Below are 54,593 nucleotides of genomic sequence, written 5' to 3'. Positions count from 1 at the left end.
GAAGTCGTGCACGCGGACGCCCACCGGCGTGCCGAAGAGGTTGCGGCCGAAGAAGCGGTGCAGGGTGTCGTCGGTCCGCAGGCCGATGAAGTACGGGCTGCGGAAGTCGATCACCGCGCTCAGCTCCTCGCCGGGTGCCTCCACGCGGATGCGGGCGCCCTCGGTCGCGTCGTCGGGCAGGCCGAGGGCGCGGGCGAGGAGGACGAGGGCGTCCGGCGTCGCGGAGGTGCGCGGGCCGTTGAGGGCGGAGAAGACGGCGGCGCGGCCCGCGAAGTGCGCCATGTACTGGCGCAGGGTGTGCAGATGGAAGTCGGTGCGCTTCGCGGCGTCCTCGTACTGGTTGTTCCCGTCCTCGGTGAAGGTGCCGCTGTGGACGTAGCGCAGCCAGGAGCGGCGGCCGCCGTCGCGGGGCTCGATGGTGTGGTCGAGCAGGTCGAGGCTCTGTCCGGGCACGCCGTCCGGGTCCTCGACACGCGCGGTGAGGCGGTGCGGCGGGTCCCAGTGGGTGACGGTGCCGCCGAAGGGGGCGGAACCGCCCTCGCGCGGCTCGTACTTCATGGGCCAGAGCCAGCCGCCCGTGCCGGTGGTGAGGGCGGCCCAGAGCTGCGCCGGGGAGCCCTCGACCTCGAACTCCCGGGCTATCTCGAACTCCTTCGGCATCGCTCCACCGTCCCGCCGACACCTGCCGCTGTCCAGGCGGGTGGAGCCGTCGGCGGGAGGGTGTCCGGAATTTACGCTCAGCTCGGTACGAAGCGGTACGCGAAGCGGTACCGGGCGACCGAGCCGCCGGGGGCGACGCCGGGGAAGTCGCGCACCCGCCGCCACTGTGGCGTCGGCGATCCCACCCCGTCGCCCGCCGCGGCGAGCGCGTCGATGTGGGCCTGCTCGCTCTCCCACTCCGCGTAGTTGACGACCCTCGTGCCGTCCGTGCTGACGTGGAAGTGCGCGGAGATCAGCCCCTTGTCGTCGGCCGGGTCGCTGTCCAGGGCCTCCAGCACGCCGTCCACCCAGGCGCGCTGGCGGTCCGCGTCGGGGCCGTCGAAGTCGACCCGCACGATCACGATCGCGCCGGGCTCCCGCCCCTCGCGCCCCTCGCCATGGCCCTTGCCCTGACCCTTTCCCTGGCCCTTCTCGGCGCTCCAGCCGCGGTACAGCCGCGTCTTGGAGAGGGCGAGGCGTTCGATGCCCGGCACGGCCGCGTCGATGTCGGCGTTGCGCGCGTCCCTGCCGTCGGGGCTCGCGAAGAAGTCCTGGTAGGCCTCCTCGTCGCGCCACTGGGAGTGGTGCAGGACCGTCGAGCCGTCGGAGCCCGCGTACACCGTGTACGACAGGAGGCCCTCGTGCGGCCAGGCGCGGCTCTCCCAGGCCCGCGCGATGGCGTCGAGGGTGGCCCGCTGCCGCTCGGGCGAGCCGGTGCTCCAGGTGCTGAAGAAGGTGAGGCCCGCGTCGGGGCGGGCCGGGTCGGGGTGGCTGCCGGTGCTCAGGGTGGTGGTCGCAGACATGGCTGTCCGTCCGTCCTCTCGGTGCGTGTCGGTACGTGTCGGTACGTATGGACGCGTGTGCGTCGGTGCCGGGGCGGGCCCGGCTCCGTGTACGCACCACCACGTTCCGACTTCAACCGAGGTTCAGGTCAAGCCGTTTCGTGATCCGGTGCGCTGACCGCGCCGAGGACGGGGCGCTTGGGCTCCCGGCCGTCCCCCGACGAGCGCCCCCGCACCCGCCGCCACAGCCACGGCCCCATGAACCCCGCGAACCAGCGCGCCTCCGCCGTCACCTCGCCCAGCACCGACGCGCGGGCCAGCGGCGGCAGCGTGGTCAGCCAGCTCTCGTGCCCCGGCAGGCCGAGGGCGTCCGCCATCCCCGCGGCGATCCTCGCGTGACCCAGCGGGCTGGCGTGCATGCGGTCGGCGCTCCACAGCCGCGGGTCGGTGGTGATCCGGTGCGGGAACGTGTCGAGCACGGTCACGCCGTGCCGGTCGGCGGCCGCCCTGATCCGGGCGTTCAGGTCCAGGACGCGGGGCAGCAGGCGGCCCGCGAGCGGGGAGATCCGCCCGAGGTCCGGGAAGGTCACGGTGGCCACGTGTGCGCCCGCCGCGGTGAGCGCGGTGAACATCTCCTCGATGTCGGCGGCGACGCGCGCGGCGTCGAAGCCCGGCCGCACCAGGTCGTTCATGCCCGTCATGACGGTCACCAGATCCGGTTTCAGCGCGAGGGCGGGGCCCAGTTGCTCCGCCCTGATCCGCGCCGTCGGCCGGCCGCGCACGGCGAGGTTGGCGTAGGTGAGGTCCGGGTTCTCCGTGGCCAGGATCTCGGCGAGCCGGTCGGCCCAGCCGCGGTAGCCGTGCGCCTCGTCGCCGTCCCCGATGCCCTCCGTCTGGCTGTCGCCGATCGCGACGTAACGTGCGTACGGATGGTGCCGCATGGTGGTCATGCGCCGAGCTTCCTCCGGGGACCCTGCCTCGTCAACGCGGTCTCTGGGGTGATCTCGAGCCGGCCTCCGGGGCAGGCGGCAGGGGGTGGCTGTGCGAGACTCCCGCCATGTCCACGCCCATGATCCTGCGCCCGGCCACCCGTTCGGAACTGCCCGCCGTCCTCGCCCTGCTGGCCGACGAGGACACGTGCGTGGACCCGGCGGCGGTCGTCGTCGACGAGGCGTACGAGCGGGCGTTCGCGTCAATCGAGGAGGACGCGCGCAACGAACTGCTGGTCCTGGTCGACGAGGCGGAGGACGTCGTCCTGGGGTGCCTGCAAGTGACGTACATCCCGGGACTCGGCAAGCGCGGCGCCGAGCGCGCGCTGATCGAGGCGGTCCGGGTCCGGGCCGACCGGCGCGGTGGCGGGCTCGGGCGGCTGCTCATGGAGCGTGCCGTGGAGCGGGCACGCGCGCGTGGCTGCGCGCTGGTCCAGCTGACCAGCAACAAGCGGCGCGCGGACGCGCACCGCTTCTATGCCTCGCTGGGTTTCGCGCGCAGCCACGACGGTTTCAAGCTGCCTCTTTGACCACGGGGCCGGGTGGCTCGGAGCAGGTGGCCGCCGGCGTCCGGTCGACGCCCCGGGAGCCGGTCTCAGCCCGGCCAGCGGCCGGTCACCCGGCGTACGCCGACCGCGCCGCCGCGTTCCACCACCGCCCTGACCACGGCGAAGATCGCGCCCTGGAGCGCGGCCGCGGCGAGGATCTCGCGCCAGGCGCGGTCCTCGTCGTGGGCGTCCGGGGCGTCGTCCTCGCCCGCGACCGCCTTCCACGTCCGTTTGAACAGGGCCCCGGCGACCGCGCCGCCGAGCATGCCGAAGGCCATCCCGAGCGGCTTGTACAGCATCGCGGTCCCGCTCATCGGCGGCCACCTCCCTTGCGGCGGCGCAGCGCCACGCAGGCGATCAGGGCGCCCGCGCCCGCCCCCGCCGCGATGAACGCCCGCGGGTGCCGGCCACCGGTCCGTACGACGTTGCTCGCGGCGGCACGTACCGGCTCGGGCGTGCCGTCCTGCACGCGCCGCGCGGCCTCGGCGACCCTCTCCTCGACCTGGACCACGGCCTGGTGCTCCTCCGCCCGCGCCTTGACACCGAGCACGGCCCCCTTGGCCAGAGCGGCACCCTCGACCGCCTTGCCCCTGGCCAGAGCGGCGCCCTCGATCGCCTTGCCTTTGGCCTGTGTGGCGCTCTCGGCTGCCTTCCCCTTGGCCAGGGCGGCACCTTCGACCGCCTTGCCCTTCGCCCGGCTCGCGCCTGCGACCGCCTGACCCTTCACCTGCGCCGCGCCTTCGACCGCCTTCCCCTTGGTCTGCCCAGCGCCCTCCGCAGTCGCGTTCGCGTTCCTCGCGTGTCCCGACTTGCCCGCCGCCTTGTCCTTCGCGCGTGTCGCCTGTTCCGTCACCTTGTCCTTCACCTGTGCCGCCGTCTCCCGTACCTGCCCCTTCACCTCTTCGGCCCGGTGGCGGGCGCGGGACTTCACGTCCGCCTTCGCCACCAGTTCCTCCACGGTCTCGCCCAACTGGCCGCGGGTCTCCTCGATCTGCCGGCGCAGTTCGTCCGGCCCCTTCACGCCCGTGTTCTTCGGATCCTTCGGCGTGTTCGTCATCGGTGCGCCCTTCCCTTGATCTCCTCGACGTCCGCCTTGACGCTGTCGATGGCCTCCTGCGGTACGGGCGGTACCGCGCGCGCCATCTGTCCGCGCCCCGCCGCGGCCAGCACCCCGGCCACGGCGAAGAGGACGCCGGTGACGACGAGGGCCGCGGCCCAGACGGGCAGGGCCAGTGAGAGCGCCGCGATCGCCGCGGCCGCCAGTGCCATGAGCCCGACGTAGGAGATCGCGCCGGCCGCTCCGAGGAGCCCGCCACCGCGCCCGGCGCGCTTGCTCTTGGCGGCCATCTCCTGGCCGGCGAGCCGCATCTCCTGGCGTACGAGTTCCGAAAGCTGCGCGGTGGCCTGCTCGACGAGCTGTCCCACCGAGTGCTGCGCGTGGTCGCGCGTCGGCCGCTCGTCCATGGTCCCGGTCACGTATGCCGCCTCCCTTCCGGCTGGGGGCGCCCGGGTACCCGTGCCCGGCCGTGCTATCCCCGCTGATCGCCGGTCAGCCGGGCCAGCTCCGCCTGGAACCAGTCGAGGCGCGCCTGGAGGAGCGCCGCCTCGGCCATCAGCTCGGGCATGCCGAGCCCGGGGAGCCCGCCCGCGGAGGCGGGCGGGGCGGCCGCGACGACCCTCAGCCCCTCTCCCGCGAGCCGCGCGAACTCCGGCACGGAGACGGCCTGCCGCCCACCCCGGCACCGCCCGCACGCCGCCTCCAGCACCCGCCACCCCGGCCTGCCCCATCCGGCGTCGGCGAGGAGCGAGGCGGTGGCGCCGCAGTCGCAGGGCGGCACGGTCGCGCCCCGCACCCGCTGTCTGGCGTACCGGAAGCCGCGCTCGAAGCGGATGTACGCCCCGAGCACCGTCACTTCGAGGAGCACCGCCTTCCGGTGCTCGGCGGTGCGCAGCAGCCCCTCCGCGGTGGCGCGGTCGTGCACGCAGTGGAAGCCGCAGTCGCAGCGGCGGTTCGGGGCGCTGTGCCGTCTGCCGTAGACGCAGCGGGCCTCGTCGAGCACGGTGTACGGCAGCCCGCGCCGAGGGAGACGCCGGTGAAGGCGGCCCCGGTGCCGTCGTGGGACAGCACCGGGCGGGCGATCTTGTATCCGGTCGGCGGCTCCGTCGGGCGTTCCTCGGGGAGCCGCATCCTCATCGGGTGACCGCGGCCTCGACCGGCCGGGGCTCCGTCGCCGACTCGGGGGCCTTGGTGGCCGGGTCGGGTACGGACTTCTCGTACTCCCGTACCGACTCCTCCCGCCGCGGCTGCTCTTCGGCGATTCCGGTGGCGAGTGCCTTGCCGAGCCTCATGACGCCTCCTAGGGACCGACTGTCCCGCCATGGTGGCCCATACGGGGACGGGTTGGCACCAGTGCCTGCCCCGTCCAGACGCGCCGATCCGCGCCGCGCCGCCCCGGACCTGCCCGGAAATCGCCCCTCATCGCGTAGCACTGTTCGCCGTTTCCCCGTAGGAGAATTAAGTGGAGCTTCAGCGAGCGCGCGCACCGACACTTCTCCCCTGCCCGGGACCCAGCGCTCCACGACGTTCCCGGCCGCACCGGCGCCCGGATCGAGCCGCCGACGCTCCTGCGCCTCGCGGACCATCCCGGATCGTCGGAGCGAAGGACTGCGCGTACGGCATCCTCGGCAGCCGGCACGTCATCTCGCGGACGGGCCTCGCCCACTATGACGGCTTCTACACGGGCGACACGGCGGCCGCTCGCCGCCTACCGGTCCGCGAAGATCGGGGTCCAGCGCCCGGGGGAGAGTTCCTTCGGCGAGCGGTAGCCGCTGAGCGGGACGGTCTTCCGGCTCCCGACGGTGACGAGGACGAGCCGCTGCCGGTACTCGTTCGTGCCGGGTGCGATGTCCCAGGCGATGAGCCGCTTCGAGTCGGCCCAGGCGAGGAGCTGCTGGCCCGGCACCTTGGCGACGCGCTTGCCGGTGGCGGGATCGATGATCTCGGACGCGGTGGTCCCGGCACCGCCCGCGAAGTCGCCCGCGGCGAGCCTGCCGTCCGGGGAGGGCCCGGCCTCGTTGAACCAGCGCAGGTGCTTCTCCTTCTCGGGAGTGTTCCGCTCGCGGCCCTCGAAGTCGTAGTACTGCTGGTGCGGCGCCGAGGTGAGGCCGGAGTAGACCAGAGTGCCGTCCTGGCTGAAGGCGAAGTCCTCCCGGGTGTTGATGTCGGAGAACCCGTAGGCGCCCTCCTTCGTCCTGACCGCGCTCCAGCCGGAGTCGCCCGACGCCACGTCGATGACGTAGAAACCGGTCCTGCTCGGCGCGGCGGGACCGGGCTCCTCGTGCTCGCCGTCGTTCATCGGCCGGTCCTTGTCACGCAGGTCCGGGCTCTTCGCGTAGGTCGTGGCGACGAGCTTCCTGCCGTCCGGCGAGAACGCGACGCCTCCGACCTTGTGGTCCACCGGGATCCAGCGCTCGACCTCGCCGGTGAGCAGGTTCAGCAGGCCGATCCGCCGGGCGGGCAGTCCGTGTTCGAGGACGGCGGCGGTGCGCATGCCGGGGGCGACGTCCAGCCACGCCCACCGGGCGTCCTTGCGGTAGGTGCCCGTCTTCTGGTCGAGCAGATGGTAGGTACGGGTGATGATCTCGTCGCCGTCCGGCTGCTCGACGCGCTCGCTCATGCTGAACGCGGCGAGCGCCGTGCCGCCCGCGGCGATCAGGTCGCGCGGTGGCGTCTGGCCGGGATGCGCCACGATGTCGCCGCTCTCCAGCTCGCTCGCCGGACGCGTCTCCTGCCGCCCGGAGTCCTGGCCGAACACCGGCACCGCCACCGCCACGACGACGGCCGTCACGGCGGCGAGCGAGGTGCCCGCGATCGTACGGTTCTTGCGGCGCCGCCGGGCGGCGAGCACCCGGTCGGCGAAGTCCCCCGGTACGGGCGCGCCTTGGTCGGCCTGCTCCCGCAGCGACTCGCGCACCAGCTCTTCCACGTTCACGGTCATACCTCCATGGGCGAGAAGTCGGGGGACGCCGACCGGGCGCCGCTGCCCGGCCGGTCCGGTCGGTCCGGCCGGTCCGGTCGCGCCAGTTCGGGAGCGAGGCTCCGGAGCCGGGCGAGCGAGCGGTGCGTCGTGCTGCGCACGGTGCCGACGGAGCAGCCGAGGAGCTGGGCGACCTCCGCCTCGGGCAGATCCTCGAAGTAGCGCAGGACCAGCACGGTCCGCTGGCGCGTGGTGAGCTTGGCCAGCGCCCCGCGCAGCACGATCCGCAGCTCGGCGGCGGACGTGCCGTCCCCGGCGGCGGCGCTCTCCGGCGGCTCGGCGACGGCCAGTTCGCGCCGCGGCCACTTCAGCCGCCACCGGCTCACCTGCTGGCGGTACAGGATGCGCCGTACGTACGCCTCCGGCTCGTCGATCCGCCGCCACCGCCCCGCCGCCTTGACGAGCGCGTTCTGCAGCAGGTCCTCCGCCGCGTGCCGGTCGCCGCCGCTGAGCAGTACGGCGGTCTTCAGCAGCGCCGACGATCTGGTCGCCACGAACTCGCGGAAACTCTCCTGCTCCTGGGCATCCATCGTCACCTTCGCTCCCTGGGGGGCCTGTTGCCCTCCCGCATGAGTGAGGACGGGTCCGGGCGCCTCCCGCTATGCCTGCTTTCCGATAAACCGGAGAAAGAAAGAACGGCCACCCCGCGGAGGGTGGCCGTTCTGGGTGGAGCGTGTGGTTCGGCTTCGCTCAGTTGTGGCTGTGCAGGATCTCGTTCAGACCGCCCCAGACCGCGTTGTTCGGGCGGGCCTCGACGGCGCCCGTGACCGAGTTGCGGCGGAAGAGGATGTTCGAGGCGCCGGAGAGTTCGCGGGCCTTGACGATTTGTCCGTCGGGCATGGTCACGCGGGTGCCGGCCGTGACGTACAGGCCCGCCTCGACGACGCACTCGTCGCCCAGCGCGATGCCGACGCCCGCCTCGGCGCCGATCAGGCAGCGCTCGCCGATGACGATGCGGACGTTGCCGCCGCCCGACAGGGTGCCCATCGTGGAGGCGCCGCCGCCGATGTCCGAGCCGTCGCCGACGACGACACCGGCGGAGACGCGGCCCTCGACCATGGAGGTGCCGAGCGTGCCCGCGTTGAAGTTCACGAAGCCCTCGTGCATGACCGTGGTGCCCTCGGCGAGGTGCGCGCCGAGCCGGACCCGGTCGGCGTCGGCGATGCGGACGCCCTTCGGCGCGACGTAGTCCGTCATGCGCGGGAACTTGTCGACGGACGTCACGGCGAGGTGCAGGCCCTCGGCGCGGGCGTTGAGCCGCACCTTCTCGACGTCGTCCACGGCGACCGGGCCGAGCGAGGTCCACGCGACGTTGGCGAGGAAGCCGAACTGGCCGTCCAGGTTCACACCGTGCGGCTTGACCAGGCGGTGCGAGAGCAGGTGCAGGCGCAGGTAGACGTCGTGGGCGTCCAGCGGCTTGTCGTCGAGGGAGGCGATGACCGTACGTACGGCCACGGTCTCCACGCCCCGGCGGGCGTCGGGGCCGATCGCCTTGGCGGCGCCCTCGCCGAGCAGCTCCACGGCGCGCTCGGCGGTCAGCCGCTCGCTGCCGGCGGGGCCCGGCTCCACGACCAGCTCGGGCGCGGGGAACCAGGTGTCGAGAACGGTGCCGTCGGCGGCGACGGTGGCGAGGCCTGCGGCGATGGCGCCGGTGGTGCGGGATGCGTTCGTGTCGGTCATGGGTGAAACCTAACCGGAGCGGTGTCGCGCGGGCGAACCGGTCTCACGGTCCGGCGACACGGCCCGTCACGGCACGGCACGGCACGGCCCGTCACGGCACGGCCCGGCACGGCCGATCCGGCACGGCACGGTCCGGCAGCAGCCGGCCGAGCATCTCGCGCGCGTACGCCTCGTCGTACGTGCCGCCGGTGAGCAGCACCTGGAGGCAGACGCCGTCCATCAGGGCGACGAGGGCGCGCGCGGTGACCGGATCGGTGCGCGGCGCGAGGACGCCGGCGAGGCCCTGGCACCACTCGGCGGCCACGGGCCGCAGCGCGGGTCTGCGCAGGGCGGCGAGATACAGCTCGTACTCCAGCTCGACCCCCGTGCGCTCCCCGCCGAGCCACTCGCCGAGCAGCCGCGCCAGCTCCTCGGCGAGGTCGGCTGCGGGGTCCTCGAACGCGCCGCTGGCGGCCACGGCCTTGGCGAAGCCCTCGTTCGCCAGCCGCAACGCGGCGACCAGGAGTTCGTCGAGTGTCTTGAAGTGGTACGTCGTCGAACCGAGCGGCACGTCGGCCTCGGCGGCGGCCGAGCGGTGGCTGAGCCCGGCGATGCCCTTCGCGCCGACCACCCGGATCGCGGCGTCGATGATCCGCTGGCGGCGCTCGGGGTCGTAGCGGCGGGGCATCAGTGGGCTCCGCCCAGATTGAGCACGACGACGCCCACGATCACGAGCGCGATGCCCGCGAGCTTGAGCGGACTGGCCGACTCCCCGAGGAACATCATGCCGATGGCGGCGACGGCGGCGGTGCCGATGCCCGCCCAGATCGCGTAGGCGGTGCCCACGGAGAGCGTCTTGAGTGTCTGCGCGAGGAGGGTGAAGGCGAGGAGATACCCCGCGACAGTGATCAGCGACGGCCACAGCCTGCTGAACCCCTCGCTGTACTTCATGGCCGTGGTCCCGGTGACTTCCGCCGCGATGGCCGCGGCCAGCAGTGCGTATCCCATAAGTACGAGTGTACATATCGATGCGTACGAGCGTCCGCAACGGCGCCGCCCGCGCGTCCGCAACGGCGCCGACCGCGCGGCTTCCACGGCCCCGCCTGGTGGCGCACGTTCGGCAGGCGGCGTGAACACGGCGAAGCCCCCCGGAGATCCTCCAGGGGGCTTCGCGGCGGAGTCGGCCCGCGGACTCGGCTCAGACGTTGAACCCGAGCGCCCGCAACTGCTCGCGTCCGTCGTCCGTGATCTTGTCCGGACCCCACGGCGGCATCCAGACCCAGTTGATCCGCAGCTCGTTGACGATGCCGTCCGTGGCGGACTTCGCCTGGTCCTCGATGACGTCGGTCAGCGGGCAGGCCGCGGACGTCAGCGTCATGTCGATCGTGGCGATGTTGGCGTCGTCGACGTGGATGCCGTAGATCAGGCCGAGGTTGACGACGTCGATGCCAAGCTCGGGGTCGACGACGTCGTACAGCGCCTCGCGGACCTCTTCCTCGGAAGCCGGCTTCGTGGTCAGGGTCTCGTTCTCGCTCATGCGGTCTTCCTCTCGGCGACAGCGGCAGTGGCGCCGTCGGTCTCGCCCAGCGCCTGCGCCGTCGCGTCCTTCCACGCCATCCAGCTCAGCAGAGCACACTTGACGCGCGCGGGGTACTTGGAGACCCCGGCGAACGCGACCGCGTCCTCCAGGACCTCCTCCATGGCCTCGTCGGGCTCCAGCCTGCCCTTGGACTGCATCAGCTCCAGGAAGACTTCCTGGATCTTCCGCCCCTCCGCGAGGTCCTTGCCGACCAGCAGGTCGTTCAGGACGGACGCGCTGGCCTGGCTGATGGAGCAGCCCTGGCCCTCGTACGACACGTCGGCGATCGTCGACCCGTCGTACTTCACGCGCAGAGTGATCTCGTCACCGCACGTCGGGTTGACATGGTGCACCTCGGCGTCGCCATCGCGCAGACCACGCCCGTGCGGGTGCTTGTAGTGGTCCAGGATGACTTCCTGGTACATCGAATCCAGCTTCACGTTCCCAGCCAGCCCCTCAGCCGAAGAAGTTCCGTACGTGCTCCAGGCCGTCGACCAGAGCGTCGATCTCGCCGGGCGTGGAGTACAGATAGAACGACGCTCGCGTGGTCGCGGGAATTCCGTAGCGCAGGCAGACGGGGCGGGCGCAGTGGTGACCCACGCGGACCGCGATGCCTTCCTCGTCCAGGACCTGGCCCACGTCGTGCGGGTGGATGTCGCCGAGCGTGAAGGAGATCGCGGCGCCGCGGTCCTCGGCCGTCGTCGGACCGATGATCCTCAGGTCCGGGACTTCCAGGAGCCGCTTGACCGCGTACTCGGTGATCGCGTGCTCATGCGCGGCGATCTTGTCCATGCCGATCGCGGAGAGGTAGTCCACGGCCGCGCCCAGGCCCACGGCCTGGGAGACCGGGGGCGTGCCCGCCTCGAACTTGTGCGGCGCGGGAGCGTACGTCGACGAGTGCATCGACACCGTCTCGATCATCTCGCCGCCACCGAGGAACGGGGGCAGGTCCTCCAGGAGTTCCTGGCGTCCCCACAGCACGCCGATGCCCGTCGGGCCGCACATCTTGTGGCCGGTGAAGGCCACGAAGTCGGCCTGGAGCGCCTGCACGTCCAGCGGCATGTGCGGCGCGGCCTGCGAGGCGTCGATGAGGACGAGCGCGCCGACCTCCTGGGCGCGGCGCACGATCGCCTCGACCGGGTTGAGCGTGCCCAGGATGTTCGACACGAGCACGAAGGAGACGATCTTCGTCTTCTCGGTGATGATCTCGTCGATGTCGGACAGGTCCAGGCGGCCGTCGTCGGTGAGGCCGAACCACTTCAGCTTCGCGCCCGTGCGCTGCGAGAGCAGCTGCCACGGCACGATGTTGGAGTGGTGCTCCATCTCCGTGATGACGATCTCGGTCTCGTGGTCCACGCGGTAGGGCTCGTCGGCCCAGCCGAGCATGTTCGCCACGAGGTTCAGCGACTCCGAGGCGTTCTTGGTGAAGATCACCTCGTTGCGGCTGGGCGCGTTGATGAACGCCGCGACCTTGTCACGGGCGCCCTCGTAGAGCGCCGTGGCCTCCTCGGCGAGGACGTGCACGCCGCGGTGAACGTTGGCGTTGTGCTGCTCGTAGTACTCGTTCAGTACGTCGAGGACCTGGCGCGGCGTCTGGGACGTCGCCGCGTTGTCCAGGTACACGAGCTTCTTGCCGTCGTGGATCGTGCGATCCAGGATCGGGAAGTCCTTGCGGATCGCCTCGGTGTCGAGGAGGCCGGAAAGCCCCTGGTGGGCCACTGTCACGCTGATGCGCCACCCTTCGTGTAAGCCTCGTAGCCCTCGGCCTCAAGCTTGTCGGCCAGCTCCGCGCCGCCCGACTCGGCGATGCGGCCGTTCGCGAAGACGTGCACGAAGTCCGGCTTGATGTAGCGCAGGATGCGCGTGTAGTGCGTGATGAGGAGCGTGCCGACCTCGCCGGTCTCACGGACGCGGTTCACGCCGTCCGAGACCTGGCGCAGCGCGTCGACGTCCAGACCGGAGTCCGTCTCGTCGAGGATCGCGATCTTCGGCTTGAGGAGCTCCATCTGGAGGATCTCGTGGCGCTTCTTCTCACCGCCGGAGAAGCCCTCGTTCACGTTGCGCTCGGCGAAGGCCGGGTCCATCTGGAGCTGCTCCATCGCGGCCTTGACCTCCTTCACCCAGGTGCGCAGCTTGGGGGCCTCGCCGCGGATCGCCGTCGCCGACGTACGCAGGAAGTTGGAGACCGAGACGCCGGGGACCTCGACCGGGTACTGCATGGCGAGGAACATGCCGGCGCGGGCGCGCTCGTCGACGGACATCTCCAGGACGTCCTCGCCGTCGAGGGTCACGGTGCCCTGCGTGATCGTGTACTTGGGGTGACCCGCGATGGAGTAGGCGAGCGTCGACTTGCCGGAGCCGTTCGGGCCCATGATGGCGTGGGTCTCGCCCTGCTTCACGGTCAGGTCGACGCCCTTGAGGATCTCCTTGGTGGAGTTGTCGGCCTCGACGGTGACGTGCAGGTCCTTGATTTCAAGCGTTGCCATGGGTGCCTCAGGACTCCTGGGAGAGGGAGACGAGCACGTCGTCCCCTTCGATCTTTACGGGGTATACGGGGACGGGGCGCGTCGCGGGAAGGCCGGACGGCTTGCCGGTACGGAGGTCGAACGCGGAGCCGTGCAGCCAGCACTCGATCTGGCAGTCCTCCACCTCGCCCTCGGAGAGGGAGACGTTCGCGTGCGAGCAGATGTCGTTGATCGCGAACACCTCGCCCTCGGTGTGGACGACCGAGACCGGCGTGCCGTCGAGTTCCACCCGCTTGGGGGTGTCCTCCTCCAGCTCGCTCAGGCCGCAGGCCCGAACGAAGCGAGCACGGTCGGAACTCATGCGGCCGTCGCCTCCAGCTCCTCTTCGATCTTCGCGAGGAGGCGCTCCTCGACGTCCGGCAGACCGATCTGCTGGACCAGCTCGGCGAAGAAGCCGCGGACGACCAGGCGGCGCGCCTCGTCCTGCGGGATGCCGCGCGACTGGAGGTAGAAGAGCTGCTCGTCGTCGAAGCGGCCGGTCGCCGAGGCGTGGCCCGCGCCGACGATCTCGCCGGTCTCGATCTCCAGGTTCGGGACCGAGTCCACGCGGGCGCCGTCGGTCAGCACGAGGTTGCGGTTCATCTCGTACGTGTCCGTGCCCTCGGCGGCGGCCTCGATGAGGACGTCACCGATCCACACCGCGTGGGCGTTGTCGCCCTGGAGCGCGCCCTTGTAGACGACGTTCGACTTGCAGTGCGGGGTGTTGTGGTCGACCAGGAGGCGGTGCTCCTGGTGCTGGCCCGCGTCGGTGATGTAGAGGCCGAAGAACTCGGCCTCGCCGCCGGTGCCCGCGTAGTGGACGCGGGGGTGCAGGCGGACCAGGTCGCCGCCGAAGGTGACGACGACGGACTTGAAGGAGGCGTCGCGGCCGATCAGCGCGTTGTGCTGGGCGACGTGCACCGCGCTGTCGTCCCAGTCCTGGACGGAGACGACGGTGAGCTTGGCGCCGTCGCCGACGATGAAGTCGACGTTGGCGGCGAGCACGGCGTCACCGGTGTGGTCGATGACGACGAGGGCCTCGGCGAACGCGCCCAGCTCGATGACCTGGTGCGCGAAGGCGGTGCCGCCCTCGCCGTGCACGGCGATCCGGATCGGCTCGCTGAGGACCATCTCCTTGGGGACGGTCACGACCGAGGCCTTCTCGAAGGACGAGTAGGCCTGCGCGGCGACGCGGTCGACGGGCTTGCCCGCCTTGCCGACGCGCGCGTCGTCCCGGCCGACGGTCTCCTGGGTGACGCCCTCGGGGGCGCTCACCTCGACGCGGATGCCGCCGTCGGCGACCGCGGTGCCGTCGTGCAGCCCTCGCAGGCGCTCCAGCGGCGTGAACCGCCACTCCTCCTCGCGGCCGTGGGGGACCGGGAAGTCCGCCACGTCGTAGGACGGGGGCGCGCTCATGCGGGTGGCGACGGTGGACTCGGCGGCCACCGCGATCGATCCGGCGGTGGTGGACCCCACCGGGATGTTCTGAGCCTCAGCCATGGCTGTCGTCGTGCTCTCTCTCTGCGTAAGAAGTCAGTCGCTGCGGGGAGACGCGGCCGGTCCTAACCGACCGAGCCCTCCATCTGCAGCTCGATCAGCCGGTTCAGCTCCAGGGCGTACTCCATCGGCAGCTCCTTGGCGATCGGCTCGACGAAGCCGCGGACGATCATCGCCATGGCCTCGAACTCCGTCATGCCGCGGCTCATCAGGTAGAAGAGCTGGTCGTCGGAGACCTTGGAGACCGTCGCCTCGTGACCCATCGACACGTCGTCCTCGCGGACGTCGACGTAGGGGTAGGTGTCCGAGCGGGAGATCGTGTCGACGAGCAGCGCGTCACAGAGCACGTTCGACTTCGAGCCGTGAGCGCCCTCGCCGATCTCGACGAGGCCGCGGTACGACGTACGACCGCCGCCGCGCGCCACCGACTTGGAGACGATGTTGGAGGACGTGTTCGGCGCCATGTGGACCATCTTGGAGCCGGCGTCCTGGTGCTGGCCCTCGCCCGCGAAGGCGATGGACAGGGTCTCGCCCTTGGCGTGCTCGCCCATGAGGTAGACGGCGGGGTACTTCATCGTCACCTTGGAGCCGATGTTGCCGTCGATCCACTCCATGGTCGCGCCCTCGTACGCCACGGCGCGCTTGGTGACCAGGTTGTAGACGTTGTTCGACCAGTTCTGGATCGTCGTGTAGCGGCAGCGGCCGCCCTTCTTCACGATGATCTCGACGACGGCGGAGTGCAGCGAGTCCGACTTGTAGATCGGCGCGGTGCAGCCCTCGACGTAGTGCACGTAGGCACCCTCGTCGACGATGATCAGGGTCCGCTCGAACTGGCCCATGTTCTCCGTGTTGATACGGAAGTAGGCCTGGAGCGGGATCTCGACCTGTACGCCCTTGGGGACGTAGATGAACGAGCCACCGGACCACACGGCGGTGTTCAGCGACGCGAACTTGTTGTCGCCGACGGGGATGACGGTCCCGAAGTACTCCTTGAAGAGCTCCGGGTGCTGCTTCAGCGCCGTGTCGGTGTCGAGGAAGATGACGCCCTGCTCCTCCAGGTCCTCGCGGATCTGGTGGTAGACGACCTCGGACTCGTACTGGGCCGCGACACCGGCGACGAGGCGCTGCTTCTCCGCCTCGGGGATGCCGAGCTTGTCGTACGTGTTCTTGATGTCCTCGGGCAGGTCCTCCCAGGACGCCGCCTGCTTCTCCGTGGAACGCACGAAGTACTTGATGTTGTCGAAGTCGATGCCGGAGAGGTCGGAGCCCCAGTTCGGCATGGGCTTCTTGTCGAAGAGGCGCAGGCCCTTGAGGCGGAGCTTCGTCATCCACTCGGGCTCGGACTTCTTGGCCGAGATGTCCCGGACGACGTCCTCGTTGATGCCGCGCTTGGCAGAGGCACCGGCGGCGTCGGAGTCGGCCCAGCCGTATTCGTAAGTGCCCAGACCCTCGAGTTCGGGGTGGGCAGTCTCCGTGGGGAGCGTCATGCGGGGTTCCTCCCGGCCGTGCGTGCTGATGCTGGTGTGGTGGTCTGTGTGGTCGTACTGCCGCCGCTGCCACTGCGCGGGATGAACGTCGTGCAGACGCCGTCCCCGTGGGCGATGGTGGCGAGGCGCTGCACATGCGTGCCGAGCAGTGCGGAGAAGAATTCCGTCTCCGCCTCGCACAGCTGCGGGAACTGCTCGGCGACATGGGCGACCGGGCAGTGGTGCTGGCAGAGCTGCTCGCCGACCGGTGCGCTGCGCGCCGTGGCAGCGTACCCGTCGGCGGTCAACGCCTTGGCCAGAGCCTCGGTGCGCTGCTCGGGCGGTGCGGCGTCGATCGCCTTCTTGTACGTCTCGGCCTGGGCGGTGATCCTCGCCCGGGCGAACTCGACGACCGCTGCTTCGCCGTGGTGCTCGGTGATCCACCGGAGCGCGTCCGTGGCCAGCTTGTCGTACGACTGGTCGAAGGCGTCGCGCCCGCAGTCGGTGAGGGCGAAGACCTTCGCGGGGCGGCCCCGGGTCCTGGCGCCGTAGACGCGCTGTTCACGCGCCTCCACGACGTTCTCATGGGCGAGGGCGTCGAGGTGCCTGCGGACGGCCGCCTGGGTGAGTCCGAGGCGCTTCGCGAGATCGGCGACGGTGGAGGGGCCGTGGTCCAGGATGGAGCGCGCGACCCGGTTGCGCGTCGAGCGCTCTCCGGTCGCGAGTTCCTCCTGCGGAGCCTCGCCAACGTTTTTCACAACGCCATTGTTGCGTAATTCCTCAGAGCCTGACAACCCACGCCTTGATCACCGCGTGGTGCGCTGCATCACTTAGGCAAACCTAAGCTGACCTGCGAAAACGATCATTGATCGATCAAATCGGTGGCGCCGTCGCCCCCCTGGGAGGACACTGCTCAACCATGCCCACACCCCCTCCGACCGGCCCTTTGTGTACGCGCGAGACACTCGCGGACGGACTCCGCGCCCTCGGCGTACGCACCGGCGACACCCTCCTCACGCACTCCTCGCTCAGCGCGCTCGGCTGGGTCAGCGGCAGCCAGGTCGCGGTCGTCCAGGCCCTCCTGGACGCGCTCGGCCCCGACGGCACGCTGGTGGTCCCCACCCACTCCGGGGAGAACTCCGACCCCGCGCAGTGGCGGAACCCGCCGGTGCCCGAGAGCTGGTGGGCCGAGCTCCGCGCCTCCCTCCCCGCGTACGACCCGCTGACCACGCCCACGCTGGGTGTCGGCGTCATCCCGGAGGCCGTGCGCACCTGGCCCGGCGCCCTGCGCAGCGCGCACCCGCAGACGTCGTTCGCGGCGCTGGGCCCGGCCGCCGCCGAGCTGATGGCCGGCCACGCCCGCGACTGCCGGCTGGGTGAGCGCAGCCCCCTGGCCCGCCTGGAGGAGGCGGGCGCCCGCGTCCTCCTCCTCGGCGTGGGCTTCGAGACCTGCACCGCCTTCCACCTGGCCGAGTACCGCGTCCCCGGCCCCGAGGCGGAGAACGCGTTCGCGGTGATGACGCCCCGGGGCCGCCGCTGGACGACCGTGCGTGAGCCCTCCATCAGGGACGACGACTTCGGCGACCTCGGCGCCGCCTTCGAGCAGGACATGTCGGACAAGGACACACCGGTCGTACGAGGTCTCGTCGGCGCCGCCGAGTCGCGCCTGTTCCCCTTGGCGGACGCCGTCGCGTACGCGGAACACTGGCTCGCGCGCAACCGGTCGCGCCCCGCCCGACCGGCGCCCCCGGTCCGTCCCTAGACTGGCTCACCATGCGAAACGAGCCCGTCGTCCAGATCCAGGGTCTGGTCAAGCGGTACGGAAACAAGACCGCGGTCGACGGTCTCGACCTGGCGGCCGGGGCGGGCATCACCGCCGTCCTCGGCCCCAACGGCGCCGGCAAGACCACCACCGTCGAGACCTGCGAGGGCTACCGGAGGCCGGACTCCGGCACCGTCCGCGTCCTCGGCCTCGACCCGGTCCGCGAGGCCGCCGCGCTGCGGCCCCGCATCGGCGTGATGCTCCAGTCCGGCGGCGTGTACTCCGGCGCCCGCGCGGACGAGATGCTGCGCCACGTCGCCAAGCTGCACGCCCACCCGCTGGACGTGGACGCCCTCATCGAACGCCTGGGGCTCGCCGGCTGCGGCCGCACCACCTACCGGCGGCTCTCCGGCGGCCAGCAGCAGCGCCTCGCGCTCGCGATGGCCGTGGTCGGCAGGCCCGACCTGGTCTTCCTCGACGAGCCGACCGCGGGCCTCGACCCGCAGGCCCGCCGGGCCACCTGGGAGCTCGTACGCGATCTGCGCCGCGACGGCGTCGCCGTCATCCTCACCACGCACCACATGGACGAGGCCGAACAGCTCGCCGACGACGTCGCGATCATCGACGCGGGCAAGGTCATCGCCCAGGGCAGCCCCGACGAGTTGTGCCGCGGCGGCGCCGAGAACACCCTGCGCTTCACCGGCCGTCCGGGCCTCGACGTCGCCTCGCTCCTCAAGGCGCTGCCCGCCGACTCGGCCGCCGCCGAGCTGACCCCGGGCGCCTACCGCGTGAGCGGCACGGTCGACCCGCAGCTGCTCGCCACCGTCACCTCCTGGTGCGCCCAGCACGGGGTGATGCCCGACAGGATCTCGGTCGAACGCCACACCCTGGAAGACGTCTTCCTGGAACTCACGGGTAAGGAGCTGCGCGGATGAGCGCCGCCGGTCTGTACACACCGAAGCCGGGCGGCGCCCCGCTCCCCCGCATGATCGCCGCGCAGGCCGCGCTGGAGACGAGGATGCTGCTGCGCAACGGCGAGCAGCTGCTCCTCACGGTGGTGATCCCGACCCTGCTGCTCGTGCTGTTCAGCGCCGTCGACATCGTCGACACGGGCAAGGGCGAGGCCGTGGACTTCCTCGCGCCCGGCATCCTGGCGCTCGCCGTGATGTCGACGGCCTTCACCGGCCAGGCCATCGCGACCGGCTTCGAGCGGCGCTACGGCGTGCTCAAGCGGCTCGGCGCCTCGCCGCTCCCCCGCTGGGGCCTGATGGCGGCCAAGACGCTCTCCGTGCTGGTCACCGAGGTCCTCCAGATCCTGCTGCTCACGGTCATCGCCTTCGCGCTCGGCTGGTCGCCGCACGGCAACCCGCTCTGGGTGCTCCTGCTCCTGGTGCTCGGCACGGCGGCCTTCTCCGGACTGGGCCTGCTGATGGCGGGCACCCTGAAGGCCGAGGCGACGCTGGCCGCCGCCAACCTCGTCTTCCTGCTGCTGCTCGTGGGCGGCGGTGTGATCGTGCCGCTCGACAAGTTCCCCGACGCGGCGCAGACGGTGCTCGGCCTGCTGCCCATCGCCGCGCTCTCGGACGGGCTGCGCGACGTGCTGCGGCACGGCGCGGGCATGCCGTGGGCGGACCTCGGCATCCTCGCGGTGTGGGCGGTGCTGGGGCTCGGCGCGGCGGCGAAGTTCTTCCGCTGGGAGTAGCCGCTCCGCGTAAGGGAATGGGCGCGCGGCGTAACCGCCGTGACAGATTTCCCGGATACGTCCCCCTCGTGAAGCCGTGCACAAGCGGCCCCCTACGATGGGGCCCGTGCCAAACGTGACCCGAGCCGACGTCGCTCAAGCCGCGCGGAACCCGCTCGCCTTCATCGCCGAGCGCTGGACGCCCACCCAGCGGACCGTCCAGCGGGCGGCCTTCATCTCCCTCGCCATGACCGTCGTCATCGTGGTGACGGGCGGCGCCGTCCGGCTGACCGGCTCGGGCCTCGGCTGCCCGACCTGGCCCAAGTGCACGGAGGACTCCCTCACCGCGACCAGCGAGATGGGCTTCCACGGCGTCATCGAGTTCGGCAACCGCATGCTGACGTACGTGCTGTGCGCGGCGGTCGGCTGGGCGATCATCGCCGCCCGCTCGCAGAAGCCGATGCGGCGCAGCCTCACCCGGCTCGGCTGGACCCAGTTCTGGCTGGTCATGGGCAACGCCGTGCTCGGTGGGATCGTCGTACTCGTCGGCCTGAACCCGTACACGGTGGCCGCGCACTTCCTGCTCTCCTCCGCCCTGATCGCGGTCGCCGTCACCATGTGGCAGCGCAGCCGCGAGGGTGACGCCGAGCCGCGCCCGCTGGTCGGCAGGGCCGTGGCGCAGCTCGTCTGGTTCCTGGTGGCGGCCTCGGTGCTGCTGATCGCGGTCGGCACGGTCGTGACCGGCGCGGGCCCGCACGCGGGCGACTCCAGCGACGTGCCGCGGATGAACCTGGACCCGATCGGCCTGGACTGGGAGGGCGTCACCAAGCTGCACGCGGTCCTCGCCTGGATCGTGGTGACGCTGACGTTCGCCCTGTGGTTCGTCCTCAAGGCGGTCGACGCGCCGCGCGGCCCGCTGACCCGCACCCGCGACCTGTTCCTGATCCTCCTCTCGCAGGGCGCCATCGGCTACGTCCAGTACTTCACGGACCTGCCGGAGGTCCTGGTGGCCCTGCACATGTTCGGCTCGTGCCTGGTGTGGATCGCCGTGATGCGCGTACTGCTGTCACTGCGGGAGCGGCCGCCGGTCACGACCGACATGCCCGCCCAGGCCGACGACTCACAGCTCTCGGCCGTCTGACAGCCCGTACACGCGGCAGGCGTTGCCCGCCGCGATCAGGCCCGCCACGCGCCGCGCGTCGGTGAGCGACCAGGCCCCCTCGGCGACCCAGGTGCCGAGGACACGCCCGAGCGCCTCACGGAACAGGTGGGCCCCCACGACGTGCAGTTCGGGCAGGCCGTGCGCGCCGCTGGAGAACAGCAGCTTTCCGAAGGGCGCCAGTTCGAGGATCTCCGCGAGCACGGCCGCCGCCCGCGCCCCGGTGCGTACGAGCGCGGGGCCGAGGTCGGCGTACACATGCGGGAAGACGGCCGCGAGGTGCGCGGCGCCGCGGTGGTACGGATAGCCGTGCAGCAGCACCAGGTCGGTGCCGAGGCCCGCGGTGGCCCGCGCGAAGTCCGCGAAGTACGTCTGCGGGTCCCCGGCGCCCGCGTGCAGTTGCAGCGGCCGGCCGGAGGCCACCGCGACCCACAGCAGATGCCGCAGCAGCACGGGGTCGGTGAGCGCCCCGCCCACCTGCCGTCCCGTGAGCCAGCGCCCCACCGCGCCCCGCACCTCGCCGGGGCCCGGCGGCCGGGCCGCGAGGGCGAGCGGATGGCGCATCCCGGCGACCGAGGTGAAGGCGACGGCTTCCGCGGCGGCGGCGTGCACGGACTCGGCGAGGTTGGCGAGGAAGGAGTCGGCGGTGCCCGAGGTGTCGGCGACCTGCTCGGCGAGCAGCTCGAGGCGGACGATCTCGCGGGCCTGGGCGTCGCCGGTGGACGCCATCTCGCCGGGCCCCGTCAGATCCCCCGGCAGCCCCGTGTCGACGAGGTACGTGGTGATGCCGCTGCCCCGCAGCAGCCGCCGCCCGGCCTCCAGGACGCCGAGCTCGCGGCGCCGGGCCAGATAGCGGGCCGGCGGGCAGTGCGGTTCGAGGCCGAGCAGCGGCGGGCACCAGCGGCGCACCGCGAAGCCGGTCTGGGTGTCGAAGAGGGTGGTGCCGGGCGCGGGCGGTCCCTCGCCCCGGCCGAGATGGGCCTCGAAGGTACCGAGGCCCAGCTCCGTACGGAGGACGCCATGGCAGTACTGGTCCACCAGGGACGGCGTTTCGATCATGCGGGCTCCCGCTGGACGGACCTTGCTCCTACGGTCCTAACGGGTGACCCGGGTGTCAGGTGTTGCCTCAGACGTCGTTCTTCGGTCCGCCGATCTGAATCCCGGCCATGCGCGTCCACTCGTAGGGCCCGGTCCTGACCTTCGCGGCGAACTCCCCGTCGAAGTCCTCATGGACGGTGATCCCGGACTTCTCGACGGCGCTCAGCGCCACCGCGTGACTGGGCGCCACCAGGTCGCCCCAGCCGCCGTCCTCGCCGACGAGGACGATGCGGGCGCCCTTCTGGCCGAGGTAGGCGATCTGGCCCTCGGCGCCGCCGTGCGCCTGCGCGAAGGCGCCGATCTCCTTGGCGAGCCGAGCCGCGCGGCGCTCGGCCTTGGCGGCCTGCTTGCTGTCGTCCACCTGCTCGTCCACCTGCTGCGTGTCTGCCATGGGCAGGATGCTACCGACGGGTAGATCAACTGGCGACGGGCGGGTCGCGTGGCGTTCGACACCACGCGACCCGCCCGTCGGCAAGACCTTGAAGAAGCTCAGCGGAGGAAGGGATCCACCGCCACCGCGACGAAGAGGAGGGAGACGTAGGTGATGGACCAGTGGAAGAGCCGCATCTCCTTGAGCTTGCCGCCCGTGACCTCCGCCTTGGCGCGGGTCTGCAGGCCGTGCGCCTCCCACAGCCACCAGCCGCCGGTCACCAGCGCCACCACGGTGTAGAACCAGCCGGTGTAGCCGAGCGGCTGGAGGAGCAGCGAGACGGCGACCATCACCCAGCTGTAGAGGACGATCTGCCGGGCGACCACCTTGTTCGAGGCGATGACGGGCAGCATCGGCACGCCCACGCGCGCGTAGTCGTCCTTGACCTTCATGGAGAGCGGCCAGTAGTGCGGCGGTGTCCAGAAGAACATCACCAGGAAGAGGATGACCGGCGCCCACGAGAGGGAGTTCGTGACCGAGGACCAGCCGATGAGGACCGGCATGCAGCCCGCGATGCCGCCCCAGACGATGTTCTGCGAGGTGCGCCGCTTGAGGATCATCGTGTAGACGACCACATAGAAGAGGAGCGCGCCGAGCGAGAGCCAGGCGGAGAGCCAGTTCACGGCGAGGCCGAAGAGCAGCGTGGAGACGACGGCGAGGCCGATGCCGAAGACGAGGCACTCGCGGGGGCTCACCATGCCGGTGACCAGCGGCCGCTGCGACGTACGGTCCATGAGGGCGTCGATGTCGCGGTCGATGTACATGTTGAGCGCGTTGGCGCCGCCGGCGGAGAGATAGCCGCCCAGGCAGGTCACGAAGACCAGCCACAGGTCGGGCACGCCCTGCTCGGCGAGGAACATCACCGGAACGGTGGTGATGAGGAGGAGTTCGATGATCCGCGGCTTGGTCAGCGCCACGAACGCCTTGACACGGGCCCCGAACGGCCGATGGCTCGGGCTAAGGTCCGTCCCGGAAACCCCCGCTGGACGGGATTCAACGGCCGTCACGCACACCCCTGACAGAGACATCCCAGCGAACCCACCGGCACCTTCAGAGATGAAGATCCGGTAAAGGCTCGCGCGTACCACGCCACTGTAGACGTTGCCCATACCTCGCCCTTCGCGGGGGTGGGGTCGTGTTGAGCGTCCGGACGCGGGGTACCGCGAGATTGCCGGGCGGTCACCTGAAAGGTGTAAACGGCCCTTCGGGCGGTCACATGAGCGACGTCGGACGTCCTTTGAGCGGACATATGAGCGGTTCCCTATTCACATGGCGAATCGCCGCGCATTCCTTTCAGGAGGCGGATCCCCTCTTGTCCCGGCAGTCTGGAATGACTCGAAAAAATGCACGTTCGGGCAACGGTAGGCTCGACAACGGCCGGTGTGATTCACATCGCCGGCATTCGACATGTGGAGAGGAGCCCTGACTCAGGGTGAGCACCAAGCCGACCACCACAGACCTCGAGTGGACCGAACTGGACCAGCGAGCTGTAGACACCGCTCGCGTCCTGGCCATGGATTCCGTACAGAAGGTCGGCAACGGCCATCCCGGTACGGCCATGAGCCTCGCGCCCGCCGCGTACACCCTCTTCCAGAAGGTGATGCGCCACGACCCGGCGGACGCGGAGTGGACCGGTCGCGACCGTTTCGTCCTCTCCGCGGGTCACTCGTCCCTGACCCTCTACATCCAGCTCTACCTGGCCGGTTTCGGCCTGGAGCTGGATGACCTGAAGGCGTTCCGCACCTGGGGCTCGAAGACGCCGGGCCACCCGGAGTACGGGCACACCACCGGCGTGGAGACGACGACGGGCCCGCTGGGCCAGGGCGTCGCCAACGCCGTGGGCATGGCGATGGCCGCCCGCTACGAGCGCGGTCTGTTCGACCCGGAGGCCGCCACCGGCGAGTCGCCGTTCGACCACCACGTCTTCTGTATCGCCGGTGACGGCTGCCTGGAGGAGGGCATCTCCGCGGAGGCGTCCTCGATGGCCGGGCACCAGAAGCTCGGCAACCTCGTGCTGCTGTGGGACGACAACCACATCTCGATCGAGGGCGACACGGCGACCGCGATCTCCGAGGACACCCTCAAGCGGTACGAGGCGTACGGCTGGCACGTCCAGCGCGTGGAGCCCAAGGAGAACGGCGACCTCGACCCGGCCGCCCTGTACGCCGCGCTCCAGGCCGCCAAGGCCGAGACCGAGCGCCCCTCCTTCATCGCGATGCGCTCGATCATCGCCTGGCCCGCCCCGCACGCGCAGAACACCGAGGCCGCGCACGGCTCGGCGCTCGGCGACGAGGAAGTGGCCGCCACCAAGCGCGTCCTCGGCTTCGACCCGGAGCAGACCTTCGAGGTCTCCGACGAGGTCATCGCGCACACCCGCAAGGCGCTGGACCGCGGCCGCGAGGCCAAGGCCGAGTGGGAGAAGGGCTTCGCCGCCTGGCGCACCGCCAACGCCGAGCACGCCGCGACCTTCGACCGCGTCGCCGCGGGCGAGCTGCCCGAGGGCTGGGAGGAGAGGCTCCCGGTCTTCGAGACGGGCAAGGGCGTCGCCACGCGCGCCGCGTCCGGCAAGGTCCTCCAGGCCCTCGGCGCGGTCATCCCCGAGCTGTGGGGCGGCTCCGCCGACCTCGCGGGCTCGAACAACACGACGATCGACAAGACGTCGTCGTTCCTCCCCGCGGACAACCCGCTGCCGGAGGCCGACCCGTACGGCCGCACGATCCACTTCGGCATCCGCGAGCACTCCATGGCCGCGGAGATGAACGGCATCGCGCTGCACGGCAACACCCGTATCTACGGCGGCACCTTCCTGGTCTTCTCCGACTACATGCGCAACGCCGTACGCCTGTCCGCGCTGATGCACCTCCCGGTGACGTACGTGTGGACGCACGACTCCGTCGGCCTCGGCGAGGACGGACCGACGCACCAGCCGGTCGAGCACCTGGCCTCGCTGCGCGCCATCCCGGGCCTGAACGTGGTCCGCCCGGCCGACGCCAACGAGACCGCCATCGCCTGGCGCGAGATCCTCAAGCGCTTCACCAAGGAGTTCGGCAAGGGCGCCCCGCACGGCCTCGCGCTGACCCGCCAGGGCGTGCCGACGTACGACCGCAACGAGGACGCCGCCAAGGGCGGCTACGTACTGTTCGAGGCCGAAGGGCCCTCCGGGCAGAACACAGCGCCCGAGGTCATCCTGATCGGCACCGGCTCCGAGGTGCACCTCGCCGTCGAGGCCCGCGAGCAGCTGCAGGCCGCCGGGGTCCCGACGCGGGTCGTCTCGATGCCGTCGGTCGAGTGGTTCGACGAGCAGGACCAGGGGTACCGCGACAGCGTGCTGCCGCCGTCGGTGAAGGCGCGCGTGGCGGTCGAGGCGGGCATCGGCCTGACCTGGCACCGTTTCGTGGGCGACGCCGGACGCATCGTGTCGCTGGAGCACTTCGGTGCCTCGGCGGACGGCAAGGTGTTGTTCCGCGAGTTCGGGTTCACCGCCGACGCGGTGGCCCAGGCGGCGCGGGAATCGATCTCCGCCGCTCAGCGCTGACGCCCGTACACGACGAAGTAGGAGATGTAATTCCATGACAGACGCACTCAAGCGCCTCTCCGAAGAAGGCGTCGCGATCTGGCTGGACGACCTGTCGCGCAAGCGGATCACGTCCGGCAACCTCGCCGAACTGATCGACCAGCAGCACGTCGTGGGCGTCACCACCAACCCGTCGATCTTCCAGAAGGCCATCTCGCAGGGCGACGGTTACGACCAGCAGCTCTCCGACCTCGCCGCCCGCGAGGTCACGGTCGAAGAGGCCATCCGGATGATCACGACGGCGGACGTCCGTGACGCCGCCGACATCCTGCGGCCGGTCTTCGACGCGACGGGCGGCCAGGACGGCCGCGTGTCCATCGAGGTCGACCCGCGCCTGGCGCACAACACCAAGGCCACGGTCGCCGAGGCCAAGCAGCTCGCCTGGCTGGTGGACCGCCCGAACACGCTCATCAAGATCCCGGCCACCGAGGCGGGCATCCCTGCGATCACCGAGGTCATCGGCCTCGGCATCAGCGTCAACGTCACGCTGATCTTCTCGCTGGAGCGCTACCGCAAGGTCATGGACGCGTACCTGGCGGGCCTGGAGAAGGCCAAGGAGCGCGGCCTGGACCTCTCCACGATCCACTCCGTGGCGTCCTTCTTCGTGTCCCGCGTGGACACCGAGATCGACAAGCGCCTGGACGGCATCGGCACGGACGAGGCCAAGTCCCTCAAGGGCAAGGCCGCGCTCGCCAACGCCCGTCTGGCGTACGAGGCGTACGAGGAGGTCTTCTCGTCCGACCGCTGGGCCGCGCTCGACAAGGCGCAGGCCAACAAGCAGCGTCCGCTGTGGGCCTCGACCGGCGTCAAGGATCCGGCGTACAAGGACACCCTGTACGTCGACGACCTGGTCGCGCCCAACACGGTGAACACCATGCCGGAGGCGACCCTGGAGGCCACCGCCGACCACGGCTCGATCACCGGCAACACCATCGCGGGCACCTACGACCAGGCTCGTGCCGAGATCGCCGCCGTGGAGAAGCTCGGCATCTCGTACGACGACGTCGTACAGCTGCTTGAGGACGAGGGCGTCGAGAAGTTCGAGGCCTCCTGGAACGACCTGCTCAAGTCGACCGAGGCCGAGCTGAAGCGCCTCGCTCCTTCGAAGGGCTGACCACTTTGTCAAGCAGCAATCCGCTGCGTGACGCCGCAGACCGACGGCTCCCGCGTATCGCGGGGCCGTCGGGCCTGGTCATTTTTGGCGTCACGGGCGATTTGTCCCGTAAAAAGCTGATGCCCGCTGTGTACGACCTCGCCAACCGAGGTCTGCTGCCGCCGGGCTTTTCTCTCATTGGTTTCGCCCGCCGCGACTGGGAGGACGAGGACTTCGCCCAGGTCGTCCACGACGCGGTCAAGCAGCACTCGCGTACGCCGTTCCGCGAAGAGGTCTGGCAGCAGCTCATCCAGGGGATGCGCTTCGTCCAGGGCAACTTCGACGACGACAAGGCGTTCGAGCAGCTCAAGGCCACCATCCAGGAGCTGGACAAGGCGCAGGGCACGGGCGGCAACTTCGCCTTCTACCTCTCGGTGCCCCCCAAGTTCTTCCCGCAGGTCGTCCAGCAGCTGAAGAAGCACGAGCTGGCCGAGGCCCCCGAGGGCTCCTGGCGCCGCGCGGTCATCGAGAAGCCGTTCGGCCACGACCTGGCCTCCGCCCGGGACCTGAACGCCATCGTGCACGAGGTGTTCGACCCGGACCAGGTGTTCCGGATCGACCACTACCTCGGCAAGGAGACCGTCCAGAACATCCTGGCGCTCCGCTTCGCCAACCAGATGTTCGAGCCGATCTGGAACCGGTCGTATGTCGACCACATCCAGATCACGATGGCCGAGGACATCGGCATCGGCGGCCGCGCCGGCTACTACGACGGCATCGGCGCCGCCCGCGACGTCATCCAGAACCACCTGCTCCAGCTGATGGCGCTGACCGCGATGGAGGAGCCCGCCTCCTTCGACGCGAACGCGCTGGTCGCCGAGAAGGCGAAGGTGCTCGGCGCGGTGAAGCTGCCGAAGGACCTCGGCAAGGACACCGTCCGGGGGCAGTACGCGGCGGGCTGGCAGGGCGGCGAGAAGGCCGTCGGCTACCTCCAGGAAGACGGCATCGACCCCAAGTCGAAGACCGACACCTACGCGGCCATCAAGCTGCAGATCGACAACCGCCGCTGGGCGGGCGTCCCCTTCTATCTGCGCACCGGCAAGCGTCTGGGCCGCCGCGTCACCGAGATCGCGGTCGTCTTCCAGCGCGCTCCCCACTCCCCCTTCGACCACACCGCCACCGAGGAGCTCGGGCAGAACGCGATCGTCATCCGCGTCCAGCCCGACGAGGGCATCACGGTCCGGTTCGGCTCGAAGGTGCCCGGCACCTCCATGGAGATCCGGGACGTGTCGATGGACTTCGCGTACGGCGAGTCGTTCACGGAGTCCAGCCCGGAGGCGTACGAGCGGCTGATCCTGGACGTCCTGCTCGGCGACGCCAACCTCTTCCCGCGCACGGAGGAGGTCGAGCTGTCCTGGAACATCCTCGACCCGATCGAGCAGTACTGGGACAAGCACGGCAAGCCCGCGCAGTACCCGGCGGGCACCTGGGGCCCGACCGAGGCGGACGACATGCTCGCACGAGACGGACGGAGCTGGCGTCGGCCATGAAGATCGACCTCACGGACACCACGTCCGGCAAGATCAACAAGGCGCTCGTGCAGGGCCGCCGCGCGATCGGCACCCCGGCCGTCGGCATGGTCCTGACCCTCGTCATCGTCACCGACGAGGAGAACGCGTACGACTCCCTGAGGGCCGCCAACGACGCGTCACGCGAGCACCCCTCGCGCACCCTCGTGGTCATCAAGCGCGCCGCCCGCTCGCCCCGTGACCGCACCACCTCGCGCCTGGACGCCGAGGTACGGGTCGGCGTCGAGGCGGGCACCGGCGAGACGGTGGTCCTGCGGCTCTACGGCGAGGTCATCGGCCACGCCCAGTCGGTCGTCCTGCCGCTACTGCTCCCCGACGCCCCCGTGGTCGTGTGGTGGCCGGTGAACGCCCCGCTCGACCCGGCCAACGACCCGCTCGGCGCGCTGGCCCAGCGCCGCGTCACGGACACCTACGCGGCCGAGCAGCCGATCCACGAGCTGGCCGCCCGCGCCGAGGCCTACCACCCCGGCGACACGGACCTGGCCTGGACCCGCATCACCCCGTGGCGCTCCATGCTGGCCGCCGCCCTGGACCAGGTCACGTGCAAGGTCACCTCGGTGCGGGTGGACGGCGAGGAGTTCAACCCGAGCTGCGAGCTGCTCGCCATGTGGCTCGCGGACCGGCTCGACGTGCCGGTCAAGCGCGCGGTGTCGGCGGGCCCGGGTCTGACCGGCGTACGTATGGAGACCGACTGCGGTCCCATCGTGCTCGACCGCGCCGACGGCTCGCTCGCCACGCTCTCCATCGAGGGACAGCCCGACCGCGCGGTGGCGCTCAAGCGGCGCGAGACGGCCGAGCTGATCGCGGAGGAGCTGCGCCGTCTGGACCCGGACGACACCTACGCGTCCTCGCTGAGGTACGGCGTGGAGCGGCTGGGTGAGCCGTTGAAGCCGTCGTCGGAGCCGATAGCGGCTCCCGGGGCCGCTCCGGAGGCTGCTCCGGAGGCCGAGGGGCCCGCCGACAAGGCCGAAGACGCGCAGGACGCGGCCGCGCCGAAGAAGGCACCGGCGAAGAAGTCCGTCACGAAGAAGGCCACCCCGAGGAAGGTGCCCGCCAAGTGAGCACGACCCCGCAGCTCGTCGTCCACCGCGACAAGGAACTGATGGCGCAGGCCGCGGCGGCCCGCCTCATCACGAAGGTCGTCGACGCGCAGGCCGCCCGCGGTCACGCGTCGGTGGTCCTCACCGGCGGACGCAACGGCAACGGCCTGCTGGCGGCGCTCGGTTCGTCCCCGGCCCGGGACGCGATCGACTGGTCGCGCCTCGACCTGTGGTGGGGCGACGAGCGCTTCCTGCCGGACGGTGACCCGGAGCGCAACTACACCCAGGCCCGTGAGGCGCTGCTCGACGCGGTGCCGCTCAACCCGGCCCGGGTGCATCCGATGCCCGCGTCGGACGGCCCGTACGAGGTCGACGCCGCAGCCGAGATCTACGCCGCCGAACTCGCCGCCGCCGCGGGCCCGGAGGACCACGGCCCGGTGCCGACCTTCGACGTCCTGATGCTCGGCGTCGGCCCGGACACGCACATCGCCTCGCTCTTCCCCGAGCTTCCGGCGGTGCGCGAGACGGAGCGCACGGTGGTCGGCGTGCACGGCGCGCCGAAGCCCCCGCCCACCCGTATCTCGCTCACGCTCCCGGCGATCCGGGCGGCCCGCGAGGTGTGGCTGCTCGCGGCGGGCGAGGACAAGGCGAAGGCCGCGGCCATCGCCCTGTCCGGCGCGGGCGAGGTGCAGGCCCCCGCGGCCGGCGCCCACGGCCGCGCGCGCACACTGTGGCTACTGGACGAGGCGGCGGCCTCGCAGCTCCCGCCGCAGTTGTATCCCCCGGCCGTGGCCTGAGGCCGTACGCGACAAGGAGGGCCCCGCACCGGACGGTGCGGGGCCCTTACGCGTGGGCGTGGACGCGGCGGTAACTGCTGCCGTCCGAGGCCCGCTCCAGGAGACCGTCGGAGACGCAGTACCTGCGCAGCGCGGAGGAGTCGTCGTGCACGGTGCGGAACGCGTCGTTGATCTCGCGCTCGCTGTAGGCGCGGTCGGCGTCGAAGAGGGTGTCCGTGAGGTGGACGAGGAGTTCATGGCGTACGACAGGGCGTACGGGAATGGTGGTCAGGCGGCCGTGCGCGAAGAAACCGGTGAGGCGGCGCGGCACGGTGGGATGGGCGTCCACCGGCGCGGGAGCCCGCCGGAAGACGGCCGGGTCGGCCCGCAGCGATCCGTCGGGCAGCCGCTCCACGAGCCCGTTGGCCAGCAGCCGCCCCAGGTGCTTGCGGGCGGCGGGCGAGTCGGCCTCGCGCGGCGGCAGGTCGTCCAGGACGATGCGCGCGTACAGCCGCAGTCTCTCGGGGTCGGCGAGCGCGGCGAGCAGCTGGTCCATGACGGGGTCCCTCCCGGCGGGTGACAGAGCCGAAGCAGTGTCACCCGGCGGGCGGGGCGCCCGCATCCGATTAACGGTCCGTGCGGCTCAACGGCCGCGCAGGTCCCGGTACTTGGCGACGAGGGCCGTGGTCGAGCCGTCCAGGTCCGGCACCTCGGCGCCCTCGGTCAGGGCGGGCTCGACGCGCTTGGCGAGGACCTTGCCCAGCTCGACGCCCCACTGGTCGAAGGAGTCGATGTTCCACACGGCACCCTGCACGAACACCTTGTGTTCGTAGAGCGCGATGAGCTGGCCGAGGACGGAGGGCGTCAGCTCCTTGGCGAGGATCGTCGTCGTCGGGTGGTCGCCCTTGAACGTCTTGTGCGGGACCAGCTCCTCGGGCACACCCTCGGCGCGCACCTCGTCGGCCGTCTTGCCGAACGCCAACGCCTGGGTCTGCGCGAAGAAGTTGGCCATCAGCAGGTCGTGCTGGGCGGCCAGACCGGGCGCCAGGTCGGCGACCGGCTCGGCGAAGCCGATGAAGTCCGCCGGGATCAACTTCGTGCCCTGGTGGATGAGTTGGTAGTAGGCGTGCTGGCCGTTGGTGCCGGGCGTGCCCCAGACGACCGGGCCCGTCTGCCAGTCGACCGGGCGTCCCTCACGGTCCACGGACTTGCCGTTGGACTCCATGTCCAGCTGCTGGAGGTACGCGGTGAACTTGGACAGGTAGTGCGAGTACGGCAGGACCGCGTGCGACTGAGCGTCGTGGAAGTCGCCGTACCAGACGCCCAACAGGCCGAGCAGCAGCGGCACGTTGGACTCGGGCGGCGCGGCGCGGAAGTGCTTGTCGACGAGGTGGAAGCCGTCGAGCATCTCGCGGAAGCGGTCGGGCCCGACGGCGATCATCAGGGAGAGGCCGATGGCGGAGTCGAAGGAGTAGCGGCCGCCGACCCAGTCCCAGAACTCGAACATGTTCGCCGTGTCGATGCCGAAGTCCGACACCTTCTCGGCGTTGGCCGACAGGGCCACGAAGTGCCTGGCCACGGCGTCCTGACCGGCCTTCAGCTCCGTGAGCAGCCAGTCGCGGGCGGAGGTGGCGTTGGTGATCGTCTCGATGGTGGTGAAGGTCTTCGAGGCGATGATGAACAGCGTCTCGGCGGCGTCCAGATCCCGCACGGCCTCGTGCAGGTCCGCGCCGTCGACGTTCGAGACGAAGCGGACGGTGAGGTCGCGGTCGGTGAAGGAGCGCAGTGCCTCATACGCCATCGCGGGGCCGAGGTCGGAGCCGCCGATGCCGACGTTGACGACATTGCGGATGCGCTTGCCGCTGTGGCCGGTCCACTCGCCCGTACGGACCTTCTGTGCGAAGACCGCCATCTTGTCGAGGACGGCGTGGACCTTCGGCACCACGTTCTCGCCGTCGACCCTGATGACGGCGTCCTTCGGGGCGCGCAGCGCGGTGTGCAGGACCGCGCGGTCCTCGGTGGTGTTGATCCTCGCGCCGCGGAACATGGCGTCCCGCAGCCCGAAGACGTCGGTCGCGGCGGCCAGCTCGCGCAGCAGCCGCAGCGTCTCGTCGGTGACGAGGTGCTTGGAATAGTCGATGTGCAGGTCACCGACCTGGAGGGTGTACGCCGTGCCGCGCGTCGGGTCCGCGGCGAACAGCTCGCGCAGCCGCACCTCCCCGAGCTGCTCACGGTGGTCGGCGAGCGCCGTCCACTCGGGTGTCCTGTTGAGCCTGCCGCGGCTTTCTGCGTTCATCCGGACTTCAGCCTTCTTTCGTACCCGCGTACGTACCTTGTCCCGCTGCGCTTCCCAACCTAATGGATCAGCGGGCGGTATGAGATGTCTGCGGCCATCTGTCCGCACACGTACCGGCAGAAGAAACCGGCCGGACACCTTTTCGGTGCCCGGCCGGTCGCCAAGTCCTAGATCTCGCCCCGCAGTTTGGCGAGCGCCTCCGCGAGAATCGCCTCGCCGTCCGCGTCGCTGCGCCGCTCGCGCACATACGCCAGATGCGTCTTGTACGGCTCGGTGCGCGGCGGGTCCGGCGGGTTGTCCCGGTCCTGACCGGCCGGGAAGCCGCAGCGGGGACAGTCCCACGTATCGGGGACCTGCGCGTCGCTGGCGAAGCTCGGCTGCGTCTCGTGCCCGTTGGAGCACCAGAAGGAGATGCGCAGTCGCGGCGCGGACTCACCGCGCTCGGCCTCGCCCATCGGCCCCGCCCCGACCCGACTTCCTCGGATCGCGTTGCCACTTGCCACGGTCGTAACTCCCTGCGTGATGGTGCTGCTGCGGGCGCCTCAGTTTACGTAAGGCCCAACGCGCGTCCAGTGCGGGGAGTTACACCCCGCCCCGGACGCAAGCCCCATGATAAGCCGCGCACGCGAGCTGGCACCGGACAAGCGACCAGTGCCTGGCGTCAGTTGTTCGCCTTCATCAGCAGGCCCAGCGCGACAATGCACGCGAACCACAGCAGACCGACCACGACCGTGATGCGGTCGAGGTTGCGCTCCGCGACGGAGGAGCCGCCGACGGAGGACTGCATGCCGCCGCCGAACATGTCGGAGAGACCGCCGCCCTTGCCCTTGTGCATCAGCACCAGCAACATCATCAGAGCGCTGAAGACGATCAGGGCGATCGAGAACCCCATAACCACGGCTGGACCAACTTCCTCGGATCTGAATCGACTCTGTATCGACGACGGGGGCCGGAGCCTCGGTGAACGAGGCCGCCCGGCCCCCGCAAGGGTACGACGTATTGCCGCTAGCGCATACTCACTGGTCGCGGAAGCGGACGATCTTGACGAACTCCTCCGCGTCGAGCGCGGCGCCGCCCACGAGGGCGCCGTCGACGTCGCGCTGGGCCATGATCGCGGCGACGTTCCCGGACTTCACGGAGCCGCCGTACTGGATGCGCACCTTGTCGGCGAGCTCCTGCGAGTACAGCTCGGCGAGGCGGCCGCGGATCGCGCCGCAGACCTCCTGCGCGTCCTCGGGGGTCGCGACCTCGCCGGTGCCGATCGCCCAGACGGGCTCGTAGGCGATCACGATGGACTCGGCCTGCTCGGCCGGGACGTCCTTGAGGCCGCCGTCGAGCTGGTTCAGCGTGTACTGGACCTGCTGGCCGGCCTTGCGGATGTCCAGGCCCTCGCCGACGCAGAGGATCGGGGTCAGGCCGTGCTTGAAGGCGGCCTTCACCTTGGCGTTGCAGATCTGGTCGGTCTCGTTGTGGTACTGACGGCGCTCGGAGTGGCCCACGGCGACGTAGGCGCACTTCAGCTTGGCCAGCATCGGGCCCGAGATCTCGCCGGTGTAGGCGCCGGAGTCCTGCGCCGAGATGTCCTGGGCGCCGTACTTGATCTTGAGCTTGTCGCCGTCGACCAGGGTCTGCACGGAGCGCAGGTCGGTGAAGGGCGGCAGGACGGCGACCTCGCAGGCCTCGTAGTCCTTGTCGGCCAGGGCGAAGGCCAGCTTCTGGACGTGGGCGATGGCCTCGAGGTGGTTGAGGTTCATCTTCCAGTTGCCCGCCATCAGCGGGGTACGCGTAGTCATCAGGTGTCAGTTCTCCAGTGCCGCGAGGCCGGGGAGCGTCTTGCCCTCGAGGTATTCGAGGGAGGCGCCGCCACCGGTGGAAATGTGGCCGAATGCGTCCTCGTCGAAGCCCAGGGTCCGCACGGCGGCGGCGCTGTCGCCACCGCCGACGACCGTGAAGGCCGAGGTGTCGAGGAGTGCCTGGGCTACCGCCTTGGTGCCCTCGGCGTAGTCGGGGTGCTCGAAGACGCCCATCGGGCCGTTCCAGAAGATGGTGGCCGCGTCGGCGAGCTTCGAGGCGTAGAGCTTACGGGTCTCGGGGCCGATGTCGAGACCCTCCTGGTCGGACGGGATGGCGTCCGCGGCGACCGTCGCGGGGTTGGACGGGGCCTTGGTCTTCAGGTCGGGGAAGGTCGGCGAGATGAGTACGTCGACGGGGAGGACGAACTCGACGCCCTTCTCCTCGGCCCGCTTCAGGTACCCCTTGACCGCCGGGATCTGGTCCTCCTGGAGGAGGGAGATGCCGACCTCGTGGCCCTGCGCCTTGAGGAAGGTGTACGCCATGCCGCCGCCGATGAGGATGCGGTCGGCCTTCTCCAGGAGGTGGTCGATGACGCCGAGCTTGTCGGAGACCTTGGCGCCGCCGAGGACCACGGCGTAGGGCCGCTTGACGTCGTCGGTGAGCTTCTTCAGGACGCCGACCTCGGTGGCGATGAGGAAGCCGGCGTAGTGCGGCAGCTTCGCCGGCAGGTCGTACACGGAGGCGTGCTTGCGGTGCACGGCGCCGAAGCCGTCCCCCACGTACACATCCGCGAGGGCGGCCAGCTGATCGGCGAACTCGCCGCGCTCGGCGTCGTCCTTGCTGGTCTCGCCCGCGTTGAAGCGGAGGTTCTCGACGACGGCGACCTGGCCGGGCTCCAGGCCGTCCACCGCGTCGTGCGCGGCGGGGCCCACGGTGTCCTGCGCGAACGCGACGGGCGCGCCCAGGAGTTCCCCGAGCCGCTCGGCGGCGGGGAGCAGCGAGAAGGCCGGGTCCGGGGCGCCCTTGGGGCGGCCCAGGTGCGAGGCCACGACGACCTTGGCTCCCGCGTCGGCGAGGGCCTTGACGGTCGGCAGGACGGCGCGGATGCGGCCGTCGTCGGTGATGGTGCCGTCGGCGAGCGGCACATTGAGGTCGGCGCGGACGAATACCCGCTTGCCGTTGACCCCTTCGGCGAGAAGTGCGTCGATCGTCTTCACTACTGGACTCCTTGGGAGGGCTGTGACGTGCGACAGGGCCCGTCCGGCGCGGCATCGCGCGGGACGAACCCTGTGCTCACATCGAGGTGCCTGCTCTGGATATTAGAGCTGACCGCCGACGAAGACCGTGAGGTCGACCAGACGGTTGGAGTAGCCCCACTCGTTGTCGTACCAGCCGAGGATCTTCACCGACGTACCCTCCTGGACCATGGTCATCAGGGAGTCGAAGGTGCAGGAGGCCGGGTCGCTGACGATGTCCGAGGACACGATCGGGTCCTCGGTGTAGTACAGGTAGCCCTTGAGGTCGCCGTCCTCGGACGCCTTCTTGAACGCGGCGTTGACCTCGTCCTTGGTGACCTCGCGGGAGACCTCGACGACCAGATCGGTGGCGGAGCCGGTCGGGACCGGGACGCGCATCGAGACGCCGTCGAGCTTGCCCTTGAGCTGGGGCAGGACCAGGGCGGTGGCCTTGGCGGCGCCCGTCGTGGTCGGGATGATGTTCTCGGCGGCGGCGCGGGCGCGGCGGAGGTCCTTGTGCGGGAAGTCCAGGATCCGCTGGTCGTTGGTGTAGGCGTGGATGGTGGTCATCAGACCCTTGACGACACCGAAGTTCTCGTCGAGGACCTTCGCCATCGGCGCCACACAGTTGGTGGTGCAGGAGGCGTTGGAGATGACGTGGTGGTTCGCCGGGTCGTACTTGTCCTGGTTGACGCCCATCACGATGGTGATGTCCTCGTCCTTGGCCGGAGCCGAGATGAGGACCTTCTTGGCGCCGCCGGCGATGTGCTTCTCGGCGTCGGCCTTCTTCGTGAAGATGCCCGTGGACTCGATCACGATGTCGACGCCGAGGTCGCCCCACGGGATGTCGGCGGGGTTGCGCTCGGACAGCACCTTGATGGTGTGGCCGTCGACGGTGATGGTGTCCTCGGTGTGCGACACCTCGGCCTTGAGGCGGCCCAGGATGGTGTCGTACTTCAGAAGGTGCGCGGTGGTCGCGGTGTCACCCAGGTCGTTGACAGCCACGACTTCGATGTCCGCACCCTGCTGGAGCAGCGCGCGGAAGTAGTTGCGACCGATGCGGCCAAAGCCGTTGATGCCTACGCGGATCGTCACGAAACCGATCTCCTCGTTGGTACGCCGGTTTTAGACGCCGGCGAGTTGTATGGGATGTCCCCGACCGCCTCCGACCCTACCTCTCTGAAGGCCCTGAGGTGACATCGAGAGGGGCCGCAAGCGGCACAAAAGGCCCGTACCCCGGAGTAGGGGTACGGGCCACCGGGACCTTGGTCCTGATTACGCTGCGTCAGCTGCGCAGATGTGCCAGGGAGGCGCCCATAAGAGCGGCCCTTTCGGCCTTTCCGGGGATGTGCTCGAAGCCGAAGCCGAGGAGCACACTGTCACGCGCTGTGACCGCCGCGTGGGGTCGGTAGAGCTCCCCGGTCCGCGCCCAGTCGCCTGTGATAGAGGGGCTTCCGGCCGGGGCCGCGGCGACGGTCCAGGAGCCGAGCGAGGTCTCGAATCCCTCGGTCTCCTTGACATCGCCGCCGACGACCAGTTGCGCGTTGTCGGCGAAGAGGCCGCGCCCTCCGCTGGAGGGGTCGGTGACGGAGCTGAGGGAGACCTCGACCTTCTTGCCCGCGTAGGCGCTCAGGTCGAAGGCGACGGGCTTCCAGCCGCCGGAGGAGCCCGTGAAGCTGTTCCAGGAGCCGCTGGTGCCGGTCGCCGTGCAGCCGGCCGTCCCCTGCGTCAGGTAGTGGTGCAGGAAGGGGTGGCCGTTGAGGAAGAACCCGGCGGCGCACTCTGCGGGCACGGTGGCACGGGAGTTGCCGTTCCGGTCGGGCAGCGTCGTCCAGTCGTCGGCGCCCGGGGTGTGCGCTTCGAGCAGCCCGTGGTCGTAGCCGCTCTCCAGGTTCCAGTTGAGGGCGAGCCGCAGCTCGGGCCCGTCGGCGGCCGAGACGCCGGTCAGGTCCAGGGTGCGGGTGAGCCGCTTGTAGTCCCGGTCGGCGTGGGTGGCCGACGCCATGCCCTGGCCCGCGAAGGGTGCGTACGGGTTGGTGAGGCCGGGGTAGGAGCCCGCCGCCGCGCTCTTGAACTGCGGGAACTGCCTGGGTGGCAGATTGTCCGAGGTGACGGTGAAGCGGCCGGCCTTGTCGAGCGGGTTGCCTTCGGCGGCGCCGAGCGGGGTGTCCACTCCCATGAGCGCGCCGCTGCCCGCGAAGCTCTTGACGCCGGGTGCGGAGAGACGTTCGTACGCGCCGAGGTAGTACTGCGCGAAGTCGTCGGTGAGGGCCTCCCCGAGGTCGACGTCGCCGCCGGTCCGCTCGCCGGACTCGATGAGCTTGCCGCCCTCGTTGAGGTAGGCGCGCAGGGCGAGTTGGGTGGGTGCGCCGGGGACGGGGTCGCCGGTGTGGTGCACGACCGCGGAGAAGTGCGACAGGACGCCCAGCGGATGCGGTGCGCCCTGCTTGGCGACGTCCCAGACGGCGGCGGAGCGCCCGTTGGCCTTCAGGGCGTCGACGTACTTCTGGGTCTGGGTGGCCGGGGCGCCCTCCTCGGCGACGACCAGCGTGCTCGCCCTCGGGCGTTCGGCGACGGTGTACGTGAAGTGCTCGCTGTGGGTGCGGCCCTTCTTGGTGCGGCCGGTGAACCACACCTCCACCTTGTCGCCCACGCGCGCGTCCTCGATCTCCGCGCGGTACTGGTCGAAGTGGAGGTTGTCCTCGCCGCCGTAGGTCTCGCCGCCCTTCCAGGCCTTGAGGTCCTCATCGTGCGTACGTCCGCCGTTGACGCGGTACTTCAGCTCCTTGTCGCGCACGGACTTGCGGGCGGTGACGGCGACTTCCTGGTCGCCTCCGCGCGCGTACGAGGTGGAGAAGGCGTCCGGGGTGAAGTCCGGGGCCTCGACACCGCTGACGGAGACCGGCTGGTCGGGGTGGAGCGCGGTCTCGGCGACGGCGAGCGCGTAGGGGACGTTCTTGGCGAACTCCTGCTGGATCAGCTTCTCGTCGTCGGGGAAGGTGAAGATGGAGGCGCAGTCCTGCGGCTTCCAGGCGTCGTCGGGGTCGATGTTCGAGACGGTCTGGCAGGTGGACATCTCCGGCGTGAACATCGACATGCCGTTGACGTTGCCCGCGTGGCCGTCGGACTCACCGTTGGTGGTGTAGAGCTCGGAGGAGACCTGCGGGCGGTAGCCGGGGATCGCGGGCTTCTCGGGCGTGCCCGCGAGCGCCTTGTAGAGGATGTCGTCGGGGGTGGGCGTGGCGACCTGCCAGCCCACTCCGTAGAGGATCAGTTCGGCCGCCGAGTGGTAGTTGATGCCGTACTCGAAGCCGATGCGCTTCTGGAAGCGGTCGAGCGCCTTGGTCTCGGGCTCGGACATCGGCCCCGTGCCGCGGTAGGTCTCCGACGAGGGCTTCGGGGACGAGCCCTCGTTGTCGTAGCCCCACTTGTAGGCGAAGTTGCGGTTGAGGTCGACGCCGTCGCCGGGCGCGATCCTTCCGTCGCCGTCGATGTCGCGGAGGTTCTTGCGCCACTGGCGCTCGCCGTCGGCGGCGTGCGTGTAGTCGTAGCCGTCGGGGTTGGCGGAGAGCACGAACCACAGCTCGGTGGAGTTCACGAGCTTGGTGATCCGCTTGTCCTTGCCGTAGTTGTCGAGGTAGTGGTGCAGCAGGCGGCGGGTCATCTCGGGGGTGATCCACTCGCGCGCGTGCTGGTTGGACAGGTAGAGCGTGGCCGGCTTGGCGCCGTCCTTGGACTTCTTGGCGTTCTTGGAGAGCTTCAGGGCGAGGATGTCCTTGCCCTGGACCGTCTTGCCGATGGAGACGACCTTGGTGAGGCCGGGGTGTGCCTGCCCGGTCCTGACGATCTCCTCCTTGAGCCCGCCCTTTCCGCTGTAGGGGCGGTAGACGCCGTCCCCCGCGGCCTCGACCCTCTTCCGGGCGGCCGGGGAGATCTTGTGCTCGCTCAGCTCGATGCCCTGGCGTTCGACCGCCTTGGCCTGGCCCTCGGTCAGATACAGCTCGACGCGGCCGGTGCCGCGCTCGGGCGCCTGCCCGGCGAGTTCGTGGGCGTCCTGCCCCGCCTTGATGAGGATCGGTATCTGCTTCTTGGTGACGTCGGCCTGGTAGACGTTCACGGCCGCCGGGTCGTCGGCGGCCGGGGTTCTCGCGGGCCCGCTCGCCTGGGCGTGCGGTGCGGCGGCGAGACCGCCGATGAGCAGTGCGCTAGCGGCGAGGATCGATCTCGCGCTCGCTCTTCGTCTCATGAGCCCCCCTTGCTGTTGTCCGGCACAGATGTGCCGGATGCCAGGCTCGTGACAGTGCATGATCATGTCAATACAGCGGGTGAGGCCGCGCGCGACGGGCATGCGAAAGCCGCCGGTGCCCTGTGGGGCGCCGGCGACTCATGGGGCGTGCGGGGCGATCGGACTGCGGTGTTGTCGCTGGACCGCCATGGTGTCGTTGTCCGCTACACCGCCATGTTGTCCGCGAGCTCCTCGGTCAGGTTGGACTCCGTGCCCGGGATGCCCAGGTCCTGGGCACGCTTGTCGGCCATGGCGAGCAGACGGCGGATGCGGCCCGCCACGGCGTCCTTGGTCAGCGGCGGGTCGGCGAGCGCGCCCAGCTCCTCCAGGGACGCCTGCTTGTGCTCCATGCGCAGCCGTCCGGCCGCCGCCAGGTGCTCCGGGACCTCCTCGCCGAGGATCTCCAGGGCGCGCTGCACGCGGGCGCCGGCGGCGACGGCCGCGCGGGCCGAGCGGCGCAGGTTCGCGTCGTCGAAGTTGGCCAGGCGGTTGGCGGTGGCGCGCACCTCGCGCCGCATCCGCCGCTCCTCCCAGGCGAGCACCGACTCGTGAGCCCCGAGGCGGGTGAGGAGCGCGCCGATCGCGTCTCCGTCACGTACGACGACACGGTCCACGCCCCGCACCTCGCGCGCCTTGCCCGCGATCTGCAGCCTGCGCGCGGCGCCGACGAGGGCGAGCGCGGCCTCGGGACCGGGGCAGGTCACCTCCAGGGAGGACGAGCGGCCGGGCTCGGTGAGCGAGCCGTGCGCGAGGAACGCCCCGCGCCAGGCCGCCTCGGCGTCGCAGGTGGCCCCCGAGACCACCTGCGGCGGCAGACCCCGGATCGGACGGCCGCGGCCGTCCACGAGGCCCGTCTGGCGGGCCAGCTGATCGCCGCCCGCGACCACCCGTACGACGTAGCGTGAGCCGCGCCGCAGACCGCCGGGGGCCATCACGATCAGCTCCGAGCTGTGCCCGAAGATCTCCAGGATGTCCCGCTTCAGCCGGCGGGCCGCCATCGCGGTGTCCAGCTCCGCCTCGATCACGATGCGGCCGCTCACCAGGTGAAGGCCGCCCGCGAACCGCAGGATCGCCGAGACCTCCGCCTTCCTGCAGCAGGTCCGGGTGACGGGTAGCCGGGAGATCTCGTCCTTCACCGCTGCCGTCATCGCCATGGGCCGATCCTTCCATGCATCCGAAAAATACGGTCGTACGCGGCTGCCAGGAGCTCCGGATCGTGCCTCGGAGTCCCGTCGGGCCGGGCCACCGGCGCCAGCTCGACCGTGGCACCGAGCCGCTTCGCGGCATCGGTCAGTGACTCACGGTCGGGCACGGCGGCCTCGTCGGCCAGCACCACGTCCAGGGCGAGTTTAGGGGCGTGTCGGGCCAAAACCTCCAAATGACGCTGCGGAGAGAAGCCATCGGTTTCTCCCGGTTGCGGCGCGAGGTTGAGCGGGAGGACCTTGCGGGCCTTCGTCTCGGTGAGCGCGTCGAGCAGTTCGGGGACCAGCAGGTGCGGGATCACCGAGGAGAACCAGGAGCCCGGGCCGAGCACCACCCAGTCCGCGTCGAGGACGGCGGCGACCGCCTCGGGGACGGCCGGCGGGTCGTGCGGGACGACGTGCACGGACTGGACCTCGCCCGGGGTGAGGGCCACCGTGGCCTGGCCGCGGACGGTGTCCACGTCGTCGGGGCGGCCCGGGTCGTGGCCCTTGACCAGGGCCTGGAGCTCCAGCGGCACGGCCGACATGGGCAGCACCCGGCCCTGCGCGCCGAGCAGGCGGCCCACCAGGTCCAGCGCTTGGACGTGGTCGCCGAGCTGCTCCCACAGGGCGACGATCAGCAGATTGCCGACCGCGTGCTCGTGCAGGTCGCCGCGGGACTGGAAGCGGTGCTGGATGACGCGGGCCCAGGTCTGGCCCCAGTCGTCGTCGCCGCAGAGCGCGGCGAGCGCCTTGCGCAGGTCGCCGGGCGGCAGTACGCCAAGCTCGTCGCGCAGTCGGCCGCTGGAGCCGCCGTCGTCGGCGACGGTGACGACGGCGGTGAGGTCGCCGGCGCCGGTGATGCGGCGCAGCGCGGCGAGCGAGGCGGACAGGCCCATGCCCCCGCCGAGCGCGACCACCTTCGGCTGGTTGCCCCGCTTGCGGCCCAGCCGGGTCAGGCGGACGGTCCGGCGGCTCTGCTTCACTCGCGCCCCATGTCCCGGTGGACGATGACGGTCTCCACGCCCTCGGACGCCAGGCGCGCCCCGAGCTTCTCCGACATGGCCACCGAGCGGTGCTTGCCGCCCGTGCAGCCGACCGCGATCGTCACGTAACGCTTGCCCTCGCGGCGGTAGCCCGCGGCGATGAGCTGGAGCATTTCCGCGTACCGGTCGAGGAACTCCTTGGCGCCGGGCTGGTTGAAGACGTACGCCGCCACCTCCTCGTTGAGGCCGGTGTACTGGCGCAGCTCCGGGACCCAGTGGGGGTTGGGCAGGAAGCGCATGTCCACGACCAGGTCGGCGTCGACCGGCAGGCCGTACTTGAAGCCGAAGGACATGACGGTGGCCCGCAGCTCGGGCTCCTCCTCGCCCGCGAACGAGGCGTCCATCTTGGCGCGCAGCTCGTGCACGTTCAGGCTGGAGGTGTCGATGACCAGGTCGGCGTCGCCGCGCAGCTCGCGCAGCAGGTCGCGCTCGGCCGCGATGCCGTCGACGATGCGGCCGTCGCCCTGCAGCGGGTGCGGGCGGCGGACCGACTCGAAGCGGCGGACCAGGGCGTCGTCGGAGGACTCCAGGAAGACGATGCGCCGCGTGACGTTCTTGGACTCCAGCTCGGCGAGGGACTCGCGGAGGTTGTCGAAGAAGCGCCGGCCGCGTACGTCGACGACGACCGCGATGCGCGCGACGTTGCCCTGCGAGCGGGCGCCGAGCTCCACCATGGTGGGGATCAGCGCGGGCGGCAGGTTGTCGACCACGAACCAGCCGAGGTCCTCCAGGCACTTGGCGGCCGTACTGCGTCCGGCGCCCGACATGCCGGAGATGATCACCAGCTCGGGGATCGCCGCGTCGGGGACCCCTGGCGTCTCGATGGGCGTGCCCGCACTCACTTGCTCTCCACCTTCGTCGTGCTCGCTCATGTCTCCTGCCCCCGTCGTTCCTCTGAGGTGCCCGCGGTCACGGGCTCCTCGTCTTCCATGATCTCTCCCGTCGCCATGTTCACGGCGGGTGCGGCGGGTGCCGCCCGGGCGAAGGCCACCACGATGGCCTCGGCCGTCTTGCGGCCTATGCCCGGAATCTCGCAGATCTGGTCGATTGTCGCGGATCGGAGCCTCTTCACCGAACCGAAGTGTTTGATCAGTGTCCGTTTGCGGGCGTCGCCGAGGCCCGGAACGTCGTCCAGCGGGCCCGCCTTGAAGCGCTTGGCCCGCTTCGCGCGCTGGTAGGTGATGGCGAAGCGGTGCGCCTCGTCACGTACGCGCTGGAGGAGATAGAGCCCCTCGCTGGTGCGCGGCAGGATGACCGGGTCCTCCTCGGTGGGGACCCAGACCTCCTCCAGGCGCTTGGCCAGACCGCAGACCGCGATGTCGTCGATGCCCAGCTCGTCCAGGGCCCGCTTGGCGGCCGCGACCTGCGGCCGGCCGCCGTCCACCACAACGAGCTGCGGGGGGTACGCGAACCGCTTGGGCCGCCCGTCCTCCTCGGTCAGGCCGCTCGCGGGAACCTCGCCGTTCGCCTCGCCGGTGTCCGCGGCGTCCTCCGGGGACCACTCCCCCGTGCGCTCCTTGTCGGCGATGTAGCGCTTGAAGCGGCGGGTGATCACCTCATGCATGGAGCGGACGTCGTCCTGCCCCTCGAAGCCCTTGATCTGGAAGCGGCGGTACTCGCTCTTCCTGGCGAGGCCGTCCTCGAAGACGACCATCGACGCCACGACGTCGTCGCCCTGGAGATGCGAGATGTCGTAGCACTCGATGCGCAGCGGCGCGCTGTCCAGCTCCAGGGCGGCGGCGATCTCCTCCAGGGCGCGGGAGCGGGTGGTGAGGTCGGAGGCGCGCTTGGTCTTGTGCAGGACCAGCGACTGCTGGGCGTTCCGCGCGACCGTCTCCATCAGGGCCTTCTTGTCGCCGCGCTGCGGGATGCGCAGCGAGACGCCCGCGCCGCGGCGCTCGGTCAGCCACTCCTGGACCGGCTCCACGGGGTCGGGCAGCGCGGGGACGAGCACCTCCTTGGGCACCGCGTCGCCGCTCTCCTCTCCGTAGAGCTGCTGGAGCGCGTGCTCGACGAGGTCGCCGCTGGTGACGGCCTCGACCTTGTCGGTGACCCAGCCGCGCTGGCCGCGCACGCGTCCGCCCCGGACGTGGAAGATCTGGACGGCGGCCTCCAGCTCGTCCTCGGCGAGGGCGATGAGGTCCGCGTCAGTGGCGTCGGCGAGGACGACGGCGCTCTTCTCCATCGCCTTCTTGAGGGCGTCGATGTCGTCGCGCAGGCGGGCCGCGCGCTCGTACTCCATCTCCTCGGCCGCGTCCGCCATCTGGCGCTCCAGGCGGCGGATGTACGTGCCCGTGCGGCCCGCCATGAAGTCGCAGAAGTCCTCGGCCAGTTCGCGGTGGACCTCGGGGGTGACGCGCTCCACGCAGGGCGCCGAGCACTTGCCGATGTAGCCGAGCAGGCAGGGGCGGCCGGTGCGGGTGGCGTTCTTGAAGACGCCCGCGGAGCACGTGCGGACCGGGAAGGCGCGCAGGAGGAGGTCGACGGTGTCGCGGATCGCCCACGCGTGGCCGTACGGGCCGAAGTAGCGCACGCCCTTCTTCTTGTGGCCGCGCATCACCTGCACGCGCGGGAACTGCTCGTTCATCGTCACCGCGAGGTACGGGTAGCTCTTGTCGTCGCGGTACTTGACGTTGAACCGGGGGTCGAACTCCTTGATCCAGGTGTACTCCAGCTGCAGCGCCTCGACCTCGGTGGTCACCACCGTCCACTCGACGGAGGCGGCGGTCGTCACCATGGAGCGGGTGCGGGGGTGCAGATTCGCCAGGTCCTGGAAGTAGCTGGCCAGGCGCTGGCGCAGGCTCTTGGCCTTCCCGACATAGATCACCCGGCGGTGCTCGTCGCGGAATTTGTAGACCCCCGGGGCGTCGGGGATCTGTCCCGGCTTGGGGCGGTAGCTGGAAGGGTCGGCCATGTCGGACAGCCTACTGGCGTGCGCTGACAGTCCGGGTGGGCGTAGGGGTCGGCGTACGACTCGGCACACGGAACGGCGGCCGGCGTCCCGGCCGCCGTTCCCCCGGGGTCAGCCCCGCTGCCGGGCGGCGCGGCGCCGGGCGAGCGCCGCCCCGGAGATGCCGAGGGCGACCAGGGCGCCCGCGCCGGCCAGCGAGGAGGCGACCGTGGCCGGGCCCTCTTCGTCGGAGGGCTGCCCGGACTCGGGTGCGTCGTAGCCGCCCGCCTTGCCCGACTTCTCGTACGCGGAACCGGGCAGCTTGTCGCCGTACGCCTTCTGGACGCGCTTGCGGTAGGCGGCCAGCGAGGTGCCGTCGGCGCCCACGGCGCGCACCGCGTCCTTGTCGAGGGGCAGCACGCGCGCGTGGCCCCGCACGTACCAGGCGTTGATCTGCGGCTCGTGGAAGACGGTGCCTCCGGGGAGCTTGTCGGCGCCCACGCGCGCGTAGTGGGTCTCGTCGTCGCCTGTGGCGATGTTCACGACCTGCCACGAACCGCCCCGCTCGACGGTCCAGAGGGAGGCCTCCTGACCGTCGGAGGAGACCGCCTTGCTGGCGAGGAACTCCAGGCGGGCGACCGGAGCGCCCTTCTTGCCCGCGACGAACTCCGGGGACAGGTAGTACACGGGCACGGCCCCGCCCTCGACGCGCGGGTCGGCCGCGGCCTTGCTGACCGCTCCCTCCCGGGAGAAGAAGCGGGAGAGCGTGTCCAGGGTCTTCGGCGCCTTCGCCGCCTTGTGCGCGGCGGCGCGGGAGGCCGCGGAGGGGGCCGCGGGGCCGGAGTCGGCGGAGGCGGCCGGGGCCGCCAGGCCCAGGAGCAGGGTGACGGCCGAACCGGCGAGCGCGGCCTTGGCCAGGTGGCGGGTCATCGCTCTCACGCCCCTATCCGGTAGAGCGAGTGGGTCCAGGAGAAGGTGTTGTTGTCGACGTACCAGGCGTGCGAGGCCCAGTTGTAGCGGTCGCTGGAGGGCCAGGGGTCGCCCCAGTAGACCCAGCTGTTGGCGTCGTCGTAGCCGTAGAGGACGTGCATGTGGCCACCGCCGTTGGACCACTGGATCCGGGTCTCGACCGGGCGGCCCGCGTTGATCTCGGACTGCACGGTGGAGTAGCGGAGCCAGCCGGTGACGTATGAGCCGGGGTTGATGCCCGCCCAGCGCAGGCCGCTCTGCACATTGCCGAGCGTGGCCTGGTTGTTCGGGCACTCGGTGTTCTGGTTGCGCCCGAAGGCAGCGTTGCAGAACTGGTTCTGGCTGTAGTCGCGGCCCATGAAGGTCGCGATGGTGTTGCCGGCCGCGGCCCAGCACCAGTTGGTCTTCTGCTGCGCCTGCATGGTGATGTTCAGGCGCTTGGCGGCGAGGACGGACGGGTCGGCGGCGGATGTGCCGCTCGCCTCGAGGGCGGTGGACGCGGCGGACGTGACGGGGGCGGGAGCCGCCGTCGCCGTGGCCGTGGGCGCGGCGAGAAGTGCCGCGGCGACGACGGCGAGCGCGGACAGACGTCTGCGTCTGCCTGTGCCGCTGCTCTTGCTGATCGGTGGGCGCATCGCGTTCCTCCCGAGCGGGATGTGGGGTGTGGAGGAGCGCGTCCGGACGCTGCGATTGAGCATCGAGTGTTGTCGAGTGCAGGTCAACACGCTTCAATGCGGAATTAATTCGGCGTGAACGGCGGCGTACGGATGTGAACAGGCGCCGTACGCCGACCTGGCGGCCCGCTCCCACCGGCGCGAACGCCGGAGCGGCGGAAGTGAACGTTCACAGGAAGGGGCCCGTATGCGGCACGGCACACGGCTCGTACAGGGCACGCCCGCGGGAGACGAGGACCGGGCGGCGGACGCCGACCTGGCGGAGCTGACGGCGGCCCTGCGCACCGGCCCCTTCCACATCGCGCTGCGCACCGCGATTGCCACCCGGCGGCTGCCGCTGCAGCGGGTGCGGCACCATCTGGCCCAGCACGGCATCAACGTCGGCGTCACCAGCCTCAGTTACTGGCAGCAGGGCGCCCGGCGCCCCCAGCGCGCCGAGTCGCTGCGCGCCGTACGCGCCCTGGAGGAGATCCTTCAACTTCCCGAGGAGTCACTGGTCCGGCTCCTGGCCCACCCCTTCGAGCGCGCCGACGGGGAGCGGCCCGCCGCCCGTTCGTACCGCTCCCTGGTGGAGGCCGCCGACGTGCTGCGCGCGCTCCTCGCCGAGCTGGGCTCGCCGGTCGACGGCGGGCTGCACACCATCGGCCACCACGAGCGGGTGCGGATCGGCGCGCGCCGGGAGCTGGTCGGCCGCGAGTCGCAGCACGTCGTACGCGCCCACCGGGACGGCGTGGACCGCTACGTGGCCATCTACCACGGCGACCCGGGCTGCGCCCCCGACCGGGTGCGCGTACAGGCACTGGAGAACTGCCGCACGGGGCGCATACGGTGGCACGCGGGGACGGGGGTCCTGGTCGCCGAACTGCTCTTCGACGCGCGGCTGCGGGCGGGCGACACGCATCTGTTCGGCTACGGCTTCGAGGACGGCACGGCGGGCACGGCCACCGAGTACGTGCGCGGCTTCACCTACGCGGGCGGCCAGTACGCGCTGCAGATCCGCTTCGACGACGCGGCTCTGCCCGTACGCTGCCACCGCTTCGCCCAGCAGTCGGCCGCGGCCCCGCGCGGCGGCCGGCAGGAGCTGACGCTGAGCGGCAGCCACCGCTCGGTGCATCTGGTGGAGCCACAGGTGCGGGCGGGGCTGCTGGGGATCGCGTGGGACTGGGAGTGAGGATCTCCGGAGGACTGCCGTGGGCTCCCGGCGGAAGAAGCTAAGCCGTCCCCTCCGGACCCGCGACGATCCTTCCGTTCTCCACCTTCACCGGCAGCTCGGGCAGCGGATCGACGGCCGGCTCGTGCAGCACCTTGCCGTTCATGGCGTCGAACTGGCTGCCGTGGCACTGGCAGATGAGCTTGTGCCCCTCCAGCTTGTTGATCGGGCACCGCGCGTGCGTGCAGATCGTGCTGTACGCCTTGTACTCGTCGTCGGAGATCCGGCTGACGACCACGTTCTGGTCCGTGTACAGCTTCGAGGCGCCCACCTTCACGTCGTCGGACTTCCCAAGGTCCACCGGCGCGGTCGGCGCCGACCGGTTCGATCCGCCGTCGCCCGATGAGCAGGCGGTGAGGCCGAGCCCGACGGCCGGGGCGAGAGCGGCGGCCCGCAGCACGGTGCGGCGGGCGGGGGGCGTGCCGGGCATGGTGTCTCCACAGGTCAGGGGCGTCGGTGACGGACCAGACGATACCGGCGCGGGGCCCTGGGACCGGGTCCGGCACGGGCGTGCCCGAGTGCTGCCCGCATCCGGCCAAAGGGCCGCGCACCGCCTAGCCTGAGCGGGACGCCGGGCGCGTGCCGCGCGGCCCGAGCCGAGCCGAGGCTGCGCGGCGCAGCGCAGTGTCCGAGAGGAACCGCCCGTGATAGTCGTCGCAGGAGAGGCCCTGATCGACCTCGTGCCGCAGGAGCCGGACCGGGGGGCCGGGCTGCCAGCGCTCGCGCCGCGCCTCGGCGGCGGCCCGTACAACACCGCCGTGGCGCTCGGCCGCCTGGGCTCGCCCGTCGCCTTCTGCTCGCGTGTGTCGCGGGACGTGTTCGGCGAGGCGCTGCTCGGCGGGCTGCGGGCCGCCGGGGTCGACCTCTCGTACGTCCAGCGCGGCCCCGAGCCGACGACGCTCGCCGTCGCCTCGATCGGCGCGGACGGCTCCGCCGGGTACTCCTTCTACGTGGAGGGCACGGCCGACCGCCTCTTCACCGCACCGGACCACCTTCCCGACGGCGTACGGGCGATGTCGTTCGGCACCTGCTCGCTGGTGCTTGAGCCGGGCGCGAGCGCGTACGAGGAGCTGCTGCGCCGGGCGGCGCGGCACGGGGTCTTCACGACGCTCGACCCGAACATCCGTTCGGCACTCATCCCCGACGCGGACGCGTACCGCGCACGGTTCAAGAGCTGGCTGCCGTCGGTCTCGCTGCTCAAGCTCTCACAGGAGGACGCCGACTGGCTCGGCGGCACCCCACGGGAGTGGCTGGCGTCCGGCCCCTCGGCCGTGGTGGTCACCCGCGGCGGCGACGGCCTGTGGCTGTACACACGGGACGGCACGGAGCTGCGCGTACCCGGCGAACCGGTCGACGTGGTGGACACGATCGGCGCGGGCGACACCGTCAACGCGGCGTTGCTGCATGGCCTCGCGGCACGGGACGCACTCTCGACGGACGCGTCGGCGGCCCTGAACGCCGAAACCTGGACGAACGTACTCCGCTTCGCGGCACGCGCGGCGGCAACCACCTGCTCCCGACCGGGCGCGGAGCCTCCGTACGCGGCGGAACTCCGCTAGCCCCGACACCGGCTCCCCTTCCGCGCCGGACGCGGGCACCTGGGCGCCCGCACTGCGCTTGGCGGCACACGCGACGGCCGTCACCTGTTCACGTCCGGGCGCGGAGCTTCATACGCGGCGGGCGCCGCCCTCGGCTGGACGGACGTACTGCCGTTCGCGCCGCACGCGGCGGCAACCACCTCCTCACGACCGGGCGCGGAGCCTCCGTACGCGGCGGAACTCGCCAGCCCCGACACCGGCTCCCGCTCCCTGCCGGACGCCGGCATCTGGGCGCCCGCACTGCGCTTCGCGGCACACGCGACGGCCGTCACCTGCCCATGGCCGGGCGTAGAACTCCGTACGCGGCGGAACTCCGCCAGCCCCGACGCCGGCTCCCGCTCCGTGCCGGACGCCGGTATCTGGGCGCCCGCACTGCGCTTCGCGGCACACGCGACGGCCGTCACCTGTCCATGGCCGGGCGTAGAACTCCGTACGCGGCGGGAGTTCCGCCAGCCCCGACACCGGCTCACCGCTCCGTGAACTCCCCATGCCGCCCCGCGCCCGCGGTGAAGCGGGCGGCGCCCTTGGTGGCCTCGGGCAGGGAGTGCAGGCCGTGTCGCAGCTCGACTGCCAGCGCCTCCTGTTCCGACAGGCCGACCTGTTCGAGGGCGGAGAGCCGGTCGTGCCGCAGGCAGGTCTGCGGGAACGCCGCGATCTCGGCGGCGAGGCGCTCGGCCGCGGTGCGCGAGGTGCCCGTGGGGACCGTGCGGTTGACCAGGCCCATACCGAGCGCCTCCGCCGCGTCCACCGGGCGGCCCGTCAGGATCAGGTCCATGGCGCGGCCCTCACCGATCAGGCGGGGCAGCCGCACGGTCCCGCCGTCGATGAGCGGGACGCCCCAGCGACGACAGAAGACGCCGAGGACAGCGTCCTCGTCGGCGACCCGCAGGTCGCACCAGAGGGCCAGTTCGAGGCCGCCCGCGACGGCGTGCCCGGAGATCGCCGCGATCACCGGCTTGGACAGGCGCATCCGGGTGGGGCCCATGGGGCCGTCGCCGGCACCGTCCTCCGTCACGTCGTTGCCGTCGGGGGTGCCGATGGCCTTGAGGTCCGCGCCCGCGCAGAACGTGCCGCCCTCGCCCCACAGGACGGCGACGGAGGCCTCGGGGTCGGCGTCGAAGGCGCGGAAGGCGTCGGCGAGGGCGCGGGCGGTCGGCCCGTCGACGGCGTTCCGCGCGGCGGGGCGGGACAGCACGACGGTCGTGACGGGGCCTTCGCGTTCAGTACGTACGGACATGGGGGCCAGCCGACCACGGGCTCGGACTCCGGACAAGACGACGTATGCGGGACCCGCCGCCGTGCCGGCCGGGCCGGGCGGCCCTACGCAAGAGCCCCACCCCTCAAGCTCAGAGGGGTGGGGCTCTTGCGACGGGGCGCCGGTCAGGTCAAGCCTTGCGGGCCCGCGTCGTCTTCTTCGCGGCGGCCTTCTTGGAAGCGGCCGCCTTCTTGGGAGCAGCGCTCTTCTGGGAAGCGGCCGCCTTCTTCGCGGCGGTGCCCGTCCTGACCGTGGCCGTCTTCTTCGTCGCCGTCGCGCTCGCGGCGACCGCCTTCTTGGTGGTCGCCTTCTTCGCCGGCGCCTTCTTCACCGAGCCCCGCCCCTGCGAGGGCAGCGCGTCGCTGATCCGGTCCGCCGAGATGATCTCCCGGAGGAACTTGCCGGTGTGGCTGGCCGGTACCCCCGCGACCTCCTCGGGCGTGCCCTCGGCGACGACCAGGCCGCCGCCGTTGCCCCCTTCGGGGCCCATGTCGATGACCCAGTCCGCGGTCTTGATGACATCGAGGTTGTGCTCGATGACGATGACCGTGTTGCCCTTGTCGACCAGGCCGGACAGGACCGTGATCAGCTTGCTGATGTCCTCGAAGTGCAGACCGGTGGTCGGCTCGTCGAGCACGTACACGGTCCGGCCCGTCGACCGCTTCTGGAGCTCGGAGGCCAGCTTCACGCGCTGGGCCTCGCCTCCGGAGAGGGTGGGCGCGGACTGGCCGAGGCGGACGTACCCGAGGCCGACGTCGTTGAGCGTCCTCAGGTGGCGGGCGATGGCGGGCACTGCCTCGAAGAAGGCGAGCCCCTCCTCGATCGGCATGTCGAGGACCTCGGCGATGGACTTGCCCTTGTAGTGCACGTCCAGCGTCTCGCGGTTGTAGCGCGCGCCGTGGCAGACCTCGCAGGGCACGTACACGTCCGGCAGGAAGTTCATCTCGATCTTGATGGTGCCGTCGCCGGAGCAGTTCTCGCAGCGGCCGCCCTTGACGTTGAAGGAGAAGCGTCCGGGGAGATAGCCCCGCACCTTCGCCTCCGTCGTCTCCGCGAAGAGCTTGCGGACGTGGTCGAAGACGCCGGTGTACGTCGCCGGGTTCGACCGCGGGGTGCGGCCGATGGGCGACTGGTCGACGTGCACGACCTTGTCGACGAGGTCGTCGCCCTCCACGCGCGTGTGGCGGCCGGGGACGGACCGGGCGCCGTTCAGCTCCCTGGCCAGGTGCGTGTAGAGGATGTCGTTGACCAGCGTCGACTTGCCGGAGCCCGAGACTCCCGTGACGGCCGTGAGGACGCCGAGCGGGAAGGAGACGTCGATGTCCCGGAGGTTGTTCTCACGGGCCCCGTGCACCGTGAGGTGCCGGGTGGGGTCGACGGGGCGGCGCACGTCCGGGATCGGGATGGCCCTCTTGCCCGAGAGGTACTGCCCGGTGATCGACTTGTCGTTGGCGAGCAGCTCCTTCATGGAGCCGCTGTGCACGACCTCGCCGCCGTGCTCGCCCGCGCCGGGGCCGATGTCGACGACCCAGTCGGCGACCTTGATCGTGTCCTCGTCGTGCTCGACGACGATGAGCGTGTTGCCCATGTCGCGCAGGCGTACGAGCGTCTCGATGAGCCGGTGGTTGTCGCGCTGGTGGAGGCCGATGGAGGGCTCGTCCAGGACGTAGAGCACGCCGACGAGGCCGGAGCCGATCTGGGTGGCCAGGCGGATGCGCTGGGCCTCACCTCCGGAGAGGGTGCCCGCGGCGCGGTTCAGCGAGAGGTAGTCCAGGCCGACGTCGACCAGGAAGCGCAACCGCTCGTTGACCTCCTTGAGGACCCGCTCGGCGATCTTCTTGTCGCGGGCGCCCAGCTTCAGCTCGGCGAGGAAGTCCGCGCAGTCGCTGATGGACATCGCGGAGACCTCGGCGATGGACTTCCCCATGACCGTGACGGCCAGGACGATCGGCTTGAGGCGTGTGCCCTCACAGGTGGGGCAGGGCACCTCGCGCATGTAGCCCTCGAAGCGCTCGCGGCTCGCGTCGCTCTCGGCCTCGCTGTGGCGGCGCTTGACGAAGGGGACGGCGCCTTCGAAGGCGGTGGTGTAGACCCGCTCGCGGCCGTACCTGTTGCGGTAGCGCACCTCGATCTGCGTCTTGTGGCCGTACAGCAGGGCCTTCTTGGCGCGCTGCGGCAGGCCGGCCCAGGGCATGTCGGTGGCGAACCCGAGGGCGTCGGAGAGCGCGTTCACCAGCCGGGCGAAGTAGTCCTTGGTGTGCCCGTGCGACCACGGGTGGATGGCGCCCTCGTCGAGCGACTTGTCCTCGTCCGGGATGATCAGCTCGGGGTCGACCTCCATGCGCGTACCGATGCCCGAGCAGTCGGGGCAGGCGCCGAAGGGCGAGTTGAAGGAGAAGGAGCGCGGCTCCAGCTCCTCGAAGGACAGGTCGTCGTACGTGCAGTAGAGGTGCTCCGAGTACATGCGCTCGCGCTCGGGGTCGTCCTCGGGGAGGTCGACGAAGTCGAGCACGACCATGCCCGCGGAGAGACCGAGGGCGGTCTCCACGGAGTCGGTCAGGCGGCGCTTGGCGGAGTCCTTCACCGTGAGGCGGTCGATGACCACCTCGATGGTGTGCTTCTCCTGCTTCTTGAGCGTGGGCGGCTCGGAGAGCTGGATGGTCTGGCCGTCCACCCGCGCGCGGGAGTAGCCCTTCGTCTGGAGGTCGGCGAAGAGGTCGACGAACTCGCCCTTGCGCTCGCGCACCAGCGGGGACAGGACCTGGAAGCGGCTGCCCTCGGGCAGCTCCAGGACCTTGTCGACGATGGCCTGCGGCGACTGCCGGGTGATGGGTCGGCCGCACTCGGGACAGTGCGGTTTGCCGACGCGCGCGAAGAGCAGGCGCAGGTAGTCGTAGACCTCGGTGATGGTGCCGACCGTCGAGCGGGGGTTGCGCGAGGTCGACTTCTGGTCGATGGAGACCGCCGGGGAGAGGCCTTCGATGAAGTCGACGTCGGGCTTGTCCATCTGGCCGAGGAACTGCCGGGCGTACGAGGACAGCGACTCGACGTACCGCCGCTGGCCCTCGGCGAAGATCGTGTCGAACGCGAGCGAGGACTTGCCCGACCCGGAGAGTCCGGTGAACACGATGAGGGAGTCACGCGGGAGGTCGAGCGAGACGTTCTTGAGATTGTGCTCGCGCGCGCCACGGACGATGAGACGGTCGGCCACGCCGGTCCGCACCTTTCTAGAGAGAGTGACAGGGACGAAACCCCGTCTTTCACAGACTAGGGCGAGCCACTGACAACGCCGGGCTGCTTCCCTGGTTCACCTTCAGAACAAACCCGGACCGTGAAGAATGCCCGATGCCACTCCCGACCATATAGCACGCACATTCGATTTGCGGGGTGACCTCGACACCTTCACCCGGACGTGTGACGGAGCTATCGTCGGGCGCATGATTGATCATGTGCGCGACCTGGCGTCTGTACGTGACGCGACCGAACGGCTGCTCAGCGCAGCCGCGGAACTGAACGACGGCGCGACCGCCGAACCGTCACGGCTGCCGGGCTGGACCCGCGGCCATGTCCTCGCCCACCTCGCGCGGAACGCGGACGCGCTGGTGAACGTCCTGGCCGGACGCCCGATGTACGTCAGCGCCGAGGCACGGGACGCCGACATCGAGCGGGACGCACCGAGGCCCCTGGCCGTGCAGCTCGACGACGTCCGGGAGAGCATGGCCCGCTTCGAGGCGCAGGCCGCCCTGCCCGCCGACTGGTCCCGCACCATCACGATGCGCAATGGAGTGACCGACTCCGCGTCGAGGGTGCCGTTCCGGCGGTGGGTCGAGGTCGAGCTGCACCACGTCGACCTCGGCACCGGGTACGAGCTGGAAGACGTGCCGGAGGAGTTCGTACAGCGGGAGATCGCCTTCCTGGCCGCACGCTTCTCCGGTAACCCCGATGTGCCGCCCACCCGGATCACGGACGGCACGCACGCGTGGAGCACCGGCCGCGAGGGCGACCCGGAGGTGACCGTCTCCGGCCCCGCACCGGACCTGGTCGGCTGGCTCTCCGGCCGCCGCGACGGCTCCGCGCTGAAGGCCGAAGGGGGCCTCCTGCCGGCCCTGCCCCCGCTATAGGGTGACGCCCATGACGTACAGCGGAGCGGTGAAGGTCGGCGGGGGCGCGGATGTGCACGAGCTGCCGGACCTGATGA

At 70.8% G+C, this 54,593-nt stretch carries 55 protein-coding genes and 2 pseudogenes (2 of these 57 cut by a window edge); 15 read left to right on the top strand and 42 right to left on the bottom strand.

Features of this window, described 5'->3' with window-relative positions; translation table 11 throughout:
* From ACWDZ7_RS11835 to ACWDZ7_RS11825, 3 genes are all read right to left on the bottom strand, one after another.
* Positions 1–660, bottom strand: partial view of an SRPBCC domain-containing protein gene (locus tag ACWDZ7_RS11835; RefSeq protein ID WP_451796513.1) — the 5' portion only. The gene continues 69 nt to the left of window position 1, outside the view; the window shows 660 of its 729 coding nt (coding positions 1–660); the start codon lies at positions 658–660; the stop codon falls past the left edge of the window.
* 77 nt (positions 661–737) lie between these two features.
* Complete coding sequence (locus tag ACWDZ7_RS11830; RefSeq protein WP_451796512.1) at positions 738–1,502, bottom strand: antibiotic biosynthesis monooxygenase; 765 nt, start codon at positions 1,500–1,502, stop codon at positions 738–740.
* A gap of 128 nt (positions 1,503–1,630) precedes the next feature.
* Entirely contained in the window at positions 1,631–2,422 is a 792-nt protein-coding gene (locus tag ACWDZ7_RS11825) for an SGNH/GDSL hydrolase family protein (protein ID WP_451796534.1), read from the bottom strand.
* Positions 2,423–2,550: 128 nt separating this feature from the next.
* Between ACWDZ7_RS11825 and ACWDZ7_RS11820 the strand changes: the two genes are divergently transcribed.
* Complete coding sequence (locus ACWDZ7_RS11820) at positions 2,551–3,000, top strand: N-acetyltransferase family protein (RefSeq protein WP_451796533.1); 450 nt, start codon at positions 2,551–2,553, stop codon at positions 2,998–3,000.
* Between the two features lie 65 nt (positions 3,001–3,065).
* Here the strand turns inward: ACWDZ7_RS11820 and ACWDZ7_RS11815 are convergent, their stop codons facing one another.
* The 5 genes and pseudogenes from ACWDZ7_RS11815 to ACWDZ7_RS11795 all read right to left on the bottom strand — a co-directional run bounded on the left by ACWDZ7_RS11815 (position 3,066) and on the right by ACWDZ7_RS11795 (position 5,367).
* The gene (locus ACWDZ7_RS11815; protein WP_451796511.1) at positions 3,066–3,332 is read right to left on the bottom strand and encodes a DUF4235 domain-containing protein; all 267 of its coding nucleotides are present in this window, start codon (positions 3,330–3,332) and stop codon (positions 3,066–3,068) included.
* Positions 3,329–4,075 carry a DUF3618 domain-containing protein gene (locus ACWDZ7_RS11810; protein WP_451796510.1) on the bottom strand — a complete coding sequence of 249 codons (747 nt, stop codon included), beginning with the start codon at positions 4,073–4,075 and terminating at the stop codon, positions 3,329–3,331. The genes ACWDZ7_RS11815 and ACWDZ7_RS11810 overlap by 4 nt, the downstream gene beginning before the upstream one ends.
* Complete coding sequence (locus tag ACWDZ7_RS11805) at positions 4,072–4,494, bottom strand: phage holin family protein (protein ID WP_451796509.1); 423 nt, start codon at positions 4,492–4,494, stop codon at positions 4,072–4,074. Before ACWDZ7_RS11805 ends, ACWDZ7_RS11810 begins: the two co-directional genes overlap by 4 nt.
* A gap of 53 nt (positions 4,495–4,547) precedes the next feature.
* A pseudogene (locus tag ACWDZ7_RS11800) lies at positions 4,548–5,212 on the bottom strand (hypothetical protein).
* A complete protein-coding gene (locus tag ACWDZ7_RS11795; RefSeq protein ID WP_451796508.1) occupies positions 5,209–5,367 on the bottom strand; it encodes a hypothetical protein in 159 nt (52 codons plus the stop codon). The pseudogene ACWDZ7_RS11800 and the gene ACWDZ7_RS11795 overlap by 4 nt, the downstream one beginning before the upstream one ends.
* A 225-nt stretch (positions 5,368–5,592) precedes the next feature.
* On the opposite strand from ACWDZ7_RS11795, the pseudogene ACWDZ7_RS11790 reads away from it, so the two are divergent.
* Positions 5,593–5,750 (top strand): annotated as a pseudogene (locus ACWDZ7_RS11790) (4-hydroxy-tetrahydrodipicolinate synthase); the annotation flags it as partial.
* Positions 5,751–5,783: 33 nt separating this feature from the next.
* On the opposite strand, the gene ACWDZ7_RS11785 reads toward ACWDZ7_RS11790, so the two are convergent.
* From ACWDZ7_RS11785 to ACWDZ7_RS11725, 13 genes are all read right to left on the bottom strand, one after another.
* Positions 5,784–7,010, bottom strand: coding sequence for a WD40 repeat domain-containing protein (locus tag ACWDZ7_RS11785; protein ID WP_451796532.1), 1,227 nt, complete (start codon positions 7,008–7,010; stop codon positions 5,784–5,786).
* A gap of 2 nt (positions 7,011–7,012) precedes the next feature.
* Positions 7,013–7,585, bottom strand: a complete 573-nt coding sequence (locus tag ACWDZ7_RS11780; protein WP_451796531.1) for a SigE family RNA polymerase sigma factor — start codon at positions 7,583–7,585, stop codon at positions 7,013–7,015.
* Positions 7,586–7,745: 160 nt separating this feature from the next.
* Positions 7,746–8,735: a 2,3,4,5-tetrahydropyridine-2,6-dicarboxylate N-succinyltransferase gene (gene dapD / locus ACWDZ7_RS11775; RefSeq protein WP_451796507.1), complete on the bottom strand. Its 990-nt coding sequence runs from the start codon at positions 8,733–8,735 to the stop codon at positions 7,746–7,748.
* 91 nt (positions 8,736–8,826) lie between these two features.
* Entirely contained in the window at positions 8,827–9,402 is a 576-nt protein-coding gene (locus ACWDZ7_RS11770) for a TetR/AcrR family transcriptional regulator (protein ID WP_451796506.1), read from the bottom strand.
* The gene (locus tag ACWDZ7_RS11765; RefSeq protein WP_451796505.1) at positions 9,402–9,722 is read right to left on the bottom strand and encodes a DMT family transporter; all 321 of its coding nucleotides are present in this window, start codon (positions 9,720–9,722) and stop codon (positions 9,402–9,404) included. The genes ACWDZ7_RS11770 and ACWDZ7_RS11765 overlap by 1 nt, the downstream gene beginning before the upstream one ends.
* A gap of 190 nt (positions 9,723–9,912) precedes the next feature.
* Positions 9,913–10,251 (bottom strand): metal-sulfur cluster assembly factor, encoded by a 339-nt coding sequence (locus ACWDZ7_RS11760; protein WP_030687191.1) that lies wholly within the window; start codon positions 10,249–10,251, stop codon positions 9,913–9,915.
* The gene (gene sufU / locus ACWDZ7_RS11755; protein ID WP_451796504.1) at positions 10,248–10,733 is read right to left on the bottom strand and encodes a Fe-S cluster assembly sulfur transfer protein SufU; all 486 of its coding nucleotides are present in this window, start codon (positions 10,731–10,733) and stop codon (positions 10,248–10,250) included. The genes ACWDZ7_RS11760 and sufU overlap by 4 nt, the downstream gene beginning before the upstream one ends.
* 16 nt (positions 10,734–10,749) lie before the next feature.
* Positions 10,750–12,018 carry a cysteine desulfurase gene (locus ACWDZ7_RS11750; RefSeq protein ID WP_451796503.1) on the bottom strand — a complete coding sequence of 423 codons (1,269 nt, stop codon included), beginning with the start codon at positions 12,016–12,018 and terminating at the stop codon, positions 10,750–10,752.
* Positions 12,015–12,779, bottom strand: a complete 765-nt coding sequence (sufC, locus tag ACWDZ7_RS11745; RefSeq protein WP_451796502.1) for a Fe-S cluster assembly ATPase SufC — start codon at positions 12,777–12,779, stop codon at positions 12,015–12,017. The genes ACWDZ7_RS11750 and sufC overlap by 4 nt, the downstream gene beginning before the upstream one ends.
* A gap of 7 nt (positions 12,780–12,786) precedes the next feature.
* On the bottom strand, positions 12,787–13,119 hold the full coding sequence (locus tag ACWDZ7_RS11740) for a bifunctional 3-phenylpropionate/cinnamic acid dioxygenase ferredoxin subunit (RefSeq protein ID WP_451516894.1): 333 nt from the start codon (positions 13,117–13,119) through the stop codon (positions 12,787–12,789).
* Positions 13,116–14,297 (bottom strand): Fe-S cluster assembly protein SufD, encoded by a 1,182-nt coding sequence (gene sufD, locus ACWDZ7_RS11735; protein ID WP_451796501.1) that lies wholly within the window; start codon positions 14,295–14,297, stop codon positions 13,116–13,118. Before sufD ends, ACWDZ7_RS11740 begins: the two co-directional genes overlap by 4 nt.
* A gap of 62 nt (positions 14,298–14,359) precedes the next feature.
* A complete protein-coding gene (gene sufB / locus ACWDZ7_RS11730) occupies positions 14,360–15,781 on the bottom strand; it encodes a Fe-S cluster assembly protein SufB (RefSeq protein ID WP_451796500.1) in 1,422 nt (473 codons plus the stop codon).
* Positions 15,778–16,518: a helix-turn-helix transcriptional regulator gene (locus tag ACWDZ7_RS11725; RefSeq protein WP_451516891.1), complete on the bottom strand. Its 741-nt coding sequence runs from the start codon at positions 16,516–16,518 to the stop codon at positions 15,778–15,780. Before ACWDZ7_RS11725 ends, sufB begins: the two co-directional genes overlap by 4 nt.
* Positions 16,519–16,679: 161 nt before the next feature.
* Here ACWDZ7_RS11725 and ACWDZ7_RS11720 point away from each other — a divergent pair, with 161 nt between their 5' ends.
* The 4 genes from ACWDZ7_RS11720 to ACWDZ7_RS11705 all read left to right on the top strand — a co-directional run bounded on the left by ACWDZ7_RS11720 (position 16,680) and on the right by ACWDZ7_RS11705 (position 20,344).
* Positions 16,680–17,522, top strand: coding sequence for an aminoglycoside N(3)-acetyltransferase (locus ACWDZ7_RS11720; RefSeq protein ID WP_451796499.1), 843 nt, complete (start codon positions 16,680–16,682; stop codon positions 17,520–17,522).
* 11 nt (positions 17,523–17,533) lie between these two features.
* Positions 17,534–18,457: an ABC transporter ATP-binding protein gene (locus ACWDZ7_RS11715; RefSeq protein ID WP_451796498.1), complete on the top strand. Its 924-nt coding sequence runs from the start codon at positions 17,534–17,536 to the stop codon at positions 18,455–18,457.
* Positions 18,454–19,224, top strand: a complete 771-nt coding sequence (locus ACWDZ7_RS11710) for an ABC transporter permease (protein ID WP_451796497.1) — start codon at positions 18,454–18,456, stop codon at positions 19,222–19,224. Before ACWDZ7_RS11715 ends, ACWDZ7_RS11710 begins: the two co-directional genes overlap by 4 nt.
* A 97-nt stretch (positions 19,225–19,321) precedes the next feature.
* A complete protein-coding gene (locus ACWDZ7_RS11705; protein ID WP_451796496.1) occupies positions 19,322–20,344 on the top strand; it encodes a COX15/CtaA family protein in 1,023 nt (340 codons plus the stop codon).
* Here the strand turns inward: ACWDZ7_RS11705 and ACWDZ7_RS11700 are convergent.
* From ACWDZ7_RS11700 to ACWDZ7_RS11690, 3 genes are all read right to left on the bottom strand, one after another.
* Positions 20,324–21,421 (bottom strand): amidohydrolase family protein, encoded by a 1,098-nt coding sequence (locus tag ACWDZ7_RS11700; RefSeq protein ID WP_451796495.1) that lies wholly within the window; start codon positions 21,419–21,421, stop codon positions 20,324–20,326. The two genes, ACWDZ7_RS11705 and ACWDZ7_RS11700, sit on opposite strands and share 21 nt — an antisense overlap.
* A gap of 67 nt (positions 21,422–21,488) precedes the next feature.
* Positions 21,489–21,851 carry a hypothetical protein gene (locus ACWDZ7_RS11695; RefSeq protein ID WP_451796494.1) on the bottom strand — a complete coding sequence of 121 codons (363 nt, stop codon included), beginning with the start codon at positions 21,849–21,851 and terminating at the stop codon, positions 21,489–21,491.
* A gap of 98 nt (positions 21,852–21,949) precedes the next feature.
* Positions 21,950–22,903 carry a heme o synthase gene (locus ACWDZ7_RS11690; protein WP_451796530.1) on the bottom strand — a complete coding sequence of 318 codons (954 nt, stop codon included), beginning with the start codon at positions 22,901–22,903 and terminating at the stop codon, positions 21,950–21,952.
* A gap of 419 nt (positions 22,904–23,322) precedes the next feature.
* On the opposite strand from ACWDZ7_RS11690, the gene tkt reads away from it, so the two are divergent.
* The 5 genes from tkt to pgl are packed head-to-tail and all read left to right on the top strand — an operon-like array spanning position 23,323 to position 29,983.
* Positions 23,323–25,425, top strand: coding sequence for a transketolase (gene tkt, locus ACWDZ7_RS11685; protein WP_451796493.1), 2,103 nt, complete (start codon positions 23,323–23,325; stop codon positions 25,423–25,425).
* A gap of 34 nt (positions 25,426–25,459) precedes the next feature.
* Complete coding sequence (gene tal, locus ACWDZ7_RS11680) at positions 25,460–26,578, top strand: transaldolase (protein WP_451796492.1); 1,119 nt, start codon at positions 25,460–25,462, stop codon at positions 26,576–26,578.
* Positions 26,579–26,583: 5 nt separating this feature from the next.
* The gene (zwf, locus tag ACWDZ7_RS11675; protein WP_451796491.1) at positions 26,584–28,107 is read left to right on the top strand and encodes a glucose-6-phosphate dehydrogenase; all 1,524 of its coding nucleotides are present in this window, start codon (positions 26,584–26,586) and stop codon (positions 28,105–28,107) included.
* Positions 28,104–29,207 carry a glucose-6-phosphate dehydrogenase assembly protein OpcA gene (gene opcA / locus ACWDZ7_RS11670; RefSeq protein ID WP_451796490.1) on the top strand — a complete coding sequence of 368 codons (1,104 nt, stop codon included), beginning with the start codon at positions 28,104–28,106 and terminating at the stop codon, positions 29,205–29,207. Before zwf ends, opcA begins: the two co-directional genes overlap by 4 nt.
* Positions 29,204–29,983: a 6-phosphogluconolactonase gene (gene pgl / locus ACWDZ7_RS11665; protein WP_451796489.1), complete on the top strand. Its 780-nt coding sequence runs from the start codon at positions 29,204–29,206 to the stop codon at positions 29,981–29,983. Before opcA ends, pgl begins: the two co-directional genes overlap by 4 nt.
* 46 nt (positions 29,984–30,029) lie before the next feature.
* Here pgl and ACWDZ7_RS11660 read toward each other — a convergent pair whose 3' ends face one another.
* From ACWDZ7_RS11660 to ACWDZ7_RS11595, 14 genes are all read right to left on the bottom strand, one after another.
* Positions 30,030–30,518, bottom strand: coding sequence for a DUF2087 domain-containing protein (locus ACWDZ7_RS11660; RefSeq protein WP_451796488.1), 489 nt, complete (start codon positions 30,516–30,518; stop codon positions 30,030–30,032).
* A gap of 87 nt (positions 30,519–30,605) precedes the next feature.
* Positions 30,606–32,258: a glucose-6-phosphate isomerase gene (pgi, locus tag ACWDZ7_RS11655; protein ID WP_451796487.1), complete on the bottom strand. Its 1,653-nt coding sequence runs from the start codon at positions 32,256–32,258 to the stop codon at positions 30,606–30,608.
* A gap of 167 nt (positions 32,259–32,425) precedes the next feature.
* Entirely contained in the window at positions 32,426–32,761 is a 336-nt protein-coding gene (locus ACWDZ7_RS11650; RefSeq protein ID WP_003957010.1) for an RNA polymerase-binding protein RbpA, read from the bottom strand.
* Between the two features lie 158 nt (positions 32,762–32,919).
* Complete coding sequence (gene secG / locus ACWDZ7_RS11645; RefSeq protein WP_030784160.1) at positions 32,920–33,150, bottom strand: preprotein translocase subunit SecG; 231 nt, start codon at positions 33,148–33,150, stop codon at positions 32,920–32,922.
* A 124-nt stretch (positions 33,151–33,274) separates the two neighbouring features.
* On the bottom strand, positions 33,275–34,051 hold the full coding sequence (gene tpiA, locus ACWDZ7_RS11640) for a triose-phosphate isomerase (RefSeq protein ID WP_451796486.1): 777 nt from the start codon (positions 34,049–34,051) through the stop codon (positions 33,275–33,277).
* Positions 34,052–34,057: 6 nt separating this feature from the next.
* A complete protein-coding gene (locus ACWDZ7_RS11635) occupies positions 34,058–35,269 on the bottom strand; it encodes a phosphoglycerate kinase (RefSeq protein WP_451796485.1) in 1,212 nt (403 codons plus the stop codon).
* Positions 35,270–35,371: 102 nt separating this feature from the next.
* Entirely contained in the window at positions 35,372–36,382 is a 1,011-nt protein-coding gene (gene gap / locus ACWDZ7_RS11630; RefSeq protein WP_451796484.1) for a type I glyceraldehyde-3-phosphate dehydrogenase, read from the bottom strand.
* A gap of 190 nt (positions 36,383–36,572) precedes the next feature.
* Entirely contained in the window at positions 36,573–39,533 is a 2,961-nt protein-coding gene (locus ACWDZ7_RS11625) for a M14 family zinc carboxypeptidase (RefSeq protein ID WP_451796483.1), read from the bottom strand.
* Positions 39,534–39,736: 203 nt separating this feature from the next.
* On the bottom strand, positions 39,737–40,726 hold the full coding sequence (whiA, locus tag ACWDZ7_RS11620; RefSeq protein ID WP_451516874.1) for a DNA-binding protein WhiA: 990 nt from the start codon (positions 40,724–40,726) through the stop codon (positions 39,737–39,739).
* Positions 40,717–41,739, bottom strand: coding sequence for a gluconeogenesis factor YvcK family protein (locus ACWDZ7_RS11615; protein ID WP_451516873.1), 1,023 nt, complete (start codon positions 41,737–41,739; stop codon positions 40,717–40,719). Before ACWDZ7_RS11615 ends, whiA begins: the two co-directional genes overlap by 10 nt.
* A complete protein-coding gene (gene rapZ, locus ACWDZ7_RS11610; protein WP_451516872.1) occupies positions 41,736–42,671 on the bottom strand; it encodes an RNase adapter RapZ in 936 nt (311 codons plus the stop codon). Before rapZ ends, ACWDZ7_RS11615 begins: the two co-directional genes overlap by 4 nt.
* Positions 42,668–44,713, bottom strand: a complete 2,046-nt coding sequence (gene uvrC / locus ACWDZ7_RS11605; RefSeq protein ID WP_451796482.1) for an excinuclease ABC subunit UvrC — start codon at positions 44,711–44,713, stop codon at positions 42,668–42,670. The genes rapZ and uvrC overlap by 4 nt, the downstream gene beginning before the upstream one ends.
* A gap of 108 nt (positions 44,714–44,821) precedes the next feature.
* Positions 44,822–45,619: a hypothetical protein gene (locus ACWDZ7_RS11600; RefSeq protein ID WP_451796481.1), complete on the bottom strand. Its 798-nt coding sequence runs from the start codon at positions 45,617–45,619 to the stop codon at positions 44,822–44,824.
* Positions 45,620–45,624: 5 nt separating this feature from the next.
* Entirely contained in the window at positions 45,625–46,293 is a 669-nt protein-coding gene (locus tag ACWDZ7_RS11595; protein WP_451796480.1) for a papain-like cysteine protease family protein, read from the bottom strand.
* Between the two features lie 226 nt (positions 46,294–46,519).
* Here ACWDZ7_RS11595 and ACWDZ7_RS11590 point away from each other — a divergent pair, with 226 nt between their 5' ends.
* Complete coding sequence (locus tag ACWDZ7_RS11590; RefSeq protein ID WP_451796479.1) at positions 46,520–47,503, top strand: hypothetical protein; 984 nt, start codon at positions 46,520–46,522, stop codon at positions 47,501–47,503.
* Positions 47,504–47,543: 40 nt separating this feature from the next.
* On the opposite strand, the gene ACWDZ7_RS11585 is transcribed toward ACWDZ7_RS11590, so the two are convergent.
* Positions 47,544–47,972, bottom strand: coding sequence for a Rieske 2Fe-2S domain-containing protein (locus tag ACWDZ7_RS11585; RefSeq protein ID WP_451796478.1), 429 nt, complete (start codon positions 47,970–47,972; stop codon positions 47,544–47,546).
* 214 nt (positions 47,973–48,186) lie between these two features.
* Between ACWDZ7_RS11585 and ACWDZ7_RS11580 the strand changes: the two genes are divergently transcribed.
* Positions 48,187–49,101 (top strand): carbohydrate kinase family protein, encoded by a 915-nt coding sequence (locus ACWDZ7_RS11580; RefSeq protein WP_451796477.1) that lies wholly within the window; start codon positions 48,187–48,189, stop codon positions 49,099–49,101.
* An 80-nt stretch (positions 49,102–49,181) separates the two neighbouring features.
* Here ACWDZ7_RS11580 and ACWDZ7_RS11575 read toward each other — a convergent pair whose 3' ends face one another.
* The 3 genes from ACWDZ7_RS11575 to uvrA form a co-directional block, all read right to left on the bottom strand.
* Positions 49,182–49,544, bottom strand: a complete 363-nt coding sequence (locus ACWDZ7_RS11575; protein WP_451796476.1) for a hypothetical protein — start codon at positions 49,542–49,544, stop codon at positions 49,182–49,184.
* A gap of 62 nt (positions 49,545–49,606) precedes the next feature.
* Entirely contained in the window at positions 49,607–50,377 is a 771-nt protein-coding gene (locus tag ACWDZ7_RS11570; RefSeq protein WP_451796475.1) for a crotonase/enoyl-CoA hydratase family protein, read from the bottom strand.
* Between the two features lie 148 nt (positions 50,378–50,525).
* On the bottom strand, positions 50,526–53,606 hold the full coding sequence (gene uvrA / locus ACWDZ7_RS11565; RefSeq protein ID WP_451796474.1) for an excinuclease ABC subunit UvrA: 3,081 nt from the start codon (positions 53,604–53,606) through the stop codon (positions 50,526–50,528).
* A 226-nt stretch (positions 53,607–53,832) separates the two neighbouring features.
* On the opposite strand from uvrA, the gene ACWDZ7_RS11560 reads away from it, so the two are divergent.
* A complete protein-coding gene (locus ACWDZ7_RS11560) occupies positions 53,833–54,516 on the top strand; it encodes a maleylpyruvate isomerase family mycothiol-dependent enzyme (protein ID WP_451796473.1) in 684 nt (227 codons plus the stop codon).
* Between the two features lie 10 nt (positions 54,517–54,526).
* A protein-coding gene (locus ACWDZ7_RS11555) for an MBL fold metallo-hydrolase (RefSeq protein ID WP_451796472.1) crosses the window boundary here: on the top strand, positions 54,527–54,593 show its start. Its footprint extends 590 nt past the window's final position; the window shows 67 of its 657 coding nt (coding positions 1–67); its start codon is at positions 54,527–54,529; its stop codon lies beyond the right edge, outside the window.

It is taken from the genome of Streptomyces sp. NPDC003032, assembly GCF_053591415.1.
The sequence above is the reverse complement of the archived record's forward strand: the minus strand, read 5'-3'. Positions and strand labels throughout refer to the sequence as shown.

What these genes read in the sequence shown, in the direction of transcription:
- ACWDZ7_RS11570 (WP_451796475.1), bottom strand. Translation starts at nt 50,377, where the DNA reads ATGTCCGTACGTACTGAACGCGAAGGCCCCGTCACGACCGTCGTGCTG.
- ACWDZ7_RS11625 (WP_451796483.1), bottom strand. Translation starts at nt 39,533, where the DNA reads ATGAGACGAAGAGCGAGCGCGAGATCGATCCTCGCCGCTAGCGCACTG.
- dapD (WP_451796507.1), bottom strand. Translation starts at nt 8,735, where the DNA reads ATGACCGACACGAACGCATCCCGCACCACCGGCGCCATCGCCGCAGGC.
- ACWDZ7_RS11780 (WP_451796531.1), bottom strand. Translation starts at nt 7,585, where the DNA reads ATGGATGCCCAGGAGCAGGAGAGTTTCCGCGAGTTCGTGGCGACCAGA.
- ACWDZ7_RS11810 (WP_451796510.1), bottom strand. Translation starts at nt 4,075, where the DNA reads ATGACGAACACGCCGAAGGATCCGAAGAACACGGGCGTGAAGGGGCCG.
- whiA (WP_451516874.1), bottom strand. Translation starts at nt 40,726, where the DNA reads ATGGCGATGACGGCAGCGGTGAAGGACGAGATCTCCCGGCTACCCGTC.
- ACWDZ7_RS11820 (WP_451796533.1), top strand. Translation starts at nt 2,551, where the DNA reads ATGATCCTGCGCCCGGCCACCCGTTCGGAACTGCCCGCCGTCCTCGCC.
- ACWDZ7_RS11815 (WP_451796511.1), bottom strand. Translation starts at nt 3,332, where the DNA reads ATGAGCGGGACCGCGATGCTGTACAAGCCGCTCGGGATGGCCTTCGGC.
- ACWDZ7_RS11595 (WP_451796480.1), bottom strand. Translation starts at nt 46,293, where the DNA reads ATGCGCCCACCGATCAGCAAGAGCAGCGGCACAGGCAGACGCAGACGT.
- sufD (WP_451796501.1), bottom strand. Translation starts at nt 14,297, where the DNA reads ATGGCTGAGGCTCAGAACATCCCGGTGGGGTCCACCACCGCCGGATCG.
- ACWDZ7_RS11600 (WP_451796481.1), bottom strand. Translation starts at nt 45,619, where the DNA reads ATGACCCGCCACCTGGCCAAGGCCGCGCTCGCCGGTTCGGCCGTCACC.
- ACWDZ7_RS11660 (WP_451796488.1), bottom strand. Translation starts at nt 30,518, where the DNA reads ATGGACCAGCTGCTCGCCGCGCTCGCCGACCCCGAGAGACTGCGGCTG.
- sufC (WP_451796502.1), bottom strand. Translation starts at nt 12,779, where the DNA reads ATGGCAACGCTTGAAATCAAGGACCTGCACGTCACCGTCGAGGCCGAC.
- ACWDZ7_RS11770 (WP_451796506.1), bottom strand. Translation starts at nt 9,402, where the DNA reads ATGCCCCGCCGCTACGACCCCGAGCGCCGCCAGCGGATCATCGACGCC.
- ACWDZ7_RS11695 (WP_451796494.1), bottom strand. Translation starts at nt 21,851, where the DNA reads ATGGCAGACACGCAGCAGGTGGACGAGCAGGTGGACGACAGCAAGCAG.
- ACWDZ7_RS11740 (WP_451516894.1), bottom strand. Translation starts at nt 13,119, where the DNA reads ATGAGTTCCGACCGTGCTCGCTTCGTTCGGGCCTGCGGCCTGAGCGAG.
- sufB (WP_451796500.1), bottom strand. Translation starts at nt 15,781, where the DNA reads ATGACGCTCCCCACGGAGACTGCCCACCCCGAACTCGAGGGTCTGGGC.
- ACWDZ7_RS11590 (WP_451796479.1), top strand. Translation starts at nt 46,520, where the DNA reads ATGCGGCACGGCACACGGCTCGTACAGGGCACGCCCGCGGGAGACGAG.
- ACWDZ7_RS11585 (WP_451796478.1), bottom strand. Translation starts at nt 47,972, where the DNA reads ATGCCCGGCACGCCCCCCGCCCGCCGCACCGTGCTGCGGGCCGCCGCT.
- secG (WP_030784160.1), bottom strand. Translation starts at nt 33,150, where the DNA reads ATGGGGTTCTCGATCGCCCTGATCGTCTTCAGCGCTCTGATGATGTTG.
- ACWDZ7_RS11765 (WP_451796505.1), bottom strand. Translation starts at nt 9,722, where the DNA reads ATGGGATACGCACTGCTGGCCGCGGCCATCGCGGCGGAAGTCACCGGG.
- ACWDZ7_RS11710 (WP_451796497.1), top strand. Translation starts at nt 18,454, where the DNA reads ATGAGCGCCGCCGGTCTGTACACACCGAAGCCGGGCGGCGCCCCGCTC.
- ACWDZ7_RS11830 (WP_451796512.1), bottom strand. Translation starts at nt 1,502, where the DNA reads ATGTCTGCGACCACCACCCTGAGCACCGGCAGCCACCCCGACCCGGCC.
- ACWDZ7_RS11700 (WP_451796495.1), bottom strand. Translation starts at nt 21,421, where the DNA reads ATGATCGAAACGCCGTCCCTGGTGGACCAGTACTGCCATGGCGTCCTC.
- tpiA (WP_451796486.1), bottom strand. Translation starts at nt 34,051, where the DNA reads ATGACTACGCGTACCCCGCTGATGGCGGGCAACTGGAAGATGAACCTC.
- ACWDZ7_RS11560 (WP_451796473.1), top strand. Translation starts at nt 53,833, where the DNA reads ATGATTGATCATGTGCGCGACCTGGCGTCTGTACGTGACGCGACCGAA.
- ACWDZ7_RS11825 (WP_451796534.1), bottom strand. Translation starts at nt 2,422, where the DNA reads ATGCGGCACCATCCGTACGCACGTTACGTCGCGATCGGCGACAGCCAG.
- ACWDZ7_RS11715 (WP_451796498.1), top strand. Translation starts at nt 17,534, where the DNA reads ATGCGAAACGAGCCCGTCGTCCAGATCCAGGGTCTGGTCAAGCGGTAC.
- ACWDZ7_RS11760 (WP_030687191.1), bottom strand. Translation starts at nt 10,251, where the DNA reads ATGAGCGAGAACGAGACCCTGACCACGAAGCCGGCTTCCGAGGAAGAG.
- opcA (WP_451796490.1), top strand. Translation starts at nt 28,104, where the DNA reads ATGAAGATCGACCTCACGGACACCACGTCCGGCAAGATCAACAAGGCG.
- ACWDZ7_RS11720 (WP_451796499.1), top strand. Translation starts at nt 16,680, where the DNA reads ATGCCCACACCCCCTCCGACCGGCCCTTTGTGTACGCGCGAGACACTC.
- tal (WP_451796492.1), top strand. Translation starts at nt 25,460, where the DNA reads ATGACAGACGCACTCAAGCGCCTCTCCGAAGAAGGCGTCGCGATCTGG.
- uvrC (WP_451796482.1), bottom strand. Translation starts at nt 44,713, where the DNA reads ATGGCCGACCCTTCCAGCTACCGCCCCAAGCCGGGACAGATCCCCGAC.
- ACWDZ7_RS11795 (WP_451796508.1), bottom strand. Translation starts at nt 5,367, where the DNA reads ATGAGGCTCGGCAAGGCACTCGCCACCGGAATCGCCGAAGAGCAGCCG.
- ACWDZ7_RS11705 (WP_451796496.1), top strand. Translation starts at nt 19,322, where the DNA reads ATGGGGCCCGTGCCAAACGTGACCCGAGCCGACGTCGCTCAAGCCGCG.
- rapZ (WP_451516872.1), bottom strand. Translation starts at nt 42,671, where the DNA reads ATGAGCGAGCACGACGAAGGTGGAGAGCAAGTGAGTGCGGGCACGCCC.
- pgi (WP_451796487.1), bottom strand. Translation starts at nt 32,258, where the DNA reads ATGAACGCAGAAAGCCGCGGCAGGCTCAACAGGACACCCGAGTGGACG.